Origin of the sequence: Bacteroides sp. L008, from assembly GCF_040812255.1 — a bacterium.
Classification (GTDB): Bacteria; Bacteroidota; Bacteroidia; order Bacteroidales; family Bacteroidaceae; genus Bacteroides; species Bacteroides vicugnae.
The window spans coordinates 1-57671 of record NZ_JBFNXO010000002.1 but is presented as its reverse complement, the minus strand read 5'-3'; the positions used below and the strand labels follow the sequence as shown (position 1 = coordinate 57671).

Genomic DNA, 57671 nt, shown 5'->3' with positions numbered 1-57671 from the left:
CCTGTTGTCGGAAATATCAAAGCCTACTCGGATATGTTGGCTGCTGCCCGTGGATTATGCGGCCACGAAGCAGGCATTGCCTGCGTTCTGGGAACAGGCTCCAACTCCTGTTTCTATGATGGAAAAGAGATTGTCAACAACATCTCTCCTTTAGGCTTTATCCTGGGAGACGAGGGAAGTGGAGCCGTCCTTGGCAAATTACTGGTGGGAGACATTCTGAAGAATCAACTTTCGCCTGCCATCAAAGAAGCATTTCTAAAACAATTCGACCTGACAGCTCCCGAAATCATCGACCGGGTTTACCGTCAGCCCTTCCCGAATCGTTTTCTGGCAAGTCTGTCACCTTTTATAGCGCAACATCTGGAAGAGCCGGGGATAAGACAATTAGTGCTTGGCAGTTTTATTGCTTTCTTCCGAAGAAACGTAATGCAATATGATTACACGCAGTATCCTATACACTTTATCGGATCAGTGGCTCACTGCTACAGGGAGATATTACAAGAAGCTGCACAAGAGACAGGAATCAGAATTGGAAAGATTCTGCAAAGTCCGATGGAGGGATTAATTTTATATCATACCGCTTCATCTCAATCCTTGTAATTTGTATTTTTAGTCAATCGCCATTACCAATATGCAGATAACCGAACAATCGTCGCTCTACGACAATTTAGAAAAGAAGTCCGTACGGGAAATATTAGAAGACATTAACCGGGAAGACCAAAAGGTAGCGTTAGCCGTTCAAAAAGCCATTCCACAAATCGAACTGCTCGTCAACCAGATTGTGCCCCGCATGAAACAGGGTGGACGTATCTTTTACATGGGCGCAGGTACCAGCGGCCGCTTGGGAGTGCTGGACGCTTCGGAGATACCACCGACATTCGGAATGCCTCCTACCTGGATTATCGGATTGATAGCCGGTGGAGATACCGCCCTGCGCAATCCGGTAGAAGGTGCCGAGGACGATATGAACCGGGGATGGGAAGAACTTACGGAATATCATATCAACCCCAAAGACACCGTGATTGGCATTGCTGCTTCGGGCACTACTCCTTATGTAATCGGTGCCTTGCGGGAAGCTCGCAAGTATGGCATCCTGACAGGTTGCATCACCAGCAATCCGGATTCTCCGATGGCGGCAGAAGCAGATGTCGCCATCGAAATGATTGTCGGTCCGGAATATGTCACGGGAAGTTCGAGAATGAAATCAGGCACCGGACAGAAAATGATTCTGAACATGATTAGTACGTCGGTGATGATTCAACTCGGACGGGTGAAAGGAAATAAGATGGTAAATATGCAGCTTAGTAACCATAAACTAGTGGAAAGAGGAACCAGAATGATTATGGAGGAATTGGGATTAGAGCATGACCATGCACAAAAATTGTTGCTGTTATACGGTTCGGTTAAAAAAGCGATTGACGCTTATCAACACTCAAAAGACTATTAAGCACACTAAAGCCCCCACACATACAAGATAAAAAGATTTTGAAACAAAATCAAAAATATTTATTGAGCAAATCTGTTTGTTCACACTCCCTCATATTATTTCTAAAGAAAAAACTTCCCCAAAAAGTCGATAGGTATCAACAGTATAAATAATTGTAACATACCAAAAGCCCGTTCTTATCAATACCAACTATCTTTGCATCGTGTCACAATACAAGTGGAATAATAAATAATTAACCACAAATTATTAAATATTGAAACCATGAAAAAGTTATTTCTATTCTTCTATCTCTCTGTTGTGGGTATAGCGGCATTTGCCGCTGAACCATTCGTAGTATTCACAGCAACCGGCAATCATTTCCCGTTGGTTGCCAACGGAGTTCCTTGTCCGATATACATAGATTCTTCCGAAGACAAAGGAGTCATGATTGCTGCCGGCAATCTTCAACAAGACATACTGCAGGTATGCGGAGAAAAGCCCGAACTCTTAACAAGCGCAAGTTCAAAACAATGTATCATTGCAGGTACTTATGGCACTCCTTTTATAAAGAAGCTGATGTCGGCAGGAAAAATAGACAAAAAGGAATTGGATGGGAAAAATGAAAAATATATCCTGCAAATCATCGCCAATCCTTGTGAGGGAATAGATGAAGCGGTAGTTATCATCGGCAGCGACAGACGTGGTACTATTTATGGTATCTACGAACTTTCCGAACAGATGGGAGTATCTCCCTGGTATTGGTGGGCAGATGTTCCCGTCATGAAACAACCCAACGTATATATTAAACCCGGACAATACTCGGACGGAGAGCCGGCCGTAACCTATCGCGGTATCTTTCTGAATGATGAAGCACCGTGTCTTACCCAATGGGTAAAACACACTTACAGCACCAACTATGGCGACCATCGTTTTTATGCACGGGTGTGTGAACTGATACTACGCCTAAAAGGTAATTTCCTTTGGCCGGCCATGTGGAACTGGGCTTTCTATGCTGACGATCTGCAGAACAGCAAGACAGCAAGTGAAATGGGAGTCATTATCGGCACGTCCCACCACGAACCGATGGCACGCAACCATCAAGAATGGTCACGCAAGCGCAAAGAATATGGTGCATGGGATTATACAACTAACAAAAAAGTGATCGATCAGTTTTTCCGTGAAGGCATCGAACGGATGCAGGGCACAGAAGATATCGTAACCATCGGTATGCGCGGAGACGGTGACGCAGCCATGAGTAAAAGTACCAATGTGAAACTTCTGGAGAATGTAGTCAAGAATCAGCGCAAGATTATTGAAGAAGTCACCAAACGTCCGGCCAAAGAAACTCCGCAAGTATGGGCGTTGTATAAAGAAGTATTGGATTATTACGATAAAGGTATGCGTGTGCCCGATGATGTAATCATGCTATTGTGTGATGACAATTGGGGCAATGTATGCCGCCTGCCAAATGCCAAGGAACGTAAGCATCCGGGCGGTTGGGGTATGTATTACCATGTAGACTACGTAGGTGCTCCGAGAAACTCCAAATGGCTGAACGTAACCCCTATACAAAATATGTGGGAGCAACTTCAACTCACATACGATTATGGAGTAGAAAAGCTGTGGATACTGAATGTAGGCGATTTGAAACCAATGGAATATCCGATCACGCTCTTCATGGATATAGCATGGAATCCCAAACAATTCAACGTCTCTAACTTGCTGGATCATCCCCGTCGTTTCTGCGCGCAGCAGTTTGGCGAAGATCAGGCGGATGAAGCTATGCGAATCTTAAACCTGTACAGCAAATACAACGGCCGAGTGACGGGAGAAATGCTCGACCGGAATACTTATAACCTGGAGACCGGCGAATGGAAACAAGTATCTGATGAATATCTGAAACTGGAAGCGGAAGCTTTGAGACAATACATATCACTAGAACCGGAATATAAAGATGCCTACAAGCAATTAATCCTCTTCCCCGTTCAAGCCATGGCAAACCTGTACGAAATGTATTATGCACAAGCCATGAACCATAAATTGTACAAAGAAAACAATCCGCAAGCTAACGAATGGGAAGATAAAGTGGAACAGGCTTTTGCACGGGATAAAGCGTTGAGTGACGATTATAACAACGTTATGTCCGGCGGCAAATGGAAGAATATGATGATTCAGAAACATATCGGTTATACATCATGGAATGATAACTTCCCTGCTGATACACTGCCTAAAATCTACCGAATCAAACATCCGGAAAAGGCTGCCGGCGGATACGTCTTCACTGGGCAAGACGGATATGTAGCTATGGAAGCCGAGCATTATTACAGCGCTAAAGCAGCACCAAGGACGGAATGGACAGTGATTCCCTATATGGGACGTACCCTTAGTGGCATGGCTCTGATGCCTTACACACAACCGACCAGCGGAGCTTCTATCTCCTACAAGATAAAGTTGCCTAAAGGAATTGACAAGGTGACTGTCCATGTGATAGTAAAATCAACTCTTGCTTTCCACGATCGCAAAGGACATGAGTATAGTATCGGATTTGAAGGAGGAAAGGATCAGACGATCAATTTCAATCATAACTTAAATGAGCTTCCTGAAAATGTATACAGCATATACTATCCGACAGTTGCACGACGCATCGTTGAGAAAAAAGCAAAACTGAATGTACCGAATACATCAGACGGTATGCAAACAATCACTTTCAAACCTCTTGATCCGGGCATTGTACTTGAGAAGTTGGTTGTAGATTACGGAGGTTACAAGAAATCCTATCTGTTTATGAACGAATCAAAGAATAAGAGAACAAACCTGCAATAAATATAAAATATCCATGTATTGTGAGAAAGGATTCCCTATTAGTAGGGAAAAGATTCCCTCATTTTGTGAGAACAAATTCCCATAAAATGAGAGAATCTCTTCCCACAATATATGGAACAACTAGAGAATATAATGACAGTCAACAGAAGATGCATGGTTTTATCCTGTGGAACATACACTATATCTATTATTTGCTACAAATCCATATAATTATGAACAGAAACACTTTTTTTGTATTATTCCTATTAATAAGCAACCTTGTTTCAAGACAGGACCTGAAGCTGTGGTATAGTCAACCTGCACAAAATTGGTCGGAAGCTCTTCCTATTGGTAACTCCCGTCTTGGAGCCATGGTATATGGCGGAATCGAACGCGAAGAATTACAACTTAACGAAGAAACATTTTGGGCAGGTTCTCCATACAATAACAATAACCCGAATGCCGTACATGTGCTACCGGTTGTACGCAAACTGATTTTTGAAGGGAGAAACAAGGAAGCGCAAAGGCTCATTGACGCCAACTTCTTAACCCGGCAACACGGAATGAGCTATCTGACATTAGGTAGTCTTTACCTAGAATTTCCGGAACACCAAAATGCATCCGGCTTCTACCGCGATCTGAACCTGGAGAATGCAACGGCAACTACCCGTTATCAAGTGGATGACGTCACTTATACCCGCACCACTTTTACTTCATTTACTGATAATGTCATTATTATGCATATCAAAGCAAGTAAAGCAAACGCACTGAACTTTACTATTGCATATAACTGTCCTTTAGTACATAAGGTGAATGTTCAGAATGATAAGCTGACCGTCACCTGTCAAGGGAAAGAGCAGGAAGGTTTGAAAGCCGCACTACGGGCAGAATGTCAAATCCAAGTAAAAACGAATGGCACTCTCCGCCCGGCAGGAAATACTCTCCAAATAAATGAAGGAACAGAAGCCACCCTTTATATATCGGCAGCAACCAACTACGTAAACTACCAGGATGTCAGCGCCGATGAATCCCACCGGACCAGCGAATATCTGAAAAGAGCAATGCAAATACCTTACGAAAAAGCTCTCAAAAACCATATCGCTTATTATAAAAAACAATTTGACCGTGTACGCCTTACATTACCGGCAGGCAAAGCTTCCCAACTGGAGACTCCCAAACGAATTGAAAACTTCGGAAATGGGGAAGACATGGCAATGGCAGCTCTACTTTTCCATTATGGGCGTTATCTGCTGATTTCTTCTTCGCAACCGGGTGGGCAACCGACTAATCTGCAAGGTATATGGAATAACAGTACTCATGCACCCTGGGATAGCAAATACACCATCAATATCAATACAGAAATGAACTATTGGCCGGCAGAAGTCACTAATTTAAGTGAAACACATAGCCCGCTATTCTCAATGTTGAGAGATTTATCCGTCACAGGAGCCAAAACCGCCCGAAGCATGTATAACTCACGCGGATGGGTGGCACATCATAACACCGACTTATGGAGAATCTGTGGTGTAGTCGATTTTGCAGCAGCCGGCATGTGGCCTAGCGGCGGCGCCTGGTTGGCCCAACATATCTGGCAACATTATCTTTTCACCGGAGATAAAGAATTTCTAAAAGAATATTATCCGATACTGAAAGGAACCGCACAATTCTATATGGACTTTCTGGTGGAACATCCTACCTATAAATGGCTGGTGGTAGTTCCCTCCGTATCACCGGAACATGGTCCGGTCACTGCCGGATGCACCATGGATAACCAGATTGCTTTTGATGCACTGCATAATACCTTACTGGCTTCATACATCGCTGGTGAAGCCCCTTCTTTCCAAGACTCCCTAAAACAAACGCTAGAGAAATTGCCACCTATGCAAATAGGGAAACATAACCAACTACAAGAATGGCTGGAAGATGTTGACAATCCCAAGGACGAGCACCGTCATATTTCACATTTGTACGGGCTATATCCGAGTAACCAAATTTCTCCATACTCGAATCCCGAGTTATTTCAGGCAGCAAAAAACACATTGGTGCAACGCGGTGATAAGGCTACCGGTTGGAGTATCGGCTGGAAAGTCAATTTCTGGGCACGTATGCTGGATGGAAACCATGCCTTCCAAATCATCAAAAATATGATTCAACTATTGCCCAACGATAACTTGGCTAAAGAATATCCGAGCGGACGTACCTATCCCAATATGCTGGATGCTCATCCGCCTTTCCAGATTGACGGTAATTTCGGTTATACAGCCGGAGTAGCGGAAATGTTGCTCCAAAGTCATGACGGTGCCGTACATTTATTGCCGGCATTGCCTGATGCATGGGAAGAAGGGAGTGTGAAGGGGCTGGTGGCACGTGGAAACTTTACTGTTGATATGGACTGGAAAAACAATGTGTTAAATAAAGCGATCATCCAGTCGAATATAGGCGGTACGCTCCGCATCCGGTCTTATGTTCCCCTGAAAGGGAAAGGCTTAAAACAAGTAAACGGGAAAGAGTGCTCAAATAGATTATTCGCCACCACTCCTATCAAGCAACCTCTTGTAGCCAAAGGGGTAAGTGCGCAGTCTCCCAAACTGCAGAAGGTTTACGAATATGACATCGAAACAAAGGCCGGTAAAAGCTATATTGTAAATACAATAAAAGGAAAACAATAATACATAAGGAAAGATTAATCTTTTCTCATGTTACATTTTTCACGAACGATGTTACAACATCCGATTGCACTCCCGGAGCCTATTGAAAATATTCATCTTTTATTAGGTTATATTTAGGTTTTTAGTTTTCTTTGTACTACCAACAACGATCTATAAACTATGAGAAATGTATTGATTTTTCTATTATCATTGTTTTCTTTGTTATGCAACGGACAATCTCCTAAGTTATTCACTACTGACAAAGAGCTATCCAGTAGTCTGATTAATCAAATATATCAAGACCGAAACGGTTTCATTTGGATTGCAACAGAAGATGGTCTGAACCGTTATGACGGTGCTAAATTTACCATATACAAACATGAGCCTAATAATGAACATTCGTTAGCACACAATTTTGTTCGTACTGTTTTTGAAGACAGCAAAGGTCATTTGCTTATCGGCACATATATAGGAATTCAAATGTATGATCCGGCCACGGACAATTTTACTCCACTTGCCAAATTGGAAGATACCGGAGAAACGCTTGAAAGCAACATTAATTCTTTCATCGAGCGAAAAAACGGAGAGATATGGGTATCTGGAAATGTGTTGTGCAAACTAAACATCAAAGACCATCTGTTGACTGTCCGGAAAGTCGATATTGCAGTCACTTCACCCGGGAGCCTGTTTGAAGATAAAAAACAAAATGTATGGATGGCAAAAGGGGAAGAAGGAGTATATCAACTCACTCCCGACAATCAGCTTACGTTACACTTGTCTAAAGACAACGGATACGTCAAAAGTATATGTGAGGATCAGCGAGGCAACATTTATGTAGGAAGTATACGAAAAGGGCTATTCATTTACGACAAAGAATGTAAAACCTTTGTCCCTGTCGATTTGAAAGAGAAAGGAGAACTTCCTGTTTGCTTTCTTTATTCTGGTATACCAAATGAATTGTATATCGGCACTGACGGCAAGGGAGTAGCCATTTATAATATCCGAACACACGAAATCTCCGAATACAAGTTTGACAATAATTATTTTGATTCGGGGAACTCGAAAATACACTCCATCCTAAAGGACAATTCGGGTAACTTATGGTTAGCTGTTTATCAGAAAGGAGTTATATTAATTCCAGCCCGCACCAACAGCTTTAAGTATATCGGACATAAATCAACAGATAAAAATTGCATAGGCTCCTGTTGCATTACTTCGTTCTGCAAAGATAATAACGGGACTCTATGGGTAGGAACGGATAATGACGGTATTTATGCCCTTACAGAAAAATTAGAGCCGGCAAAACATTTCTCACACACCACCCATCCTCATTCAGTCCCCTCAACTGTTATTAAATTGTATGAAGACTCCGAACACAATATGTGGATTGGTTCATTTATCAACGGTATGGGAAAGCTGAACAAACAGACAGGATTATGCGATTACCAGTACCAACTGGTAGATAAGAACAACAACTATATACAACGTGTATATGACTTCGCAGAAGATAAAAACAAGCGTCTTTGGATTGCGACAATGGGATTCGGTTTGTTCTACTATGACCTGAAAACGAAAGAATTTACATCCGTACAATCTCAAACATCTTTAATCAACGAATGGATAGGTTGCCTGCACTATTCCGATGACAATAAACTGTATGTCGGAACTTATGACGGTGTCAACTGTATAGACCTTGACAGCCCTGATTTTCAAAGTCATAAGATACTCTCACAAAATGTTATTTATTCAATCTTTGAAGATGCCGACGGAGTTGTCTGGTTAGGCAGTTCCGAAGGATTATCCGGTTGGAATAAAAAAACGAAAGAACTAACCAGTTATACTACTGCAGACGGATTGCCCAGTAATACAATATATGCCATACAAGGAGATGGAAATGATTTTCTTTGGATAAGCACCAATGCCGGAATTTCCCAATTCCAAAAGAAAAACAACAAATTTATCAATTATTATGTCAGCGACGGATTACAGGGAAATGAGTTCTACAAGAATGCCTCCTTCAAAGATAAACAAGGTATTATCTGGTTTGGCGGAATGAATGGCATCACCTATTTCAATCCACAAGACATTATCAATCCGGCAAAAACATGGAATATCCGGATCACCGACTTTTTCCTGCATAACAATCCGGTTAGAAAAGGAATGAAATCCGGTATTCATAATATTATCAACTGCCCTGTATTCAACGCAAAAGAGTTTTATCTATCCCATAAAGACAATGTGTTCAGTATCGAGTTTGCCACTCTGGAATTAAATGCCCCCGAACATATCAACTACCTTTATTCTATCAACGATGAAAAATGGATTAGTTTGCCCAAAGGTGTAAACCGTATCTCATTCAGCAATCTGAAACCCGGTACCTATAACTTTAAAATCAGAGCAAAAGACAACACTGTGTATTCAAATATAAAAGATATTACCATCTTTATATCTCCTGCATGGTATGCTTCATGGTGGGCCAAAGTTATCTACTCCTTATTATTACTGACCATTATATTTATCATTATTCTTCAGATCAGACATCGGTACAGAATGCATCAGGAAATGCTGCAACATATCCATGCCGAACAAATCAATGAAGCAAAATTGCAGTTCTTTATCAACATCTCTCATGAGATACGCACTCCGATGTCTCTAATCATCAGCCCTCTACAGAAACTGATTAAGAATGAGGACAACAATGAACGCCTGAAAATATATCATATTATCTACAGAAATGCGGAACGTATTCTGAATCTTGTCAATCAACTAATGGATATTCGGAAAATTGATAAAGGACAAATGTTCCTGATGTTCCGGGAAACCAACATTATTCCTTTTATTGAGGATTTATGTACAACTTTCAGTCAACAGGCAAATACAAAAAATATCCGGCTACAACTTCACAGTACGCTCCGGGAACTAAATGTATGGGTAGACACAGGTAATTTTGATAAGATTATCCTGAATATTCTGTCTAATGCCTTCAAGTTTACTCCTGAAAAAGGAAACATAGATATTACCATCCGTACGGGAGAAGATAATACGCTGCCCGCTCCCTTGAAACAATATGCCGAAATAATTATCTCGGATACCGGAACAGGCATCGATGAACAGGAAAAAGAACATATCTTCGAACGTTTCTACCAGATCCGTAACAGCCAACAGAATCCAAAAGGCGGAACAGGAATAGGATTACATCTGACTCGTTCATTAGTGGAATTACATCATGGAATTATCTATGTAGAAAATAATAAAGAACAACCGGGTTGCCGTTTTATTATCCGATTACCGTTGGGTAACAAGCATCTACGACCTGAAGAAGTTGACAACAATAAGCAAAAGGTAACAGTTACCGTACCAACTGTTCCTGTCATCTCTTCCATTATAGAAAATGAGGAAGAAAAGAAAGTCAGGGTAAAAACTAAATATCGCGTATTAATTGTAGAAGACGAAGAAGAAATCCGAAATTATATAGCGAAGGAGTTTGGGGACAAATTTCATATCATGGAAAGCCGTAATGGTAAAGAAGCATTAGAGCAAATATTTAAAAAGGCTCCGGATTTAGTCATTAGTGACATCATGATGCCCGAAATGGACGGACTTACCTTATGCCGGAAGATCAAGCAGAATGTAAACCTCAACCATATCCCAGTCATTTTGCTTACTGCGAAAACGAGGGAAGAAGACAACCTTGAAGGTCTGAATACAGGAGCCGACGCCTATATCATGAAGCCATTCAATATCGAAATTCTGCAAAAGACGGTAGAAAATCTGATTAATACACGGCAGCAGTTACGCAAAGTATTTACAGGCCAGCAAAACCAGGAGAACAAGGTTCAGAAACTGGAAGTGAAATCACCCGATGAGAAATTGATGGAACGTATTATGAAAGTGATCAATGAAAACATCAGTAACCCTAACTTGACAATAGAGACAATCACCACCGAAGTAGGTATCAGCCGCGTACATCTTCACAGGAAACTCAAGGAGCTCACCAACCAGACAACCCGTGACTTTATACGTAATATACGTTTAAAAGAAGCCGCTCGTCTATTGTCCGAAAAACAGCATACCATATCCGAGATAGCCATGTTAACAGGATTCACTGATCCTAATAATTTCTCGACAACATTCAAAGAATTGTATGGAATGCCGCCTTCAATGTATATGAAAGAGCAGTTGAGTAAAAAAGAAGAGTAACCCAACTGCTCTCTAGCATGTTTATCTGTTAAACTTGTACCAATCAAAGTTAAACAGTTTACAGCCTTTACGTCCTTTGAATACAAAATAAATATCTTGTATTCCTGTGACCGGTTTTACAATATCAGCCTGCAATGTTTTCCAGCATTCCCAACCTCCCGTTGAAGGAATAGTCAGTTCCGCAATTAATGGTCCGCTTATACTGTCTGTACGTACTTCAAGTGTCCCGCCACGAAGGGCACTGGCAACGGTAGCTGTAAACCGTTTGGGAGATTTATTGCCGAAATCCACTTCACGTACCTTTAGATAGTCTCCATTATGAATTTCAGATATATATATACCGGTTTTCACATTTGGCTCGGACTTCACTCCTTCAGAAAACGCTATAGTTTCAGCTTCCACCCTTTCGTAAGGATTGAGCGTACCTATCGGTGATGCCCCTCCCCGGGTAGCATTAATAATCGGGAAAGTACCGTCAGCGTTATATTTGAACTGCTCCACCGCTGCACTTCGCCCGAAGCCTCCACCCCCCGGCAGCTTACCCGTATGATAGAAAAAATAAGAATTGCCTTTATAGTCTATCACCCCACAATGGTTAGTAAACGAGCCTGTATCTTGTAAAGGCATGATTTCTCCCATATACTTCCACGGCCCAAGAGGTCCGTCACTCATAGAATAGGCAATATGTTCGGGTACACCTCCGGCAGCATAAAGAAGATAGTATTTTCCTTCCCGTTTATGAAGCCATGGGCCTTCTGTATAAGTATCTTTATACTTAACACCTTTGACACGTTTTTCCGGATTGGGTGCACCAAAGCTCTCAACAGTCTGTTCCAGTTTACCCACTTCACCTTTCAAAGAAATCATATCTTCATTCAATTCTGCATAATAGATATTCGGATTTCCCCAATACAGATAAGCACGACCGTCATCATCTATATATACGGTAGGATCTATATAATCCCAGCTCCCGTCATGAAGGGGTTTACCGATGGCATCCTTAAAAGGACCGACAGGCGTATCACCGACTGCCACACCGATCGCCATGGTATTGGTCAGTTTAGAGTGCAAACAGACATACCAATAAAATTTACCATTACGTTCGATGCACTGTGCTGCCCAGGCACGATCGTCCGCCCAAGCAAATGATTCAATAGCAAGAGGAGAACCATGGTCAGTCCAGTTCACCATATCTTTGGTAGAATACACGCGCCATTCCTGCATCCAGAAAAAATCCGCCTTATCTTCATCATGTCCCGTATAGACATACAATGTGCCATCATGCACCATAGGGGCAGGATCTGAAGTATAGCATGTTTGTACAATCGGATTTTGCGCAGATAAATGATGTGGCAATATCCCTAAAAACAGCAATACTGCTGCAACTTGTTTAAATTTCATATTCGTATTATTTAATGTTTAAACAGATTTGGAAGAAACTCTTTCAGGCAACGTCTCCAAGTCAACCATTCATGTCCCGTACCTTTCGATTCATAATAATCCACTTTGATTCCCAATTCACGGAGTGATTCTACCATTTTCTTTGTTCCCATTTGTTCTTCCGTACCACAACCAAGAAAGAAATAATTCACTCTTTTATTGAATCCGTCCGCATCAGAAAATACTCCGTTAAAACAAGTTTTCATGTCCAGTCCGAAAATTGCTCCGCTAAAACTCCCTATATAAGAGAACTTGTCAAGGTGGGGCAGTGTAGTATTGAAAGTCTGGTGTCCTCCCCACGACAATCCTGCCATTGCACGATGTTCGTGGTCGGTCTTGGTGCGGAACGTACGGTCTATCATAGGTATCAAGTCTTTCAGGATAACATCATAAAAAGTTGCGCCATACAGAGCCCGCTCTTCGTTTATATCCTTTCCGGGACGCGGCCGGAACGGAGCTTCCACATCTCCGCTATCCATCACTACCAACATCGGCACACACTTGCCAGATGCAATCAAATTATCCATAATGTGATTCATACGTCCTTGTGTGCCCCAGCCGGTTTCATCTTCTCCCATACCATGCTGCAAATATAGTACCGGATAACGCTTCTTCGGATGAGTTTCATACTCTGCCGGCGTATATACCATACACCGACGAAACTCTTTTTGTGTTTCCGAATAATACGTACAGGAACGAACTTGTCCGTGAGGTACTTGTTGAGGACGATAATACTCCCCCTCTTCACCTTCAGAGATTTCGATACCACTTGCCACACGGCAACAACCGAAGAACGTATAACTGGAAGGATCTGTTACCGACACTCCGTCTGCTATCAGGAAATAATAATGGAATCCTACAGGTAGAGGGTCGGTCGTTACCGTCCAGAGTCCTCCGGTATCTTTCCACATATCATACTTCTTTCCGCAACAATCCACTTGTAGCTTGCTAGCCTGCGGAGCATAGAAACGAAAATGAGCACGCCCCTCTTTATCCACCCGAGGATAGTCATATCCCGGAATATTAGTGGACGCCGGTTGGGTAGTAATCCCGGAGTTTGGTTCTTTCTCTAACAAAAGGAGTCGTTTCTCGGCATACCGCACTCCCAATTTTCTGTATCCTTCTGCCGTGAAATGCAAATTATCTTCTGCGGCAGGACAGCCTGAAGAAGGAATCACGTACGCATTCTGAATCACCTGTGGCAGCGTATTGATTATCTCATTCATGCTTGCACATCTGCCATTCTGGTCGGCATGCACTACTTCTCCCGCCAGTAAGGGAACATCCTTTGCCTGAAGATTCAAATCCCTCAACAGATTCTCATAGACTCTCTTTACTTTTTGAGGCCACTCTTTATCACCGGTATTAGACTCGCCTTGATGCAACAAAATACCTTTAATCACCCCAGCTTTCTGTGCTTCTACAGCCAATTCCTTTAGTCTACGATAAGGATTATTACCGTATGCTTTCACGGTAATTCTCAGCCATTCCGGTTGAGAGGCAATATGTTCTTCGCAATTCTCCTCATCAAACAGTTCAATCCTGCAACCACCTACAGCTACATTGATAACACCTACCTTAATATTATCAGGCAACCTTTTCACCAACGTACGCCCGAAATAATCGGTCGGTGTTAACCCTGTATGGCAACGTACTAACGGAGGAATAGCCTTATACCACTGTCCTTTGACACGTCCCAAAGACGGACAGTCAACAGCCGCCATCATCAGAAAACGTTCATTGACATTGCACGTATCCTGCGCTTCAATCTTTGCATTCCCTTCCATATTGGATTGTCCTAAACAAAGGTAAATATGGAAATTAGGGTCTTGTGCAAAGGCAAATATGCTTGCACATAACATACAGCTCAATAAAATAATATTTTTCATTTTGTAACAAAATTGATATTATTATTCATCCATTTCAGCATACTCTTTAAACCAGTGATAAATAGCCCACGGGCACGCTTCCGGGTCATTCAAAAAAGTATAGTTTCCCGGTTCACCCGCTACATCCCTAAAAGCAGCCAGTTCATGAGACTTTGTAGTAAAGAACAGCCAGGAAACATTGCCGGATTGATCGGCTATGTATTTGAAATTAGCTCCAAAACCTCCGCCTTTCGCCACTCCCGTAATACTTTTCCCCCATGTTGCATCATATTTCTTCGGTGCCCAGTCTATCTCAGTCACCATGACAGGAGCAAAACTAGCTACCGGACCTACTTGCTTGTCCCAACCACGTTGGAAAGGTTCATATCCCCCTCCTATAGAGGATCCATTTCCTTCACCACTGTCCTGTTCGGCATCACTTCCATACCAGCCCGGATAACAGTGTACGGCAAAACCTATATTTTCTCCTTCTATACGATGGTCTTTATAGCCACTATACTGAGATTGCCAGCCCAATCCGGGTACCCAAATGATATTGTTACAAGCATTTCCACGTATTTTATCAACAATCGCCTGAAAATACTTTTGCATATTAATGAAGCAAGCATCACCGTCTCCTCCATATATACCGTCTGCACCTTTTATATGAACGGGTTCATTAGCCAACTCGAACATAATCCCAGGATTATTCTTCACAACAGCATTCTGCGATACAATGTCCCACACTTTCAGTAGAAACTCCTGATAAGAATCTCCCAACTCTATACCTAGATACCTGTTATCTTCAGTATCACCTGCATGTGGACAAACTCCCGGCGGGCGCATCACCACATACATCCCTTTAGAAATAAAATATTCCGCCATCGGGACAAACAACTCTTTCAGGTACTTCTTGAAACGTGTTTCCGAAAAACGTTCATGTCCTTCATAACGTACATAAGGCAGCGTAGTATCATCACTCCAATAAGGATCCATATGCAGACGTACAAAGTTAAATTTCCATCCGGCAGCCAGTATTTTATCCACCATACTTTTGTTATAGCTAAGGCAACTGCTTACATCATAATTACTCCATGCGTTGTTATTAAAATAGGGACTATAGGTCTGCGTAAATCCATGCAAGTTGACAATTTTCCCTTGTTCATTTTTCAGATAACGTCCCTCTACATGTAAAGAAACAACCAGTTTCGGAGAATCAGGATCATCATCCGATTTATCACCACCGGTATCATCACCGACTGTTGTTTCTTCTGTTTTCTTTTCATTTTCCTCTTGCGGAATTTCATCCTTGCCACAAGCAGAAAACAGCAGACAAGACAAAGTTAATATACCTATTATTCTTTTCATAATTTCATCAATCTATTTAATTACATCTATTTAAAATAATAGCGGAGCTCTATCGAGAGACTCCGCTATCCGGACGAGCGTGCCTAATCTAAATCAGCATAAACTACATGATAGTTCTCTATCTCATTTATTTACTGGCAGTACCATTTTTCAAACCTTCAAGGAAACCAACATAGACAGGTTTGCGATTGTAATTCAAATCCCACAGACCAATTGGTTGTCCTTTTCTCCAGAAGGAGTTTTCAGAAGGGCTGTCTGTCGGACTCCAATGAGTGATGCCATATTGCTGTGCCACTGGAATAATCTCAAAGTATTTCTCAATAATAAACTGATAGAAATCAGACATATTCTGCTGCATTTCGTCTGTCAGATTCTCTGTCAGTATCGTTTCACCGGTTGCATCGACAATCCCCATATCCAATTCTGTGATCTTTATGAGCTTACTGGTAGAAGCTAACAGGGTAAACATATTGATAATGGCGTTTTCCTTACTAGCCTGAGTAGCAGGATTCATATAGTAAGACACATGCATTTGAGTACCGATACCGTCCACCTTTGTTTCCCCGTCAGACTCCCAACGTTCGATCCAATGTATCAAGCTCTTTAACTTCTTATTCTGATCCCAGTCGGATTCCAGATTATAGTCGTTAATAAAAAGCTTCAACTCATCAGGATTACCACCGAACTCCGCAAAATACTTACGCGCAAACTTAATCGGAATACGGGCGTAATCATCACCCAAATAATCCTGCCAATAGAAGTTCTCACCGGAGACACCATTATCATCTGTTTGAGAAGCTGACTGAAGATCGTAATAGCCATCCCCATCCGAATCTTTTCCGGAAATAGGTTCATTCACGACATCCCATGCCTTAACATAACCACCGCAAGATTCCAACATACCTTTAATCCAACGCTCCAATTCGTTCGTTAGGATTTCTTCTTTCTCTTCCGGAGTCAGAGGAATCGTATTACCCGATTTCTGCCAATATATAGACAAATCATCAATATAGATGGTACCGACATACTTCCCATAATTAAAAAGAATACGAGTAGCCGCATCTCCCGTGCAGTTGGTAAATACAGTAACCTCTTCCCATTCTGTTGTAATTGGTATAGAAGGGAAGTCACCACGCCCGGCAAATCCGTCCGGTTTTTGAAAGGCCGCCCCAATACTACCTGCTACACTGCCTTTAATCTTCATCTTTAAGAAATAGGTAGTCCCTTCTGTCAAAGGAGCTGAAAAATCATAGCCAGCCTGTGCTTCCCAAGGATTTACTTCCGACGAATTTGTCATTTGATGTACTCCGTCAATCACCTGCCGAGTCGAATTATTTCCCCACCCCATCATAGCTGTTCCACTTGAAAAGTCATCCTCTAATATATATACATTAGTTAACACGGATCCACTTTCCTGAACCTCCTCTATACCATAGGTAAAATCAATCCAACTCGCTTTGCTCCATCGGGACAAATCTTTGCTTTCTTCGAAAGTAGAGTTTATAATCAAATTTCTATCAGAGCCCGCGGCAGTCAATGTTAAATCATCAAAATACAAATCACCGCCAAACAAACCGAAACAGAATCGTAACCTATCTATATCAGCAGAAGGCGTAAACGTGAATGTGTTAGTTGACCATTGCTCACCCGCTGAAAAAGTCCCTGCACCATATTGAGTGTCAGATCCATCTTTCTTCCCGGGCCAGAACGGAAAGGTTATAGCCGAAGAAGCCTTCATCCGCACACTTATGGTATATTCTTGATTTGCTATTAATGATTCATCTAAATCATAATACAATTCCCAATCCCATACATTCGCTTGAGGCTTCGAGGTTTTTATATGAAGTGCGATTTCTGAACTTCCAGGAATCGGTTCCGGTTCTTTATCAGCAATCAGCCCATTCAAATAAGCATTTTGCTGCTGTGAATGCCAACAGAGCGTATGCCCGTAAATACTGATTCCCGTTTCTTTAGCAGTTTTCACAAACTTCTTGACTGTACCGAAATCCATATTTCCTTTGGCATCTACACAGGAGCTATATTTCATGGCATTACCAGCCGTCACGTCGTCATAGTTATTGACAGTCAAAGTATAAACCAAATCTTGCTTCAAGAAGTCACTCACCGTGACTCCCGTTCCCAACTTGAAGTCGGGATGGGAGATACGATCAATATATGTTTTCAAATCACCATATTCGTTCAAGTACTCATACTTTTTCAGACTCTCCGGTTTCTCCGTCTTGTAGTCCGCAAAAAGCGCATCCGCACAAGATACAGTTATTCCGACAACCATAGCAAGCAGTAAAATTCTATTATAGTATTTCATATTCTTCTAGATTTAACGATTAATTCTTCACATAGACCGGCGTAAAATCTTCTCTTGCCACACCACGACTATGCGCAACCAATGTATCTTCTGTTTCAAACTTTAATCCATTACTGAAATCCACAGTATACTTCAAATAAATGGCATCACGATCTTTATTGCCCCAACTATTCTTCTCACCGTCTTGAACAAACTTACCTGTACCAGTAGCCGTAACGCCGTCCAACCCGGAAACCACACATTCATCGCCATTAAAAGCCAGCAGTAACTTATAACTGATATTACGCGGATTGTCCGTTGTCCCCAAATTGGTAGTAACTGTAAGAATGGTTTCAGTCAAGGATTTTGTTACAGTCTGACATATTTCATCATCTTCTACATACTCGTTATGACGATCATTCTCGGTAGTTGTCCCGTTTTCTGTCACTTTGTCCACGCCATGACGCAGATACTTACCAGTCCATTTATTGATGTATTTCACACAATAAAGTACATAATCCTGTGGTTGCACCAACCACACTGACGAATTACATCTGACGGCTTCTGCTCCTTCGGACAAAGTACCATTCAAAATACGGTCAGCATTAGTCACACCTGTCATTACCAAAGGTATGACATAGGTAGCGGTCAGCGCTTCGGGATCAGCAAAGAAAGCATCAGTAAATGAGACTTCCACACCATCCATCAATACATTCTTCAGAGTGATCTTATCATCGGATAATGTATAGTAATTGGAAGGCATAGCTTTTACCGGCACATTCTCAGATGTAGAAGTGTACGAGTAATAAAGGTTATCACACAATGTATTGTCTACTTCAATATCTATCGTGATATCCTTCTTATTAGCATAAACACCGCCCATAGTAGCATTAATCTTACATTTATGAGCGTTGTCCAACGTCGTATCATACTCATCTTCACCCATAACCAACGTTCTCACCGGATACTGGGTTGCAAAATAGACTGAAGTGCCGCCCTCATAATCAGGAAATTCATTATCTTGATTTTCACAGGATGTCATCGTCCATGAAACAAAAACTCCAACTGACATGGCAAATATTAATTTAATTAATTTCATATGCTTCATTATTTATTATTTTACAATTATTTCCAACCGGCATTCTGTTCCAGATTGCTCCACTTCATTACTTCAGCAAAAGGTATTGGCCCGTAAATCATATACTCCTCATACTTTCTTTTCTCTACCGTAAGCGGAGAGTAGCTCATTATAGAACCGCTCTTGCTTATTTCCACCCCAAGAGCAGTTTCATTCAGTTTGGTCAAATCAACATTCCAGCGACGTAAATCCCAGAAACGGAAATTCTCAAAACAAAGTTCGATACGGCGTTCATTACGGATTAGTTCACGCATCTTGTCTTTATTATCCTTTATGCTCTCCAAATAAGCATCTCCATTATCCAGACCTAAACCGGCACGCGTACGAATGGCTTTGATTACATCATAAGCACTAAAAAGATGTCCATGATTATTCTGTGGTCCCCAAGCCTCATTAGCCGCCTCCGCATAAATCAGAAACATCTCTGTATAACGGATACGTGCCGTATAATGCTTCTTCTTTGTATTATACTGTGAATTAGGGTTACACTCTTTACGCAATAGTTTCCGCAAGTAATAACCTGTACGAGTAGACTTTCCGCTTTCCTTATTCACAACGTCCGTATTCGTACCGTAAGTCCCTGTAATAATTTCCGTATCACTAGGACCTTGCTTGCTACCATTGTAAACGATGTATTTTGCCAAACGCGGATCACGGTTATCATACGGGTTTTCTGCATTGTAATTGCCTGATGTTTCAGAAATAGGGTAACCATTCGCCATAGGAAAGGCATCCACCAGATTCTGGGTAGGATTGACACGACCGTTTCCGTAAAGTGATGGAGGAAAGTTAGCTGTTTCCAATGTATTATTATCATCTGTACTACTACGCCAGATAACCTCGGCGGGACTGCCGCCCGTTCCATAATCTTTATCCGCAAGTGTATACCACTCCAATCCATCTGCATCCAGCCCGCAGCCGCCGCCACCGTTAGCTTTCTCTATAATTTCAGCAGCATAATCGGCAGCTTGTTCCCAAGTCATTCCCGACCCGCTTTGAAATGCCGGACTGGCAGCTAACAGAGCCGTTTGTGCACGGACTGCCAATGCAATCCGTCCGCTCATCAACCCTCTATATTCTTCACCACAAACACGCCGATAATCACTCGCATTCGTCACACCGATGTTTCTATATTTTTCCGGTATCTCACTATCTGCAAATTTCTTATAATCGAGCGGCAATAATTCGATAGCCTTACCGGCATCTTCCATTATTTGCTTCACGCAATCGGAATAAGTGGCACGAGCATGATTAAAATCCGCATCCGGTCCTTCTGATTTCAAAATAATAGGTACTCCCATCAATGTGCCGTCCACAATCTTACCACCATGTGCACGTAACAAATAATACATATGCAGTGCACGCAACCCATAAGCCTCTCCTTTCAAACGATCAAGAAACATAGTAGAGATACGTTCGTCTTTAGCCCATTCTACCTTATCCACATTCTCTAAAAAAAGATTGATATACAGGATAGCGTTGAAACGATTCTGCCATTGGGAAACCGGATTATTATTGGCAGTCCAGGAACCTGTAGCCATTCGCAGATAGTTACTGGAAATCTCATTAGTCACAGCATCATCCGTAGCCAAGTCACTTGTAGGTGAAGTTTCGTAAGGGAGTATAATATAAGCGTTCGCAAGTATACCCTGCGCATAGCTCGGCTCTTTATGCATAGCTTCAAGATCTCTGTTGTTCTCCAGTGCCGGTTCAAACAAATCGTCACAAGCAGTCAGCAGAGGTAAGAAAGCCAATAATTTGAATATATTTTTCATAATTTCGTTCTTTAATTATTGAAATAATCTGTATTAGAAAGTTGCAGTCACACCTAAATTATAGAAGCGGCATTGCGGGCTGGAGCCAACATTCAATTCCAGCGCCTTGCGTTCCTTGGATATTGTGAGTAAATCAGAACCGCTGATATATGCGGATACTCCATGAACAAAACTATTCTTAAACCACTTGGAAGGTAGATCATACGTGACCTGTACTTTTGCCAGACGGAAAGCATCCGTCTTATACATCCAGAAGTCGGAAGAATAAAAGTTATTAGTTCCACTTTCTGTAGTCAAACGCGGATAAGTAGCTGTTGCTGCCGTTTCCGGAGTCCAACGCCCCCGGACTACTGCCGAGTATTTATCTTCACCGGATATCCAATAATAAGACTCGTTGTTTTTCATGGCATGTCCGCCAAACTCACCTGTACCCAATACAAAGAAAGTTAATCCTTTCCATTTAGCAGTCAAGTTTATACCCAACGCCAAGGGAGCTCCATACCAACCGCCACGAGCCAGATAAACCTGATCTTTATCATCAATTATACCGTCATTATTCTGATCTACATATTTCAAATCACCCGGTCTTATTGTACCGCCAAGACGCTGTTCAGGAGAATCTATGATGTCCTGCTCATCCTTGAAGAATCCGATGCACTGTAATCCCCAAATACCGTCAACAGCATATCCTTTACGGTATTGGTATTTATCCTGATGCAATTCATCCCGCTTGGTAGCTTTCGTTGTATAGTAAGTTCCGGTAACGCCCGCTGTAAAATCAACCTTACCGAAACGTTTGTTGTAGTTTACGTTGAAATCAAATCCCATGCGACGGTCATTATCGTAGTTGATGTACGGACGAAACGAAGCGGTCGGGTAATAAGTGAAGAAATACTCCGGATACTGAGTAGTAGAAGTCACGATTTTACCTTCGATTGAATTAACAAAGAAAGATGCATCCGCTGTTATCATCCGGTTCCATAAAGAAGTTTTCAGATTAACAGAAAGCTCTTTACGCTTGATAAAGCTTAAGTCTTCATTCGCCCCTTGTTTAGAGTTAGTAGAGTGTAGTGATACACTCTCGCGCCATCCCCACCATGCACCGTCCGATTGGTTGTAATAACCATCATACATATAATAGTTGTCAATTCCCAAATCCGTATTCAAGATACTGCCAGACACACTCAACATCAGTTCGTCCACTACCGGAGATTTTTCCAGAAAGCTCTCGTTGGATAATCTCCAGCCCAATGTCAAAGAAGGTGAGAAAGCATTACGATGTCCCGGAGCCAACTTTGCAGAATGTATAACAGCCCCACCAAAATCGGCATAATATTTATTGCGGAAGTTATATCCCAACTGCATGCCCAAATTTACATTGCTTGTCTTATGATATTCTCCTGAATAACTTTGTTGATAACCGGAGGCTATTAACATGGCAGCCAAATGATGATCATCATTAAAAGTGTTCTCGTAATCGAACTGACCGGAGAATAAAACAGTCTGGTTATCCGAACTGCCGCTGATATTCTGCACACCAGACTTCTTATCCTCATTGTATTTTGTCAAACCGACAATAATATCTTTCCCCCCATTATTAGACCAGGTAGGAGCATATGTGGCATAGCTGTTATTATAAGAAGTGATATAAGCAGTAGAGTAATCTACAGAAAACCGAGTATGAAAAGAGAGTCCTTTCAACACCTTGTCCAAACCAATGTTCACTCCCGCATCAAACTGGAACGAACGATCTGTTGCTTTGCTATAACCTGAAGCATAATAATCGCCAAATACATTTGTCATATCAGATTGTGTTCCGGCCAAAAAGTATTTTCCATCAACTATATTATTGCTATTCGCCACCAAATCCCATGCACTGGCTGCATTTGCATCAATATAGCTCAACGGAATCAACGGAGAAATACGATTGGGACGCAATGTAGATGCCGCACTCCAATAATAAGAGCCATTGGCACTACGACGTGAATAGAAAGATACTTTAGCATTCACATAAGCTGTAATAAAGTCATTCAATGTCAAATCTACGTTACCGCGAATATTTAAACCATTGGTCCCATTATGCTTCGCTTCACCGATTTTGAAAACGTCATTGGAACGAAGATAATTTATATTCGTATAAAAATGGGCACGATGATTGCCACCCGAAATTTCGGCTGTAACATCCGAACGATTATATACCTTCTTGATATAGTCCGACGAATACATATTCACATTAGCATAACGATAAGGATTCTCACCGGATCCATAATGGTAAATATCTTCCGCGCTATAGAGAGTACCGAGCCCGTCATTGGCACGTGCTTCATTATAAAGAGTCATGTATTCGGCCGAACCTAAATATTCGGGGTAACTCTTTGCGACATAAAACCCTGTATTAGCACGTACATCTACTTGAAGGTCCGTACTCTTACCTCTTTTGGTTGTAATCATAATTACTCCTTTAGCCGCACGACTACCATAGAGCACCACAGCTTGCGCACCTTTCAAAAAGGTTATTTGGCTGATTTCCGTAGGAGAAATATAATCAATATTGCGAGGTACCCCGTCCACCAATATCAGCTTTTCATCCATTCCCCACAATGAGTTTCCATTGTAACCACCGACATATCCCTGCATATCGGTCAAGCTCCATGTATTGTAATTTTTCTTCGTCAATTCCTCTACATTTACTACTGAGACACCTCCTAATAAATTGCTCTGAGAAACCTTTCGGAAAGCTACCTGCACCAACGAATCGTTTTGCAGCGAACTTGCATTATCCCCTGCCAACTCTTGTGCACCGGTAGAAATAACAACCGGAAAAACAAGCACTGCACTGAGAATGAATCTTCTATATATATGTTTCATTGTTTATTCATTTATAATTATACATTCAGTAACCATAAGGAATTACCATCCCGGATTCTGCGGGAATTCAGCATACAGATACACGTCATTATCCAATAAGGGGAACCAGTAATGCTTCGTTCCAAATACCCGTTTCAAAATAGTCACCTCACGGAAGTTTCTCACTTCTGCCTCTGCCGGATCATTATTCTTATAAAAGTCTTCATTCTCTACACGTTCGAATTCTTGTGAAGTCTTAATAATATAGGGTTCTTCGGTCAGCAGCAACCAACGCTGCAAATCGTTAAAGCGGAAACCTTCGAAAGACAACTCGACAGCACGTTCACGACGAACTTCATCCATAAATTTCCGGGAATTGGAAATATATTCCGGACAAAGAGTACCTTTTTCATCACCCGGCTCTCCTCCACCAACAGGGCCTACTCCCGCACGTTTACGCAAAGTATTGATCGCATCTTCGGCCGTTTTACCAAAATTCGTAGATTTACCTGCAGCACCATCTACTGCCGCACAAGCCTCAGCGTACATCAGATAAATATCCGCCAAACGCATGTAAGGTAAGTATGTATGCAGGTTACCTGACCAATTATAGAGCCCATCATATTTATTAGCCTGATGCGGTACTAATTTCTGGATGAAATAGCCGGTACGGCTGGCATTGGCCACGGCTCTCATAGCTCCACCCGTATACAGGGTGCAATAGCGCAAGAATTCCTTGTCTGCTTCAGGAATAGCTGCATTGACATAATGGAATCCGTCAAAAACTATGTCATGATAAAAACGGGCATCACGATTTCTAAATGGAAAATTCTTTCTAAAACCGGATTTTGTTTCATCTTCACTCAATGGCAAACCGTTCTCCATACCATACAAATTCACATAGTTGGCGGTAGGCTGGTGAATGATATTATCATGTTCAACCAAACCATAAATTTTAGGTCCCCACAATTTGGTCATATTCCAGTTACTACCGTTGAAGTCTTCGGACGGACCACGGAAAATAGCTTCTGTAGTACCCGGCATTTTCCAGTTCTGACCAGTAGTATAGAATATTTCAGAATAACTATCAGAAGCAGATGCCGATTTGGTATGATTGTAAATATCACTATAATCAAACTGCGCCAATGCATATTGCGTCTGCCCGCTTTCGACAAGTGTCAGTAACTCTCCGAATGCCTCTGCAGCTTTTTTTGCATATTCTGTATTGTAATTGTAAGTATTGCTTCCACCTAGCTGCGCACCATGCTCCATCAAAGGACTGGCAGCCCAAAGATAATTCTTGCCCAGATAGCCTAATGCCATAATCTTGTTGATACGCAAATCATTCTTACCCGCGGTTTGTTTGCCAACAGTTGTGTTATCCCAATTAATAGGAAGCAAATCCGCTGCCATACGGAAATCGGCTGCCGCTTTATCCGCACATTCCTGATAACTCAGACGTGGCAAAGACATTTTCTCTGTAGCAGATAAGACTGTATCAATATAGGGCAATCCGCCAAAATATTGCATCATTTCAAAGTGCCACCATGCACGGAAAAAATAAAGTTGACCGGCAATCAGGTTTTTCTCCTCATCCGTAGCTTCCGTTAACCTTTCTAGATTAGCGATGCCAATGTTAGCCTTACGTATACAATACCATGCATGTGGCCACAGTGAATGTTTAAACTTAGCATTGCCGTCACTGTTCGGATGATAAGTAGCCGTAGGATCACTGCCGGTACGATAGAGCCAGCATTGATTATTGGTAGACCATGCACGGAAGTTACCCAAATCGACCTGATGCGTCATGTGGCTGTCACCTTCCGGGTTGAATATTTCATCATCTCCCCAGTTCCAGGAAGTAGTATAATTGTTCTTCTCCTTATCAGGAATACAGTTGTATATTTCCTCGATAAACCCCTGAAAATTCCTAAAGTTCTTAAATGCTTCTTCTTCAGACACGGTAGAGTCAGCTTCCTTGTCCAGATAGTCCTCACAAGATGAAAATCCCAACGAGAAGAGCAATAAGCTACCGCATAAAAGAGTTCTATATATTTTTCTCATAGTACTTTGATTATAATGTAAATTTAACACCTAAGTTGAAACGTTTCACCGTAGGATACGCCCCTTGATTGCCCGAACCTGCATAATTCGATTCACGGTCGTCCGGCATCTTAGACCATACCCATAAGTTGTTTCCATTTAAGTAAATCTTCAAATTTTTCACCCCGAGTTTTCGCACCCATCCATCTGTAAAGGTATAGGCTATCTCTGCATTTTTCAGACGAATGTAAGAACCGTCATAATAGTATTGCGTACCATTACTGTAACCGCTCACCTTTGACAACCAGCGCGGAGTTACAACATCGGCCGCATCGCCAGCCTCAGACCACCAACTACCCTGGTCGTACACCGTATTCATCTGACTGCCGAAACTGGTCAACTGAACGACACGAGTCACATTATTTACACCATAGAACTGTACAAAAGCGCTGAATCCCTTCCACTCAAAGCCAAGAGTAGCATTATATGTGTTCTGTGGAGTATCAGAGTAACCGTAAGGAGCTTGGTCCTTGCTGTCGACTACGCCATCACCATTGAAATCGACGATATAATAGTCTCCGGGAAGACGTTGTGAATTGTTTGTATCATGCTGCGGGCTACCAATCACATCGTCATAAGAATTCAAATATCCATTATCAATATATGCCTTATTCTGACCAATGGCATAACCAGCCACCTTTTGATACCCAGCCAACAATGGAGCATCGTCTTTTTCAAGTATCTTATTTTCCGCATGGGTCATGCTCATATTAGCCCAAACGCGCATCCTATTGGAAAATGTCTTGTTGATACGAAGTTCCAACTCATAACCTTTGGTTCTAACCTTACCTAAGTTAGCGGTAACTGCTGTAGTACCAAAATAAGAAGGAATAGCCCGATCGCTTCCACCCACCAGAATATCAGTACGTTTATCACGAAAGACTTCCACGCTACCTGCAAACAAGCCATCCAAAAACGAGTAATCAATACCAAAATTCAATTTCTTTACTTTCTCCCAATGCACATCAGAATTACCTACTGCTGATTCACGATACCAAGTATATGGGCTTTCACCACGATCTACATCCAAAGACGAGGTTCCGCCGTAAGCCCATTGGTTCATATACAACCAACGTGTTTTTACATTATCATCACCAATTTCACCGTAAGAAGCACGAATTTTCAACATATCCAAAATTCTGCGTTCTTTCAAGAATTTCATAAACGGTTCTTCACTAACCATCCATCCGATAGCACCGGAATTAAAAAACGCAAAACGATTTTCTTTGCTGAACTTCTCGGAACCATTATAAGCACCATTATATTCAATAAAATACCGATCCGACCAATTATAAGTAGTACGGAATGCCCAGTCTTCACGATAGTGAGGAATTTCACTTCCTGTAGCCGTTTCCTGACGACTGAACAATCCCATAAGGGTAACATTATGCTTTCCAAAACTACGGGCCCAATTTAATTGTGCCTGATAATTAAGATTACGCTGTGTCGCCCAATTCTTGACTTCACCACCTTCCGTATTCCACATTACACCCTGCATAAAATCAAAACCAGTATTGTTGTCATACGACTTTTTATAACTGACCTCACCTGTATCCGGATTAATCCATTTATGTTGTGCGTCGTTATATAGGTCATTGATACCGCGCTTCCATTCTACAAAAGTATTATCCCAAGAAACCATAGCTCTTGCACTCAATCCTTTCGTTATAAAGCTCAAATCCTGCTCCAATGCAAAGTCAGTTGTTATCTGTGTAGTAGTGGTAGTCATCGTACCTCCCAATGACACATTTTCTGCAGAGTTGGTAACATTCGAGATATTCGGATAATATCCCCACGAACCATCCGAATATTTCGGAAGGAATACATCCGGAGCAATATTATACGCCCCCGCCCACTGCTGGGCAATCGACCAGTCGGCCGAACTATCATAATTGGAATTATTATAAGGAGTTTTCTTGTATCCATTAGAGCCTGCTACATTAACCTTAAAAACAGTACTCTTGGTTATCTGGAAATCCAGATTACTACGTACATTAATTCTGTCATACCCATAACCGGAATTATAATCACGCCCATTATCAAATACATCGAACAAGTCTCCCTCATGCACATAATCGACAGAAGCGAAATATTTTACAAATCGAGTACCACCGCTGACATTCACATTTGCATTGTAGGACATCGCATAGTCTTTGAACAATACATCCTGCCAGTCCACATTCGGATAGCGTTCCGCTTCTTCCAAATTTGCCGGATTACGATACTTATTAATTATTGCCTGCGGCTTTATGTACGACCATGAATCCGGATACAAGCTCAACTCATGCTCAATAGCCATATTACGCGCCATCAAAGCATCATAAGAATCCAACTTGTTAGGAAGTTTAGAAGGTATCTTCATCGTGGCATTGGCTGCAATGTTTATTTGGGCAGCTCCCTCAGTTCCGCGTTTGGTCGTTACTAAAATGACACCATTTGCACCTTTCACACCATAAACAGCAGTTGCAGAAGCATCCTTCAAGACAGAAATAGATTGTACAGAAGCAATATCCACACTGCTCATCGGACGTTCTATGCCATCCACCAGTACCAACGGGTCACTATTATTCCATGAACTAGTCCCACGTATTGTGATTTTCGGTTCTTCCTCACCCGGCATACCGGAGCTTTGAGTCGTTATAACCCCCGGCAGGTTACCGGTTAACGCCGCACCAATATCAGAAATGCCAGCCGCCCGTTCCAATACTTTTCCAGTGGTCTGCGTGATAGCACCTACCACACTCGCTTTCTTCTGTTGTCCGTAACCTACAACTACGACTTCTTCCAGTTGTTTAGTATCATCTTCCAACACCACTTTAATAAGACCTTTGGAAACCACTTTTACTTCCTGTGGCTTCATTCCTACATACGAAACAATAAGGGTAGACTTCTCATTGGGTACGGTCAATACAAAATTTCCATCTATATCTGAAATCGTACCTATTGAATTATTACCCTTTAAAACTACTGAGGCCCCAATAATCGTCTCACCATTACTGTCAAGAACTGTTCCTCTCACCGTCATTTCTTTTTGTGCTTGTGCTGTTACAAAACTAAACAACATAAGGAGAAACAAATAAGGAATCTTTTGAATTTTCTTCGTTACATTTTTCATTACCATTAGTTTAAGATGTTAATTAACCACATTGTTTTCTAATCATCATTCTTTTTTTAATTGCACTAGCCGTCATTATAAATACCACTCATAGTTACTAGTATTAGATTTATATAAAAAAAATAATTATTTGCAAGTAGCGTATAATCCGATTGTAGTACCAGTAAATCCACCAGCCGTTGTAGTAGAGAGATAACTGGAATCTACATCTTTACAAAGCAGTTTCCAGCTTTTTTCACCATCAATAGAATAATAGAAATCGTAACCAATTCCTTGAGATACTAATTTCAAATATACTTCATTTGTATTTGCGTCTATTTCATCTGAAGCCAATGTCTGTTCCTTTTCACCAATTTGTTTCAGAGAAATATTTTTATTCTCACCCACTTTATTCAAGCAGAAGAAATATTGATGCGTCTCATCTTTAAACAACAGCATTCCTGCCATTTCCTTGTCGTCAGAAGGATTGAACAACATACGGGTAGCACATTCAAATTTATGATGTTGCAACCGACGGCAGACAAATGCCGGAGTCTTCTTCTCCGTAGCGCTAATATCCGCACACTTCAAGGTCAAATATCCGGGTGTTTCCGACAAAGAATATAGATCGGATGCAGAAGTTCTTAAAGTCATCCATGGCATATCAAGTACAGGAGAATCAAAGTTCTCTATTAACTCGAAATTACCATAAGTAACTGTCGTATCGCGTTTCGCACCTTCACGTTTTACAATCATAGGTACTAAATCATCGCCTTGTGTCATGTACGGGAATCCGTCTTCACTCCATTTCACCGGCATCATAAATGTTTCACGTCCCAAATTCTCAAACTGATTATTAATAGGGCGACAAGCCAGAAAAACAGCCCACCAATCTCCCTCTTTTGTTTGAATCAAGTCTGCATGACCAGCACAGGTTACCGAATTAGGACGGTCAGAATTCAAATGTCTTTGCGTCAGAATCGGATTGTTTTTCCATGGAAGAAATTTACCCATCGGAGAATCACCACGGAAAATCACTTCCGAATGCCAGTTCCCCGTTCCACCTTCGGCGGACATCAAGAAATACTTTCCATTTATTTTATATAAATGAGGGCCTTCTATCCAAATTGGTTTATCTGCCGGTTGAGCTCCTTTGTTTACAAGAATTTTACGGGGACCGATCGTCTTATCCGCCTTCACATCAAACTCTTGTATGCGTATAGTACGGTGTCCGCTATATTCAGGTTTATTATCCGGAGCCTCATCATTATTAACAATATATGCCTTACCATCTTCATCAAAAAAGAAAGAAGGATCAATACCTCCGACCTCCGGCAACATGACGGGTTCCGACCATTCACCAAACGGGTCTTGCGTCTTAACAAAGAAATTCCCGGCTCCGACATTGGTTGTTACCATATAATATGTCTTGTTATACGGATTATAAGAAATAGCCGGAGCAAAAATACCGCCACTCACTTTCTGTCCTTCCATCTTCACTAATTGCGAAGCACGATTCAACACATGTCCTATCTGTTTCCAATTCACCAAGTCCTTGCTGTGAAAAATAGGAACACCGGGAAAATAGGTGAATGTAGATGTTACCAGGAAATAATCACCTTCTCCATTTGTGCAAACACTAGGATCGGAATACCATCCCGGCAAAATAGGATTATAAAAATAATCTTCACCTGACAGAGGATTGGAAATATAAAAATCATCATTTCCTTTATAGGAAAAATAATCAAAGAGAGCCACAGATTTTCCAATAGTCGGTAATTGTTGTTCTTTCTTTGAGTTACATGACATCATTGTTATCCCTAACATAAATATGGAGAGCCAAACGATTGACATTGATTGCATAACCTGTGTATTCTTCATAATACTTCTTATTTTCTTTATAATCAAATATGAATTACTATCCTTTTCTGCAAAGATATCCCAGCTCATAAAACTACAGACATAATTATGTTACGGGCTTCTTTTCCAAAATAACATCTTCATTTTCAATGTTACATCTATCTTTTCCCTTGTAGCACAGTAAAACAATCACACTGATTATCAATATATTACATTTCTACTTTTTTTTTTATAATGAAAGAAATCAATATCCACATATCCACCTTTCGTTTTCGTAGCATAATTGAATATGGCAAACTTTGTTCCCATAAAAAACTTGGTAAAATCAAACTTCATTTTGAAATCCTGTCCGACCTTTATCCATTTGCGATTATCCAAACTATAATAGAAAGTAGCCAAATCACGATGCTGACTAAAATCACAGTCAATACGCAGATAAATCATATTCTGATCCAAGCCTATCCGCTCTTCCTCAACAGCGTCAACTTTCAGAATCGCTTTGTCAGAATCATTCAATTCTACAACATTCGTACTCATTGTGAGATATTTCTTATTTCCATCCATTATTATAGACAATAACCCCGAATCCCCGTTAAATGCACTAAATCCGGCGACATCCCCATCTTTCATGTGGGATATATCCATAGAAATAGTTCCACTACACGCAGGTCCTTCCATACGCTGTGTGATGGTATTGGGAGCAGCATACAAATTATCGACTATCCGATCCGTCTTAAGCCGCAAGTAACCGGGACGTTCACTCAAGGACCAGAAATCGTTCATCGGATTATGGTTCCACTGCCAGTTAAGCTTTAACTTGGAGACATCAAAATCATCACTTACCACCAAAGGGATTTCCGGATAGCCTTGAATCGGCTTCTCCATCACCAAAGGTACATGTCCATTTTCATCCCCCAGCATCGGCCAACCGTCTACCCAACGACATGGCATCAAGGTAGGAACACGTCCCACTCCGTTACGGTCTTGAAATATCATGCCATACCAACGACCGTCCGGTGTATCAACAATATTCCCTTGTCCCACTCCTCCATACGTATCAAAAGCATCTTCTAAAATCACGTTCTTTTTATATGGCCCGGTTATATTATCAGCACGATAACATACCTCTCTGCGGATTCCATTTCTCGGCCATGAAATCATCAACAAATAATACTTTCCATTATGTTTTATCACCTGGCTTCCCTCCAACAGTCCATTCTCCGTCTCGTCACGTTCGAAGATTTTCATATTGACACCATTGGGTTGCACTCCTGAAAGATCACTCTTTAGTTCAACAAGAGAGCCTGTCCCGTAAAAAATATACACTTTACCATCATCATCGAAGAAAAGAGATGCATCATGAAAATGCGGTGTACGAGATACCAACTCCCACTTACCGCCCGGGTCAGTTGTCGAATAAATATATCCTTTGTGCGGCTTGTCATTAGGGGAGAAGAATACATAAAACTTACCATTATGATAACGAATCGATGACGCCCATTGTCCCCGTCCATAGACAGTACCGTCTTTCAGGTCATAATTCGGAGTATCCGTCAGTTTATCAAATACATAACCTACAATTTCCCAATTTACAAGATCTTTTGATTTCATGACAGGCGCTCCGGGCATCAGATGCATTGTAGTACTGATCATATAAAAATCATCACCTACCCTAATCACAGACATATCAGGAACGTCCGCATAAATAACCGGATTACGAAATGTATCACTTGCATATCCCATTATCCCGGATAGTAGTAACAAAAACAAAACAAACAGTTTTCTCATGACCATATTCTTGATATATAAAATTAAAAAACAATTGCTGTGTATTGGAACTATTTAAATTCCCAATAATCCAAATTGAAAAGTTTCTTCCCTTTCTCTCCCTTAAAACAAAAATAAAGATCATGCACCCTTTTGGCATTCTTTATCTTGCATGACATCAGTTTATAGATATCCATTCCTCCTGTAGAAGATATGCTGATATTACCAACTATCTGTCCGTCAACACCGTCCAAACGAATCTCAATATTTCCTCCTTTTTCAATGCAGGCAGCGCTGACACTAAACTTCTTCGCCCCTTTTGCTCCAAAATCAACACCTCGCACACACAAGTATTCATCATTGTCAATATCTGTCACATATAAACCTCCATTCTCTAAATTCCCGGTCTTCAACCCATACCCCCAAGCCATCGTTTCAGCCTCCACTCTGCGATAAGGATTAAAGGTCCCGATTTGCTCCAGTTTTGTATCCTGCCAATAGGGGACTTCCTGAATTGTCCCATCCGGATTATAATGCATTTTTGCAACAGATACCGAACGCCGCTCTTTATGATCGAAAGTCTCCAGATGAAGCAAATCATAATTTAGGCCAAACACATACGAGTCCCCCTTATAATCAATAATTCCGGGGTGATTGCCTCTGGTTCTTTCCGTAGGACGCATGATATATCCTTCTGTAACCCATGGACCGGTAGCCTTGTCACTCATGGCATAGCCAATACCTTCCGGGCAACAAGTTGAAGCAAAAGCCATATAATAATGTCCGTTCCGCTTATACGTCCAAGGTCCTTCCTGATAATGTTCCGGCTTATCAGCCAGTTTTACGATTTCTCCCGAATAAGAAACCATATCCTCATTCAGTTTCACGTAATAGACATTTGGATTGCCCCAATACATATAGGCTTGCCCGTCATCATCAATAAATACGGTAGGGTCGATATCATCCCAATGCTCTTTTTGCCATACTAACGGTTTATTCAAAGGGTCTTTGAAAGGACCGTAAGGAGAGTCGGATACCAATACGCCGATACCATTACCGTGAATCGGGCAATACATATAAAATTTACCATTACGTTCGATGACTTGCTCTGCCCAGGCACCGTTATCACGCTTCACCCAATTGAAACTCTTCAAGGAAGCGACTGCACCATGATCCGTCCAGTTTACCATGTCTGTAGAAGTATAAAGCAGCCAGTCCAGCATTTTGAAACCTTCGGCATCATCCTCATCATGAGTGGTATAAAGAAAAACGGTATCATTATATACCATTGGAGCCGGATCAGCGGTATATTTTGTCTGGATAATAGGATTTTGTGCCGTTCCCGAAACAGCCATCATAACCAACAGGAGTGATACACCCCAAAAATTCAAGTTTTTCATATTCTATCAGTTTAAAGTTATTGGGTTATTAATATTCCACCATTGCAAGGAATGGCCAATTGCAATTCTTGTTTCTTACCTATTTCTATTTGTTTTACGCTACCCTGCAATGCCTTATCATCACCATACAGTCTCACCTTTTCTCCATTGGAGAACATCGGCAAATTAATTTTAAGTTTCAGTGTTTCCTTCTGCGCATTTACTCCGGCAATATACCATTTGTCTCCATGACGACGGGCAAGAATAACGTATTTGCCAGGATAACCATCAATGAAACGTACCTCATCCCAAGTCGTTGGGACCTCTTTCATAAAATCAATTGCCCACGCAGGAGCATCAGTCAGATTATTCGGTGCCAAAGCGAAATGTTGTACCGGACTTTGAAATAAAACCGCCGTAGCCAATGCAAAGACATCTGATGTCACCCGTCGACTTCCTCGTGGAGCATTATCCGCATTGTAATATTTGTTCAATGCACTACCTCCGAAATCCATGCTACCTACCGTGTTACGGATAAACGGATGCAGGGTGGCATTAAAAGCCTCATGATCACAGCTACCTTGAGAGAAATGAAGATTTTCACTAGCCAACACAGCTTCACTCGATGCGTAGTTAGGAAACATATGTTCCCAACCACGAGGCAAAGTACATCCATGAAAAATAACCAGAAGGCCGTACTCGTTTGCATCCGCCAAGATATCCTCATACAACTGCATAGTCATTTGCTTGTCACCTCCGAAAAAGTCAACTTTTATTCCGCGGATACCAATGCTTTGCATCCATTTCATCTCCTTACGTCTGGCTATCGCATTATCCATAATACCTCTCGGAGTTTGCGGAGCATCATTCCAATACCCATTCGAATTATACCACAAATAAAGAGCTACCCCTTTGTCCTTCCCATATTTAGCCAATTCTTCAATTTTATCACGCCCAATTTGTTTATCCCACAAGGCATCGACCAACACAGATTGATACCCCATCGCTGCCGAGAAATCAATATACCGGAGTTGCTCTTTGTAATTAGTACTTCCATCCATACCGATAATCCAGCTCCATGAACCCCGGCCATACGTATACTCTCCTTTTGCCGGATAAAGCGGTTTTACAACATCAAAAGGAACGGTCGTCTCCACTATGGGAGCCAAAGTCTTACCTAAAGTAATAGTACGCCAAGGCGTCTCGCCCGGTAATGCTATCCCCGGAGAAACCGTACCATTCCCATTCGCTTCACCTTCTTGCGGAAATCCAATGGTATATACTCCTCCTTTTTGTCCCAACAGACGGCTCGCACAATATCCGCCATTTACTCCCGTTTCGGAAACAAGCACCCAACCGTTATCTCCATTACGGAACAGACAGGGAAATGTATATCCTTCTCCCCAGCCATTTTTCCCTGCGACATCATCTGCTGTATAAGACGTCTCATAACTTGGAGAAGTACGGGCAAATCCCCCCATCGGTTTACTTTGCGGACAAAGGAAAGTGGTGGTTCCGTCAGGAAACGCAAATCCTGTGGCTTCCTTCCTAATCACGCAATTTAGTGTCTCACCTTGCGGATACATCTTATATTTAAAAGCAACATCATTATTACTTATGCGGAATATAACATCATAAACTGTTTTCCCTTGTTGTGTAAACAAAAATACAGCTTCATTCGCCACATAATGAACCTTGCTCTGTTTAATAGAAGGTAGCTCATAGGTTTCATCTATTTCGTTTATTGAAACATTTTTCTCTAGCGACATCCCGGATGAAAAATCTCCGATATTTGCAACAATCCCCAATGGAGATGGCCCTAAAAAGAGAACATTGTCATAACTGACAGAATAAGAGGGTCTCCCATCTCTATCCGAAACTGTTACCACCAGCTTCCCATCAGGACTTGCTATCTGTTTATCTTCTGCACTCGCAACGCTACTAACCAATAACATAGCCATTGCTATAAAAAAATTCATCATATTTCTATTTTTTAGATTCTTCAAAGGATGTATTTTCATAATTACAGAATGATAAGGTTTCTAATTAATTACCAACAGATGTTGCATACAGGCCGATCATTGCTCCTGTAAAGCCACCAGCCACATTAGTAGAAAGAATATCACCGGAAACGGTTCCTCCTAAATTTATAAAACTTTTGCCATCAGTCGAATAATTAAAACGATAATCATCTCCATTGGCTGTTACTTGCAGTGTCACAGGTTTCTCTATCTCTATCTTCACCTCGCCTAGAACACTTGTTTGCCCTTTTTCGGTTCTTTGCAGTATCAGATAATAGTCTTTTTCTTTTTTAGTAATACCGAAAACGTAGTGATATCTTTCATTCTGATAACATGTTACACCGGCAAAATCTTTCTCATTTTTCGGTTTGTACTCCATTGTCGCTGCCGCTGTAAATTGATTATGCTGCTGGCGGTAGAACAAGGTAGAAGTAGGTTTCACTTCATTGATATTTGTGGTAAAAGGAATGATTCGCAAACCTTTACCGGTGATATCCACGAATTCCTCACGAGGACCTCTAAGACCGATCCATCTAAAATCCAATGTCTTATCGGAGAAATCATCCTTAAAGACAAAGTTACCACTAGGCAAATAACCATTTTGCCCTGTTTGGTTCTCTACTCCTGAAGGCATCTTCAATGTAGGTTTCATAGGAATAAGCCCATTCTCAAAAACAGGAAATGTTCCGCTCCAGTCCACCGAAAGAATAAAAGTTTCACGTCCGGTATTCACTCTATTCTTCTCATTGGGACGTATCCCCAAAAATACACCATAATATTTTCCATCCGGTCCCTCCACTAAGTCTGCATGACCAGCCCAGTCTACTTTATTCACCCGGTTTGCAGGAAAATAACGCTGGGTGAGAATCGGATTGTTACTTGCCGGAAGATAAGGTCCTTTCGGATAATCACTTACAAAAATCACTTCACTATGCCAGCCTCCGGTTCCACCTTCCGCACACATCAAATAGTAACGTCCATCTTTCTTATAGATATGAGGAGCTTCAATCCATATTGGCTTTTCTTCTATATTGATGCCACCATTGACAATGATCCGGTCCGATCCCGGAACCACTTTATCATTCTCCACATCATAATCCCATATTTTTATGACACGGTGTCCTGAGTAACATTCATTTGCTTTAGCAGGAGCATCATTATGCACCACGTATGCCTTGCCATTATCATCAAAGAAAAGAGAAGGATCAATGCCTTCAAATTGAAGTTTGACCGGATCACTCCAACCATTCTCCGGATTCTTTGTCTTTACCACCATATTTCCAAAGCCACCGGAAAATTGAGTGGTTATCATATAAAACGTATCATTATTGGGATTATATCTTATAGCAGGAGCATATACACCAGCACTAATACCACAATCTTCAACCTTTAATTGTGACGTTCTGTCCAGCACATGACCGATTTGTTTCCAGTTGACCAGATCATTAGAATGGAAAATAGGTACCCCGGGAAACATGGCAAAAGATGAGCACACCAAATAATAATCATTCCCTTTCCGCGTTATACTCGGATCGGGATAGCAACCCTGCAAAATAGGATTATAGAACTCACCCGGCTTTAAAGGATTGTTTTGATAAATAGCATCCTCCCCCTGATAAATAAATTGCGTAAAGACAGGAGCATTTTTCGTTATTTTACCCTTGCCACTCACCTCCATATTAAAAAACAGCATAATAAATACGACAAGGCCCACGGATTGACAGCCCGACAAAATCAATTTTAATGTTCTCATATTATCACTTTTTATTTTCTATAATTTCCTGTTCCATAGTAGTGATGGCAAATGTATTGATTTGATTTCATCGTATCTGAATAATCACGATACAGGCTTCTATATAGAGGTTACATTTATCACAGACATGTAACATTCTTCTTTCTTGGTGTTACACAAGCATTTAAATCCATAAAATGGTAAGAGAAATGTTACATTGAAAAGACAACTAGGGACAGTTGTCCATGGAATGAGAAGATTTCACGATAAGTATTAATAGAAAGAATCTAATCTATTAATAATAAACTTGTTCACTATTAAGGGGAAACTTCTGTAGATCAGTATACAAACTTACTCTTCCCTAATTACAATCTATAATTGCAAGCTTTGATTATAAAATCAGAACTTGCAATTATAAAAATGCAAGCTTCATTTATAAAAACAAAACTTGCGTTTATAGTTTATAATAGGCGCAAAACAACTTTACCGGTAACTAAAAACATGTTTGTCGGTAATGAAGAGAAACTTTTCTATTAATGGTTTGCGTACAGTATTCCTATATTTCTCATTGGATAGAGAAGCGAAGTAGAACATTTAGTATGAGAAATACCTTGATATGCCCTAGAATAGGATGAGAATAAAAGGATTTCGGGACTAAAATAGGAGAAAAGTATGAGAAATGAATTTCTAGAAAGTATTTCTCATAATGCATCTCCCTGATAATCTATATATTATATAAAATGATGAGAATATGAGAAATGAAAATGAAAAATCGTTTGCAGGGCGCTGAATTTAAATTTGAATTCAGCGCTCAATTTATATTGGTTGTAGAAGGTAGATAGTTCCAATATACTGGATAAAATCAGGAAGTATGATTATTGCACGTTCATCACTATCGCTTTCAATTTATTTTTATCGGAAGAGCCTCCATACAGCAATTCATAAGTACCTGCCACCGGATGCATTGTATTAGTCGCCTCATCAAACCATTCGAAACTCTCATGTGTAAGAGGAATAGTTACTGATTTTGTTTGCCCGGCAGGAATATGGACACGTTTGAAAGCACGCAGGGTATAACGGGGGCCGTCTTTATCTGCCGGAGATCGCAGATAAACCTGAACCACTTCATCTCCGTCCCGCTGCCCTACATTACTTACCGGAACAGTTAACATAGCTGTTTCTCCTTTTCCAATCGTATTCTTACCCAGATTAGCCTCACCATAAATAAACGTTGTATAACTCAGCCCATACCCGAATGGGTAAAGTGGTTGCTGTTGCATATATCGATAAGTATGTCCCTTCATGGAATAATCTTCGAAGTCCGGCAACTGACCGGCATCCTTATAGAAAGTGACCGGTAAACGTCCTGCCGGGTTATAATCTCCAAACAGTACATCTACAATAGCCGTACCACCTGCTTGACCCGGATACCACGCCTGCAAAATTGCCTCACAAGTATTTGATTCCGGCACTAATCCGATGGCTGAACCGGAATAATTGATAAAGACTACTTTCTTTCCAGCTTTCTTCAAGGTCCTCAGCAAGTCGCGCTGAACAGCAGGAAGTTCAATATCCGTACGGTCGCCCCCTTTAAATCCGGACACTTCCACCGGCATTTCCTCACCCTCCAGACTGGGAGAAATTCCGCCGGCAAAAAGAACGACATCAGCATCCTTCACTTTCTCTACTGCCAAATTCAAATTAATTTCGACTTGTTTACCCAAATCAAAGTCTAATGTAGCTCTCTCATTCCGTTGCTTAAACAGAATCTCAATATGATACTCCTTTCCAGCTTTCGCCTGTAACGTATAGAGATTCGTCGGATTCTTGACATATACTTTTTGAGCTACTTGTTCACCATCAACCATCAGAGTTACTTCACCATCCAACTGGAAACGGAAAGCAACATCACCGGACTGTGAAGGACGAAAAACAGATTCATAACGAGCCGAGAAATCTGTTATTTCTACACCGGGAGCAAATGTAGTAGCCCCTGTTGTAGCAAAATGGAATGGAGTAGAAATCTGGTCAGTGGCAACCACTTCTCCTTCACGAGTCCGATTATTCCAATATTCTGCCAAGAAGCCGGGCTTACCATTTATACTACATTCACTAAACAGACTTTGCAGTGCTTCTCTACTCGTGCGGTCACAACCGGGCTCATACATCACTTGTCCTTCGGGTAATTTGGAACGGACAGCTTCCAGTAAAGTAACTGTATGTCCCGGTATACCATTATAGTTTCCCCACTGCATCACAGAATCGTTGGCATTTGGTCCCATAACAGCCACTTTCAGACCAGTATTCAAAGGAAGAATATTGTTTTTATTCTGCAAAAGCACCAATGACTCACGCGCCATACGCAGGGCTAAATCCTGATGTTCCTTACTATTAAGAGTAGAAGCAGGAATCTCCGCCCAGGCAGGTTGTTCATCCATCTCTCCCAACTCAAAACGTGCAGTCAACAAACGTTTCAGCGAAACATCAATCAGCTTTTCATCAATCAATCCGGCTTTCACAGCATCTGCCAACGAGCCATATTCACCACCACATTCCAGGTCTGTTCCTGATAATACAGCCCCGGCAGAAGCGTGTTCCTTGTCCGGATGAGTTCCATGTGTTTCCGGCCTGTAAAAATCGGAAATTGCACCGCAATCGGAAACAACAATCCCTTTATATCCCCACTCATCACGTAAAATCTGCATTAACAGACGGTTGCTTCCACAACAAGGCTCTCCCTCAAAACGATTGTAGGCACACATCACCTCTTTTACATCCGCCTTCTGCACCAAGTCTTTGAAAGCCGGTAGGTAAGTCTCCCATAAATCACGGGGAGCAATATTCTCCGCATCAAAACTGTGGCGGTTCCACTCCGGTCCGGAATGGACTGCGAAGTGTTTGGCACAAGCATGCAGTTTGTCGTATTTACTATCCTCCGGTCCCTGCAAACCACGAACAACGGCCATCCCCAGTTGTCCCGTCAGATAAGGGTCTTCACCATAAGTCTCCTGTCCACGTCCCCAACGAGGATCACGGAATATATTTACATTCGGCGTCCAGAATGTCAGTCCCTGATAGCGTTTTAAAACACCGTTTTCACTGAAAATACGGGATTTCACACGAGCCTCGTCGGATACAGCATCAAATACTTCATACAATAACGAATCATTAAAAGAAGCCCCCATACCGATAGCCTGGGGAAAAACTGTGGCCAACCCTGCGCGTCCGACTCCGTGTAACGCTTCATTCCACCAGTCATACTCTTTGATTCCCAGACGCGGAATAGCGGGTGAGGCATTCTGCATGAGTGCAACTTTCTCTTCCAGAGTCAATCGGGGCAATAAATCTTCCGCCCGTTGTTCAGCCGTTAAAGAAGTGTCTTGATAAGGTAATTTTTGAGCGCAAGAAAAAAGTAAAGAGAGACTGCATACTCCAAGCGCAAATTTTAGTCCTGTATTCATGTTATTACATATTAGTAGGTTATCTTGTTTCAACGCAAAGTTAACGGATTTCAGCCAATAGTATATATAATCATGTATCAAAGACTTGTATTCGTGTTACATATATGCATAGAAAAACCAAGATTTCCTGATATTACATTTCAACAGAACTAAAATAGACTTAAAACTTTCCCGATTTCCAATAAAAGTTTGAAGTATACTTAAAACTTTTCCTTATCTTAGCAAAAGTTTTAAATACAAATAAAACCTATAATAAAATGGACTTTCCTAGAATTCTCAAAAAAAGAAAAGGCTACATCGAACGGATAAAACCTTTCATGCGGAAATCTGTAGCTAAGGTACTGACAGGTCAGAGACGTGTAGGCAAAAGCTTTCTCCTTTATCAACTTATTGAAGAAATTTTAGGTGAAGAGCCAAATGCCAATATCATTTACATCAATCTGGAAGACTTTGAATTCAGTTCATTACAAACAGCCCAAGATTTACATTCCTACATCATTTCTCAAAGTCAGAAGAAAGACAAGAACTATATATTTATCGACGAAATACAGGACATTCCGGGATTTGAGAAAGTGATTCGTTCTCTTCTCCTCAATGAAGATAACGATATATACATTACCGGTAGCAATGCCAATATGCTTTCAGGAGAACTTGCAACTTATTTAAGCGGCAGATATATTGAATTCAAAATATACAGTCTCTCTTATTTGGAATTCCTCGAATTTCATGGATTAACTGACAATGAAAAAAGCTATGAACTATATAGTCGTTATGGTGGGCTTCCTTACTTGTTGAACCTTCCTCTCGAAGACGAAACAGTAAATGAATATCTAAAAAGCATATACTCTACGATTGTTTTTCGTGATGTAGTCAGTCGGTATAAACTACGAAACACATTATTTTTAGAGAAGTTAATCCAGTTCTTATCCGAAAACATAGGAAATCTGTTCTCGGCTAAAAATATCAGTGATTATTTAAAATCACAACATGCGACAGTTTCTGTGAATCAAATTCAAAATTATACAGAATACCTAAGCAACGCTTTTCTTATTCACCGGGTAGAAAGATATGATTTAATAGGTAAACGTGTCTTTGAAATAGGAGAGAAATACTATTTCGAAAATATGGGAATCCGCAATATTGTTATTGGATATCGCATTACAGACAAAGCCAAAATATTAGAGAATCTGGTTTATAATCATCTTTTATATAGAGGATATGAAGTAAAGGTTGGTTATTATGGAGATAAGGAAATTGATTTCATCGGAGAAAAAAACGGAGAAAAACTCTACATACAAGTTTCTTTAAAAATAGACAGCGAAAAAACCGCTGAAAGAGAATTCGGGAATCTACTGAAAATACAAGATAATTATCCTAAAATGGTAATAACAGAGGATAACTTCAATGGAAATAGCTATGAAGGGATACGCCACTGTTCAATACGCCAGTTCTTAATGGAGTAGATTGCAGCAGTAACTCAATCGATCATCTTCTTAGATGCAGATTGCACGGATCAAATAAAAATCTCTGTTCCGTGCAATCCTGATCTGATCATAAGAGCCGACAAAACAGTTACTTAAAACTCAACTAAAATACGGAATACCTTCCCCGGATTAGCCGCCCATTCCTGCATAGCTTCTAAAGCTCCTTCAGGTTTGGCAACTTTCGAAATCAACTCTTCTACCGGACAATTTCCTTCTTTCATATAATTGATGACTGCACGGAAGTCTGCCGGCAAGGCATTTCTGGAACCACGAATATCCAGTTCTTTCTGAACAAAGAGTTTCGTTTGAAAAGCAACTTCACTCTTAGCATAGCCGATACAAACCACCCGTCCTGTGAAACCGACCTCATCTACTGCCATTACATAAGTCACCGGACTACCAACAGCTTCAATCACGACATCAGCGCCCAATCCCTCTGTAATCTCCTGCATCCGTTCGTGCACATTTTCTGTCTTGGAGTTAATCACATAAGAGGCGCCTACCTTTTTCGCCAGTTCCAGCTTTTCATCATCCAGGTCAACAGCGATTACCGTTGCACCTCTCAAAGCAGCACGTACAATGGCACCAATACCAATCATACCACAACCAATCACCATCACAAATTCATTATCGATTACTTGTGCACGAGATACGGCATGAAAACCGACACTCATCGGTTCGATCAAGGCACAGTCACGAGAAGAGATATTACCTGCCGGAATAATCTTTGTCCAAGGCAATACAGCATATTCGCACATCACTCCATTGCGTTGCACGCCTAATGTTTCATTATGTTCGCAGGCATTAACACGGCCATTACGACAAGAAGCACATTTTCCACAGTTGGTATACGGATTCAAGGTCACATTCATACCTTTTTCAAAACCCGCCGGAACATCCGGGCCGATTTCCTCAATGACTGCTCCTACTTCATGTCCCGGTATCACAGGCAATTTCACCATCGGATTTTTACCCAGGAATGTGTTCAAGTCGGAACCACAAAAACCAACATACTTGATTCTTACTAATACTTCACCGGCTCCAACGGTCGGTTTTTCCAGTTCAACCACCTTCATTTCGGAGGGATTGATAATTTGAACTGCTTTCATTTGATATGTATTTGATAAAATTTTATTAATCGATTACTTTATAACCTTTCCAGCCATAGTAGGCACAGAAGACAAAGCAAATCATCGGCACGCAATAAGCCACATAATAAATATGCTCATTGGCATGCATGAAATAAGCTGTCAACTGCGGGAGACAGGCATTACCAACGATCGCCATTACAAGAAAGGCCGAACCGCTCTTCGTCTGATTTCCAAGTCCTTTTAAAGCCAATGAGAATTGAGTGGGATACATAATGGACATAAAAAACGAAATAGCCAGCATCGCATATAGTCCGATCATTCCTCCCCATATCATCACCACTCCGCACAGGAGGATATTCATCAGGGCATAGAGCAACAGCATATCTTGAGGACGGAATTTCACCATCAAGCCTGTACCAATCCAACGCCCCAAAAGAAAAGCCAGCATATAGAGTCCGAAGAAAGTGGTAGCCGTATCTTCCGGCAATCCTGCATAGGTGCAGCAATAGACCAGGAAAAGACTATTGATGGCTGTCTGCCCGCCATTATAAAAGAATTGGGCAATCACTCCCCAACGAAGATGCGAGTGTTTTAATACTCCGAAGTCTATCAGTTTTTCTTTCTTAGCATCAGTCACCATTGCATCTGAAGAGGTTGTTTCATCTCCAATCTTCGGCAACTTTGAAAAGACAAATACAACGGCTATGGCAATGAGCAGTAAGGCCAATATCAGATAAGGAAGTTTCATGGCATCTGTTTCCAGTTGGATATAGGCTTGCCAACCACCCGGATAATCTACAGGAAGTGTTTCCCGTGTGTAATGGTTCCCACTAAGGATGAGTTTGCTTAAGAACATGGCAGCAATGAAAGCTCCGAGTCCGTTGAAAGACTGCGCTAGGTTCAATCGGCGGGGAGCCGTTTCAGAGGCACCCAGCACTGTTACATACGGATTGGCAGCCGTCTCCAGAAAGCACATTCCGGTGGCAATGATAAAGAAGATGCAAAGGTAAGCCCAATATTCTTTTAGCATGGCAGCAGGGAAAAAGAGCAGACCTCCGATAGCAGCCAGGATAAGTCCGAATATAATTCCCACTTTATAACTATATCGTTTCATGAACATAGCTATCGGAATAGGAAAAATAAAGTAGGCAAGCCAATAGGCTGTCTCTGTAAAAGAAGCCTCAAAGGTATTCAGTTCACAGGTCTTCATTAATTGCCGGATCATCGTAGGAAGCAGATTACTGCTTATCGCCCACAGGAAGAAAAGGCAGAAAACCAAAGCTAAGGGTATTGTATATGTATTCTTTTTCATGGTATAAATATAGTTTCACGATAAGATTGTTTTCTCAATCATTCGGACATGTTCTTGATGTAAGGAAGCACGGGGAGATCCGTAAATCCATAGAAATTCCGGGCATTCTCTCCTAAAAAGAGTCTTTTGTCCTCTTCCGTCAATTCAGAAGACTTCACCACAAAATCATAAGACATTTTGTAGGTGATCGCTGTGATGGTACGCGGATAATCCGAGCCCCACATCAGTTTTTCCATTCCTACCAGATCTGCCGCTTCACGGATGGCTTTTATGGCTCCTTTAAAAGGATAGAACTCGTCATTGAAAAGCCAGGTGATTCCACCGGATTCAATCATCACATTGGAATGACGTGCCAGACGGATTTGCTCTTTCCAGTCGGGCCGTGTCACCATTCCGAAGTGTCCGATAGCTATCCGCAAATCCGGACATTCCTGAATAATCTCCTCCATTTCAGGAACCTGTGTGGCTCCGTCGGCTAAATCAATAGAAAGCAGAACGTCCTTATCTTCCATATAATGGAACATATCCATCATCTCTTCACTGTTCAGCATCACTCTTCCTTCTTTCAGTAATAGCCGTTGTGCCGGAATCTTGATTGCCTTAAAGCCATTATCAATAAGTTCCTTGGCATGATTCAGAAATCCCGGTTTACGGAATTCACACATGCCGCAAACAATAAAACGATTGGGAAAACGTTCCTCTACTGTTGCCAGATAATCATTCTGAATTCCATCAATAAATTCTTGCGTGATGACTGCGGCAGCTACCTGCGCATAATCCATATTCGAAAGAAACGTCTCCGCATCATTCACCCCATTCACCATGAAAGGAGGAAGCATCTGGCGAATCTCTCCCATAAATTCCGAACGTCCATTCTGTAAAGAACGAATGGGTAAACCATCTACTACCGTGTTCTGCTCTATCCACAGATGAGCGTGCGCATCAATAATTGTATAGTCCATACAAATGATTCTGTTTTATGAATTTGCCCAGCTTACCCGTTTCTGTTCTCCGATAATCTCCTGCACTTCCTGAACGAGTTCCCAATCAATAGGTTCTTCGATGAAAGCGATGTTCTTTTTCACATTCTCCGGATTAGTCGTACTAAACAAAGTCGTTGCTATACGGGGATTGCTGACGGAAAATTGCATAGCCAGTTTCTCTATCGGATAGTTTTTTGCCTTGCAATGTTCCATGGCTTTACGGCAAGCTTCTACCAATGGTTGGGGAGCCGGATGCCAGACAGGAACACCACGTTCACTCAACAATCCCATTGAAAGCGGAGAAGCATTAATCACACCGATTGCTTTGGATTCAAAATAGTCCAGAAAGTCTGCTAATTTATCATCACACAGGCAGTAATGGCAGAAGCTAAGTACAGATTCAATCGTACCGCTGGGTGAATGATCGATGACCCATTTCAAGTTTTCCAGTTGCAGGTCAGTAATTCCTACGTGACCTACCACACCTTTTTCACGCAACTCGACCAAAGCCGGCAGTGTTTCATTGACCACTTGATTCAAATCGGCAAATTCCACATCGTGCACATTAATCAGGTCGATAAAATCTATATTCAAGCGTTCCATGCTCTCGTACACACTTTCCGTCGCACGTTTTGCAGAGTAATCCCACAGGTTCACTCCGTCCTTTCCATAGCGTCCCACTTTGGTAGAGAGATAATAGCGATTGCGGGGAAGATCTTTCAGTGCTTTTCCTAAAACTGTCTCTGCTTTGTAATGTCCGTAATAAGGAGAGACATCTATAAAGTTCATTCCCGATTCAACAGCTGTGAACACGGCCTGAATGCCTTCTTTTTCTTTCAAATCATGGAAAACTCCTCCTAAGGAAGAAGCTCCGAAACTAAGAGATGACACTTTCATCCCTGTTTTTCCGATTTCATGGTATTGCATAACTTTTAGGTTTTAAATCATTTTGTATGTGACAAAAGTAGGTAAGGAATGGTTTCAGTGCAGCAGAGAACAGTCGAAAAACCAACGTAACGGTTTACGTAAAAAAGATTGCTTCAGATGTTTTTAATTTTCCGGGAATGTGCTTTCTTTGTAAAAAGAATCTAAGTTACAGACTTTCAAATGGAAAACCGGAAACATACTTCACTCAAAGATCTCGCCCAAGCACTGGGGGTATCGATTCCCACTGTATCCAGAGCACTGAAAGACAGTCCGGAGATCAGTCGTGAACTTTGTGCCAAAGCAAAAGAACTGGCCAAAGAGATGAACTACCGTCCCAATCCTTTTGCCATGAGCTTACGGAAGAATGCACCGCGCATCATCGGAGTAGTAGTTCCGGATATTGTGACTCACTTCTTTGCGTCTATTCTGAACGGAATAGAAAATATGGCCATTGCCAACGGATATTTCGTGATTATCACCACGTCGCATGAGTCGTACGAACATGAAAAAAGGAATATTGAGAATCTGGTGAATATGCGGGTAGAGGGTATTATCGCCTGCCTATCTCAAGAAACAACCGATTTTTCCCACTTATCCGCCTTGAAAAACATCAATATGCCACTTATCCTATTCGACCGCGTTTGTTTGACCGACCAATTTTCTTCAGTGGTAGCGGACGGAGTGCAATCTGCACAAATGGCAACGCAACATCTTCTCAATAATGGAAGCAAACGGGTAGCCTTTATCGGAGGAGCGAATCACTTGGATATTGTAAAGAGAAGAAAGCACGGTTATCTGGAAGCTCTACGCGAAAATCGGATTCCTATCGAAAAAGAGTTAGTCGTTTGCCGGAAGATTGATTATGAAGAGGGGAAGATTGCCACAGAGACACTGTTATCTCTCCCCCAACCTCCCGATGCTATCCTTGCCATGAATGATACGCTGGCTTTTGCAGCTATGGAAGTTATCAAAAGCCGTGGACTTCGTATACCGAATGACATTGCTATTATCGGATATACCGACGAGCAGCATGCCAATTACGTAGAACCTAAATTATCTGCCGTTTCGCATCAAACCTATAAAATGGGAGAAACTGCCTGCCAACTATTAATAGATCAGATTAAAGGAAATAAGACAATCAAACAGGTTACAATTCCGACACATCTGCAGATTAGGGAGAGTAGTATAAAATAAATTCAGGAAAGAAATATATAGTAGAAAAATGAAAAAGTAAATTCTGCTATTGAGATAAATAAAAAATAAGGTGTTGCATCTAAACGATACAACACCTTATTTATATTTATTATATTGTTATAAGATTATCTCTCTACAATCTTCTCTAATCTAACATTATATACTAATGCCGAATAAGCTTGCAGATTACCATCATTAGTGCTTGAGCCATATCCACTTTGATAAGGAATATACAAAGTCCAAAAATCACCAACTACCATATGTATCAGCGTATAAGACCAGCCGGAAATAACACCATTCAAAGTAAAATTTGCCGGAGAATCAAAGTCTGTAGGTTCTGTTCCTGTGTAAGTCTGTTGAACTACATCTCCATTGAAATAAGACATACGATAATGTGCACTTACTGTAGAAGTATATTGAGGCACCTCTTTGCCCGTCCCTTTTTTCACCTTCTTAACATATATCCATTGACCAGTTACCTCATCTTGATAACGATAAAGTTTCTCCGGATCATTCTTAGCTAAAGCCTGATTTTCAGGACTATCATACACACTAGCGATCGAGTCTATAAAAGCCACACTACGTGCCTGCCAATTATCATAACGACTCGTCTCTTCCGTCTCACTGCAAGCAGTGAACGCAAGAGCCAGCAATACTAAGGAGAATAAATAGATCTTTTTACTCATTCGTCAAAGGTTTATTGTAAAGTTTTCAATAGAGAAGTGATGCTTACTCTATCTGCGATGATATTATTCAGTTCAGAGATAGCGACACGCTCTTGCTGCATGGTATCGCGGTTACGCAATGTCACACAATTATCTTCTAATGTCTGATGATCGACTGTTACACAGTACGGAGTACCAATAGCATCCTGACGGCGATAACGCTTACCGATACTATCCTTTTCGTCATATTGGCAATGGAAGTGGAACTTCAGGCTGTCAATAACTTCACGGGCTTTTTCAGGCAGACCGTCTTTCTTTACCAACGGCATAACTGCCAGTTTCACCGGAGCCAGAGCAGCAGGCAATTTCAGAACCACACGGCTTTCACCATTTTCCAGCTGTTCTTCGCAATAAGATGCGCTCATGATACTAAGGAACATACGGTCAACACCGATAGAAGTTTCGATTACGTACGGAGTATAAGACTCGTTCAGTTCCGGATCAAAGTATTTAATACTCTTGCCGGAGAACTTCTCATGTTGAGACAAGTCGAAGTTAGTACGAGAGTGGATACCTTCTACTTCTTTGAATCCGAACGGCATCAGGAACTCGATGTCAGTAGCGGCATTTGCGTAGTGAGCCAGTTTATCGTGATCGTGATAACGATAGCTTGCATCTCCGAAGCCAAGTGCCTTATGCCATTTCAGACGGATTTCTTTCCATTTCTTGAACCAGTCAAGTTCTGTCCCCGGTTTCACGAAGAACTGCATTTCCATCTGTTCGAACTCACGCATACGGAAGATGAACTGACGGGCAACGATCTCGTTACGGAAAGCCTTACCAATCTGTGCAATACCGAAAGGAACTTTCATACGACCCGTCTTCTGTACATTGAGGTAGTTTACAAAAATACCCTGTGCAGTTTCCGGACGAAGATAAATTTTCATGGCTCCGTCGGAAGTAGAACCCATTTCAGTAGAGAACATCAGATTGAACTGACGAACTTCTGTCCAGTTCTTTGTGCCGGAGATCGGACATACGATTTCTTCATCAATAATGATCTGACGCAATTCTTCCAGATTACCGTCGTTCAGAGCTTTAGCAAAGCGAGTGTGAAGTGCGTCACGTTTTGCCTGATGCTCCAATACACGTCCGTTAGTTGAACGGAATTGAGCCTCATCAAAAGATTCGCCAAATCTCTTGGCAGCCTTCGCTACTTCTTTATTAATTTTATCATCATACTTTGCCAACTGATCTTCAATCAGTACGTCAGCACGATAACGTTTTTTAGAATCCTTATTGTCAATCAAAGGGTCATTGAATGCGTCTACATGTCCGGAAGCCTTCCAGATAGTAGGATGCATAAAGATGGCAGAGTCGATACCGACAATGTTTTCGTGCAACAGCACCATGCTGTCCCACCAGTATTTCTTAATGTTGTTTTTCAATTCAACGCCCATCTGACCGTAGTCATACACAGCGCCTAGTCCGTCGTAGATATCGCTCGAAGGGAATACGAAACCATACTCTTTGCAATGCGATACAAGCTTCTTAAAAACGTCTTCTTGTGCCATTTTCTTTTCTATATCTATTAATTTGAATTTGCTTTTTTCGTAAAAAGTGCCACAAAGATAGGGATTTATCTCATAAATAAGACAGGGAGGGTATTAATTTATCTTATTCCTGAACTTCTTCACCGATTTCCAGCCCTTCTACCTCGAATTCCGCCAGTTCTGTCTCCTCATCTGCTTTCTTCATCTCTTTAGTCAGCATACTTTCCTAGCGTCACCTGTTCCGACAGATTGGTGCATTTAGTTTTATGAAAAGCTCATAAAGTTGTCGAGAAGGGACACCCAAGCTTCATTGAGTGCCGACAAATTTTGTTCGCGGACAAGAACAATGCTACACTGACGACAGAAGTCCTCTAAAAGCGCTTCGGTTTTCGCATCTTCCACTTGCATCTTTTGCGGCTTTCCTGCATTCCGACGAAAAGTATCGGCTAGTTCCACAAGTATTAGTATAGGATTTTTCTCAAAATCCTCTTTACAGAAAATGGGCCATAGATATTCAGAATCAGCATCTATACAAATCAGCACAGCTGGAAAATAAGGAACCTCACTCACTCCGTCATTTACAGGAGTAGGTATATGAATAATCCGCAGTTGCAAAATGCAAGATGCAGGAAGAGCTTTCACCATATTTACAAGTATATCATTTTCGAACTTCACCGTAGCATACTTGTCTTGCACAAGGGCAGGCAATTTCACAGTACTCCATTCATACGTTCCATCAGCGGTAGGGATAAGATAAGGCACAAGCTTACTTCCCTTTGCCGTGGGATAAGCTCCCCTCTTGTCAAAACCAAGGCTTTCAAAATCATGTATCGTCAACTTTTCACTCACAGCAATTGCCGCACGAAGCGCTTCCGTAATGTCACGAGCATCTTTTTCACACGTGATGCCATATTGCGCCTTGTATGGCTCGAACCGGGTAAAGTCCGGCCATCCGTTGGAGCGACTAATTTTTAGACCAGCGTCATTGACATATTTGCGAATTCTCTTCTTCGTCGTGTCATCCAAGGTAGAAGCCGCCACGAAGTCACAATTGATGCAGTCAAAAGTCATCACAGTTTCAAACGTCTCGCAACCAAAAGATTGTTGCCTTCCCATATCCAAGGTCTTCAAGTAGCAGGAAAAGCCATTCTTACCTCTATAGAATCCAAGGGAGAAATGCTCACCTGCATTGCCCATCACACTACAATAGCCCGTCTCACCATCCGACAAGCGAAAAGCGAACACATCACTGTCAGTTAGCTCCTCCCACAAACAAATGCTGCGGAAACGAAGCGCTGCTTCAAGCATTTCATTAGTTAGTATCATAATTCTGTTTTTTAGTTTGAAGATTGCATTCAATATGATTACAAATAAACAAAAAAAATCCAGTTTCACTAAGCACTCCGTTTCTTTTTTTTGTTTTCGTTAAATAGATAGTGGCTCATTACAATTAACTCTTTGTTTCCCCCAAAGAAATCTACAACTTTTCTTATATCAATATTTTTTGGATCGGAGCCGCATTACTCTCCGTCTTTTTTGCTTTATTGGTATGGAATGTGAAATCAAAGGATTAACAGAACTGTCAGTATCATAAAAAACGTGAGTTCTTTTCGTCCTCATATGAATTTATTTCGTATTTTTGCGTGGACATCCCCTTTTTTGATGTTCAGGAAGATAATTTGTTGTTAAAGCAAAGCGAAGATTGATATATGAGTGACGAAATCAATGAGATAACGGAAGGACATTCAGACTACAAACCGGCGGACACGCGGGACGAAAACGTAAAGCATCAGTTAACAGGCATGTACCAGAATTGGTTTCTGGACTATGCTTCATACGTTATACTGGAACGTGCCGTGCCTCATATCAATGACGGTTTGAAGCCTGTGCAACGACGTATTTTACATTCAATGAAACGTCTGGACGACGGACGGTATAACAAAGTGGCTAACATTGTGGGGCACACCATGCAGTTCCACCCTCACGGTGATGCTTCTATCGGGGATGCCCTGGTACAGTTGGGACAGAAAGACCTGTTGATCGATTGTCAGGGTAACTGGGGTAATATCCTCACCGGAGACGGCGCAGCTGCTCCCCGTTATATCGAAGCACGCTTGTCCAAGTTTGCGCTGGATGTTGTCTTCAATCCCAAAACCACCGAATGGAAACTTTCTTATGACGGACGAAACAAGGAACCGGTCACTCTTCCTGTGAAATTCCCGTTATTATTAGCACAGGGAGTGGAAGGTATCGCCGTGGGACTCTCTTCCAAGATCTTGCCGCACAATTTCAACGAACTTTGTGATGCCTCTATCAGCTATTTACGCGGAGAGGAATTCCAACTATATCCTGATTTCCAGACGGGAGGTTCTATCGATGTAGCCAAATACAACGACGGAGAGCGTGGCGGAGCCGTGAAAGTACGTGCCAAGATCAACAAGATTGATAATAAAACGCTTGCTATCACAGAAATTCCATACGGAAAGACGACTTCGACAGTGATCGACTCTATCCTGAAAGCTGTTGATAAAGGAAAGATCAAAATTCGTAAGGTAGACGACAACACGGCTGCCAACGTAGAAATATTGGTGCACCTCGCACCCGGCACCTCATCGGATAAAACGATTGATGCTCTCTACGCTTTCACAGACTGTGAAGTAAGTATCTCGCCCAACTGTTGTATTATCGATGACAGTAAGCCACATTTCCTTACTGTGAGCAAAGTCCTGAAAAAGTCGGCAGACAATACGATGGATTTGCTGAAGCAGGAGCTGGAAATCAAGAAAGGAGAAATACTGGAATCCCTGCATTTCTCTTCTCTCGAAAAGATATTTATCGAAGAACGCATCTATAAGGATAAAGAGTTTGAGCAATCCAAAGACATGGATGCAGCCTGTGCACATATCGATGAACGCTTGACACCCTACTATCCGACATTTATCCGTGAAGTTACAAAAGAAGATATTCTCAAGTTGATGGAAATCAAAATGGGACGTATCCTGAAATTCAACTCGGACAAGGCGGATGAACTGATCTCCAAGATGAAAGAGGAAATTGCCGAGATTGATAACCATCTGGCCCATATCGTGGATTATACCGTCAACTGGTATCAGATGTTGAAAAACAAATACGGCAAGAATTTCCCGCGCCGCACGGAATTGCGGAACTTCGACACCATCGAAGCAGCCAAAGTAGTAGAAGCTAACGAAAAACTCTATATCAACCGTGAAGAAGGATTTATCGGAACGGCATTAAAGAAAGATGAATTCGTGGCCTGTTGTTCGGATATTGACGATGTGATTGTCTTCTTCCGTGATGGCAAGTACATTGTTACTCCTGTTGCAGATAAAAAATTTGTCGGTAAGAACGTTCTTTATGTCAATGTATTCAAGAAGAACGATAAACGCACGATCTACAACGTAGCCTACCGTGACGGAAAAGAAGGAACGACCTACGTAAAACGCTTCGCCGTAACTTCCGTGGTCCGCGACCGTGAATATGATGTAACACAGGGAACTCCCGATTCACGGATCACCTATTTCAGCGCCAACCCGAACGGAGAAGCCGAAATCATCAAGGTGACATTGAAGCCGAACCCGCGTGTACGCCGTATTATCTTCGAACATGACTTCAGCGAAGTCAGTATCAAGGGACGCCAGGCACGGGGTGTGATTCTCACCCGCTTGCCGGTACACAAAATATCCCTGAAACAAAAAGGCGGCTCTACTCTCGGTGGACGTAAAGTCTGGTTTGACCGTGACATACTCCGTCTCAACTATGACGGACGAGGCGAATATCTGGGAGAATTCCAAAGTGACGACTCCATTCTGGTTGTACTGAACAATGGTGATTTCTACACCACCAACTTCGATTTGAGCAATCACTACGAAGACAATGTGAGCATCGTTGAGAAATTCGATCCCCATAAGGTATGGACCGCTGCACTTTATGATGCCGATCAACAGAATTACCCGTACCTGAAACGCTTCTGCTTCGAGGCCTCCAACCGCAAACAGAACTATCTGGGAGAGAATAAGAATAACCGTCTCATCTTGCTGACCGATGAGTACTATCCGCGTCTGGAAGTTATATTTGGCGGACACGACAGCTTCCGTGATCCGTTGGATATCGATGCAGATGAATTCATAGCTGTCAAAGGGTTCAAAGCCAAAGGAAAACGCATCACGACCTATACCGTGGATACGATCAACGAACTTGAACCGACCCGCTTCCCCGAACCTGAACAAGAGCAGCAGGAAAGCCCGGAAGAGGAACCGGAAAATCTGGACCCGGACAGTGATAAGAGCGAAGGCGATATTATTGATGAGATCACCGGGCAGATGAAATTATTCTGATGAAGAAAAAACTAATATACCTGGGGCTGACAGGATGCATCCTGTTCGCCCTTTGCACCAGATTACAAGCGCAGATTGACAGTCTGCAAACCCATCGGTATGTAACACGTGCCACCATGTACGGTGTAGGATTTACCAACGTATTCGACACCTATCTTTCACCGCAGGAATACAAAGGAATTGACTTCCGTATTTCCCGCGAGACGATTCGGATGACCAAGTTATTCGATGGAAATGTGTCTGTGCAGAATTTCTTTCAGGCAGACATCGGTTATACCCATAACCGTGCCGATAACAATAACACCTTCTCCGGATTAGTCAACTGGAATTACGGATTACACTACCAGTTTCGACTGACGGAGAATTTCAAATTATTAGCCGGAGGATTGATAGATGCCAACGGAGGCTTTGTCTATAATCTCCGGAACACCAACAATCCGGCATCCGCACGGGCATACGTCAATTTGGATGCCTCAGGAATGGCTATCTGGCATTTGAAAATCAAACGGTACCCGATGGTATTACGCTATCAAGTCAATCTACCGGTGATGGGAGTAATGTTCTCACCGCACTACGGACAATCTTACTACGAGATATTCTCTCTGGGAAATTCGAGTGGAGTGATAAAGTTCACCTCCCTGCACAACCAGCCTTCACTGCGGCAGATGCTCTCGGTCGACTTACCGATAGGATATACAAAAATGCGATTCAGCTATCTGGCTGATTTGCAACAATCCAATGTAAACAATATCAAGACACATACCTACTCGCACGTATTCATGGTAGGATTTGTGAAAGACCTATACCGTATCCGAAACAAAAAAGGAACAGCTTTGCCTTCATCGGTCAGAGCCTACTAAGAGAACAAAATTTAATGTTGAAACTTCAAGTGAGATCAATTAAGAATGAGAAATAAGATTAGACAAATGCTTTGGCTGCTCTGCTGTCTTCCGGTATTGACCGGTTGCATCGGAGAAGAAGACTACGCCAATGATCCTGTAGGAAACTTCGAACAACTATGGAAGATCATCGACGAACAGTATTGTTTTCTGGAAGCAAAAGGTATTGACTGGGATGCCGTTCACGACAAATATAGCCCACTGATTATTCCGACAATGTCTAATGACGACCTGTTCGACATCCTAAGCCAGATGCTATACATTTTAAAAGACGGACATGTCAATCTATCCTCTGCCAAACGTACTTCTTTCTACGATGAATGGTATCAGGGTTACGACTGGAACTACCGGGAAGATATTCTCTATCAAACTTATCTGGGCAGTGCCAGCACAGGATACTATACATCCGCCGGTTTAAAGTATAAAATATTCGATAATAATATAGGATATATTCGTTATGAAAGTTTCAGTTCCGGAGTGGGCGATGGCAACTTGGATGAAGTTCTCCTCTACCTGGCCACCTGCAACGGATTAATCATCGATGTACGTGATAACGGAGGCGGAAACCTGACCAACTCCACCCGCATTGCCGCCCGGTTTACCAACGAGAAAACACTTACCGGATATATACAGCACAAAACCGGACCGGGACATAATGATTTCTCCAAGATGGAGCCGATCTATCTGGAACCATCCAACAGCATCCGGTGGCAGAAGAAAGTAATCATTCTGACCAATCGTCGTTGTTATAGTGCCACCAATGATTTTGTGAATGCGATGCGCAGCTTAAACAAGGACAACGAAGAGAAAAGAATCATCCAGTTAGGTGACTGGACCGGAGGTGGTTCGGGACTTCCCTTCTCATCAGAATTACCTAATGGATGGAGCGTCCGTTTCTCCGCCAGTCCGCATTTCGACAAAAACAAGCAGCCCTTGGAAGAAGGTATTGAGCCGGACATTGCCATCAATATGTCTGAATCAGATCAACTTAAACACAAAGACACTCTGATTGAAAAGGCATTCGAAATCTTAAGTGAATAACTTTATTGTCGAATTATTTGCCAAATCAGAAAATCTTCCTATCTTTGCACCGCTAAACAAAAAAGCTACACATGCGGATGTGGCGTAATTGGTAGCCGCGCCAGACTTAGGATCTGGTGCCGTGAGGCGTGTAGGTTCGAGTCCTATCATCCGCACATACTACACTGTATTTACAGTTAAAAAGCCCCTAAAACGGACATTTTAGGGGCTTTTTTGTGTCCTCTCCACTAGTGTTCCGAACAATCATGGGGCAAAGATACGAAATTCCGACGAATTGTCATATCCCCCCGCTTCATGGTCGACAGTCGCCCAAAAGTCACTCGGAAAAACATCTGTCGACAAAGAAACAAACAGGTATATCGAAGATTTGAAACTGCAAATTGAAGAAACCTGTAACAAGCTCCGGCAAAAAAAATATCCCCTCAACATCAACAACTCGACCTTGAGGAATCTGCGGGCTTCGCAAGACATTCCTTTCTATAAGTTGAGCGGAACGTTTCTATATAAAAGGAGGAAATCATGAACTTTCTGGCAAAAAACTATAGCAAAAGAATATGAGCAAGAACGGATTTTCTTATTACAGGCAGAAACTGACCGCTTTCAGGACATTAAAATCAAACGTCTGAAGAAAAAATACGGATGCGACGGCTATGCCGTATATCAATACGCGTTGAACGAAATCTACCGTGTAGACGGTTCGTATATCCGCTGGACGTCCGATCAGCATTTTGATTGCGCTGACTATTGGGGCATCCATGAAGAACGAGTGGAAGAGATTGTAGACTACTGCGCTGAAATCGGTCTGTTCGACTCCGTGGTGTGGAAAACGCAATGCATTCCCACCTCCCGGGCTATCGAACAGACCGGAGAAGGCAGGCAAGGAAAAAGAGGGGGAAAATGATTGCTAGCAAAATACGCTCCGGAAGATCTTGA

Annotated in this window: 31 protein-coding genes, 1 tRNA gene and 3 pseudogenes (1 of these 35 running past the window's edge); 13 read left to right on the top strand and 22 right to left on the bottom strand. The window is 41.7% G+C overall.

Features of this window, described 5'->3' with window-relative positions:
- The 5 genes from AB3G73_RS19715 to AB3G73_RS19695 form a co-directional block, all read left to right on the top strand.
- Window positions 1-600, top strand: partial view of an ATPase gene (locus AB3G73_RS19715; RefSeq protein WP_195648826.1) — the 3' portion only. 252 nt of this gene lie to the left of the window's left edge; the window shows 600 of its 852 coding nt (coding positions 253-852); the start codon falls outside the window, past its left edge; it ends in the stop codon at window positions 598-600.
- A gap of 31 nt (window positions 601-631) precedes the next feature.
- Window positions 632-1447: an N-acetylmuramic acid 6-phosphate etherase gene (gene murQ / locus AB3G73_RS19710; RefSeq protein ID WP_148364022.1), complete on the top strand. Its 816-nt coding sequence runs from the start codon at window positions 632-634 to the stop codon at window positions 1445-1447.
- Between the two features lie 261 nt (window positions 1448-1708).
- A complete protein-coding gene (locus AB3G73_RS19705) occupies window positions 1709-4249 on the top strand; it encodes a glycosyl hydrolase 115 family protein (RefSeq protein WP_367745470.1) in 2541 nt (846 codons plus the stop codon).
- Window positions 4250-4461: 212 nt separating this feature from the next.
- Window positions 4462-6897, top strand: coding sequence for a glycoside hydrolase N-terminal domain-containing protein (locus AB3G73_RS19700; protein WP_367745469.1), 2436 nt, complete (start codon window positions 4462-4464; stop codon window positions 6895-6897).
- A 159-nt stretch (window positions 6898-7056) separates the two neighbouring features.
- The gene (locus AB3G73_RS19695) at window positions 7057-11076 is read left to right on the top strand and encodes a two-component regulator propeller domain-containing protein (RefSeq protein ID WP_367745468.1); all 4020 of its coding nucleotides are present in this window, start codon (window positions 7057-7059) and stop codon (window positions 11074-11076) included.
- Between the two features lie 21 nt (window positions 11077-11097).
- On the opposite strand, the gene AB3G73_RS19690 is transcribed toward AB3G73_RS19695, so the two are convergent.
- The 15 genes and pseudogenes from AB3G73_RS19690 to xyl3A form a co-directional block, all read right to left on the bottom strand.
- Window positions 11098-12477 carry a glycoside hydrolase family 43 protein gene (locus AB3G73_RS19690; RefSeq protein WP_148364026.1) on the bottom strand — a complete coding sequence of 460 codons (1380 nt, stop codon included), beginning with the start codon at window positions 12475-12477 and terminating at the stop codon, window positions 11098-11100.
- An 11-nt stretch (window positions 12478-12488) separates the two neighbouring features.
- Window positions 12489-14405 (bottom strand): sialate O-acetylesterase, encoded by a 1917-nt coding sequence (locus AB3G73_RS19685; protein ID WP_217721839.1) that lies wholly within the window; start codon window positions 14403-14405, stop codon window positions 12489-12491.
- Window positions 14406-14438: 33 nt separating this feature from the next.
- Window positions 14439-15764 (bottom strand): annotated as a pseudogene (locus tag AB3G73_RS19680) (glycoside hydrolase family 5 protein); the annotation flags it as partial.
- 115 nt (window positions 15765-15879) lie between these two features.
- Window positions 15880-18078 carry an endo-1,4-beta-xylanase gene (locus tag AB3G73_RS19675; RefSeq protein ID WP_320982875.1) on the bottom strand — a complete coding sequence of 733 codons (2199 nt, stop codon included), beginning with the start codon at window positions 18076-18078 and terminating at the stop codon, window positions 15880-15882.
- A 19-nt stretch (window positions 18079-18097) separates the two neighbouring features.
- Entirely contained in the window at window positions 18098-19156 is a 1059-nt protein-coding gene (locus tag AB3G73_RS19670) for a DUF5627 domain-containing protein (RefSeq protein ID WP_143867439.1), read from the bottom strand.
- A 26-nt stretch (window positions 19157-19182) separates the two neighbouring features.
- Window positions 19183-20970: a RagB/SusD family nutrient uptake outer membrane protein gene (locus tag AB3G73_RS19665; protein WP_367745467.1), complete on the bottom strand. Its 1788-nt coding sequence runs from the start codon at window positions 20968-20970 to the stop codon at window positions 19183-19185.
- Between the two features lie 33 nt (window positions 20971-21003).
- The gene (locus AB3G73_RS19660; protein WP_367745466.1) at window positions 21004-23838 is read right to left on the bottom strand and encodes a SusC/RagA family TonB-linked outer membrane protein; all 2835 of its coding nucleotides are present in this window, start codon (window positions 23836-23838) and stop codon (window positions 21004-21006) included.
- Window positions 23839-23880: 42 nt separating this feature from the next.
- Window positions 23881-25881 (bottom strand): RagB/SusD family nutrient uptake outer membrane protein, encoded by a 2001-nt coding sequence (locus AB3G73_RS19655; RefSeq protein ID WP_148364032.1) that lies wholly within the window; start codon window positions 25879-25881, stop codon window positions 23881-23883.
- A gap of 10 nt (window positions 25882-25891) precedes the next feature.
- Window positions 25892-29041, bottom strand: coding sequence for a TonB-dependent receptor (locus AB3G73_RS19650; RefSeq protein ID WP_259011327.1), 3150 nt, complete (start codon window positions 29039-29041; stop codon window positions 25892-25894).
- A gap of 120 nt (window positions 29042-29161) precedes the next feature.
- Window positions 29162-30895, bottom strand: a complete 1734-nt coding sequence (locus AB3G73_RS19645) for a glycoside hydrolase family 43 protein (RefSeq protein WP_217721825.1) — start codon at window positions 30893-30895, stop codon at window positions 29162-29164.
- Window positions 30896-31075: 180 nt separating this feature from the next.
- Window positions 31076-32662 carry a glycoside hydrolase 43 family protein gene (locus tag AB3G73_RS19640; RefSeq protein WP_367745465.1) on the bottom strand — a complete coding sequence of 529 codons (1587 nt, stop codon included), beginning with the start codon at window positions 32660-32662 and terminating at the stop codon, window positions 31076-31078.
- A gap of 50 nt (window positions 32663-32712) precedes the next feature.
- The gene (locus AB3G73_RS19635) at window positions 32713-34041 is read right to left on the bottom strand and encodes a glycoside hydrolase family 43 protein (protein ID WP_217721821.1); all 1329 of its coding nucleotides are present in this window, start codon (window positions 34039-34041) and stop codon (window positions 32713-32715) included.
- 17 nt (window positions 34042-34058) lie between these two features.
- Window positions 34059-35999, bottom strand: a complete 1941-nt coding sequence (locus tag AB3G73_RS19630; RefSeq protein WP_367745720.1) for a glycoside hydrolase family 97 catalytic domain-containing protein — start codon at window positions 35997-35999, stop codon at window positions 34059-34061.
- 67 nt (window positions 36000-36066) lie between these two features.
- Window positions 36067-37794 carry a glycoside hydrolase family 43 protein gene (locus tag AB3G73_RS19625; protein ID WP_143867414.1) on the bottom strand — a complete coding sequence of 576 codons (1728 nt, stop codon included), beginning with the start codon at window positions 37792-37794 and terminating at the stop codon, window positions 36067-36069.
- 854 nt (window positions 37795-38648) lie between these two features.
- Window positions 38649-41234 (bottom strand): xylan 1,4-beta-xylosidase, encoded by a 2586-nt coding sequence (gene xyl3A / locus AB3G73_RS19620; protein ID WP_367745464.1) that lies wholly within the window; start codon window positions 41232-41234, stop codon window positions 38649-38651.
- A gap of 257 nt (window positions 41235-41491) precedes the next feature.
- Here xyl3A and AB3G73_RS19615 point away from each other — a divergent pair, with 257 nt between their 5' ends.
- Window positions 41492-42697 carry an ATP-binding protein gene (locus tag AB3G73_RS19615; protein WP_148364038.1) on the top strand — a complete coding sequence of 402 codons (1206 nt, stop codon included), beginning with the start codon at window positions 41492-41494 and terminating at the stop codon, window positions 42695-42697.
- A 113-nt stretch (window positions 42698-42810) separates the two neighbouring features.
- Here the strand turns inward: AB3G73_RS19615 and AB3G73_RS19610 are convergent, their stop codons facing one another.
- Genes AB3G73_RS19610 through AB3G73_RS19595 form a run of 4 tightly spaced genes read right to left on the bottom strand, consistent with a single transcriptional unit; the run spans window position 42811 to window position 47031 of the window.
- Complete coding sequence (locus AB3G73_RS19610) at window positions 42811-43827, bottom strand: zinc-binding alcohol dehydrogenase family protein (RefSeq protein ID WP_148364039.1); 1017 nt, start codon at window positions 43825-43827, stop codon at window positions 42811-42813.
- Between the two features lie 25 nt (window positions 43828-43852).
- Window positions 43853-45121, bottom strand: a complete 1269-nt coding sequence (gene fucP, locus AB3G73_RS19605) for an L-fucose:H+ symporter permease (RefSeq protein WP_367745463.1) — start codon at window positions 45119-45121, stop codon at window positions 43853-43855.
- A 38-nt stretch (window positions 45122-45159) separates the two neighbouring features.
- On the bottom strand, window positions 45160-46083 hold the full coding sequence (locus AB3G73_RS19600) for an amidohydrolase (RefSeq protein ID WP_217721816.1): 924 nt from the start codon (window positions 46081-46083) through the stop codon (window positions 45160-45162).
- Between the two features lie 15 nt (window positions 46084-46098).
- Window positions 46099-47031, bottom strand: a complete 933-nt coding sequence (locus AB3G73_RS19595) for an aldo/keto reductase (RefSeq protein WP_148364042.1) — start codon at window positions 47029-47031, stop codon at window positions 46099-46101.
- Between the two features lie 180 nt (window positions 47032-47211).
- Here AB3G73_RS19595 and AB3G73_RS19590 point away from each other — a divergent pair, with 180 nt between their 5' ends.
- The gene (locus AB3G73_RS19590) at window positions 47212-48225 is read left to right on the top strand and encodes a LacI family DNA-binding transcriptional regulator (RefSeq protein WP_148364043.1); all 1014 of its coding nucleotides are present in this window, start codon (window positions 47212-47214) and stop codon (window positions 48223-48225) included.
- Window positions 48226-48350: 125 nt separating this feature from the next.
- On the opposite strand, the gene AB3G73_RS19585 is transcribed toward AB3G73_RS19590, so the two are convergent.
- From AB3G73_RS19585 to AB3G73_RS19575, 3 genes are all read right to left on the bottom strand, one after another.
- A complete protein-coding gene (locus AB3G73_RS19585; RefSeq protein WP_148364044.1) occupies window positions 48351-48911 on the bottom strand; it encodes an FKBP-type peptidyl-prolyl cis-trans isomerase in 561 nt (186 codons plus the stop codon).
- Between the two features lie 11 nt (window positions 48912-48922).
- On the bottom strand, window positions 48923-50464 hold the full coding sequence (locus tag AB3G73_RS19580; protein ID WP_074559048.1) for a glycine--tRNA ligase: 1542 nt from the start codon (window positions 50462-50464) through the stop codon (window positions 48923-48925).
- 243 nt (window positions 50465-50707) lie between these two features.
- Window positions 50708-51769 (bottom strand): hypothetical protein, encoded by a 1062-nt coding sequence (locus AB3G73_RS19575; RefSeq protein ID WP_367745461.1) that lies wholly within the window; start codon window positions 51767-51769, stop codon window positions 50708-50710.
- A 383-nt stretch (window positions 51770-52152) separates the two neighbouring features.
- Here AB3G73_RS19575 and AB3G73_RS19570 point away from each other — a divergent pair, with 383 nt between their 5' ends.
- The 6 genes and pseudogenes from AB3G73_RS19570 to AB3G73_RS19545 all read left to right on the top strand — a co-directional run.
- Window positions 52153-54798 carry a DNA gyrase/topoisomerase IV subunit A gene (locus AB3G73_RS19570; RefSeq protein WP_298044282.1) on the top strand — a complete coding sequence of 882 codons (2646 nt, stop codon included), beginning with the start codon at window positions 52153-52155 and terminating at the stop codon, window positions 54796-54798.
- Window positions 54798-55658 carry a DUF3316 domain-containing protein gene (locus tag AB3G73_RS19565; RefSeq protein WP_008642868.1) on the top strand — a complete coding sequence of 287 codons (861 nt, stop codon included), beginning with the start codon at window positions 54798-54800 and terminating at the stop codon, window positions 55656-55658. The genes AB3G73_RS19570 and AB3G73_RS19565 overlap by 1 nt, the downstream gene beginning before the upstream one ends.
- Before the next feature lie 45 nt (window positions 55659-55703).
- Complete coding sequence (locus AB3G73_RS19560; protein ID WP_008649432.1) at window positions 55704-56738, top strand: S41 family peptidase; 1035 nt, start codon at window positions 55704-55706, stop codon at window positions 56736-56738.
- A 73-nt stretch (window positions 56739-56811) separates the two neighbouring features.
- Window positions 56812-56893: transfer RNA gene (locus tag AB3G73_RS19555), tRNA-Leu, on the top strand.
- A 66-nt stretch (window positions 56894-56959) separates the two neighbouring features.
- Window positions 56960-57168, top strand: a pseudogene (locus AB3G73_RS19550) (site-specific integrase); the annotation flags it as partial.
- A 124-nt stretch (window positions 57169-57292) separates the two neighbouring features.
- A pseudogene (locus AB3G73_RS19545) lies at window positions 57293-57594 on the top strand (DUF4373 domain-containing protein); the annotation flags it as partial.
- Window positions 57595-57671: the final 77 nt, after the last annotated feature.

Bases quoted from the DNA above. Each gene is read 5' to 3' on its own strand.
- murQ (WP_148364022.1), top strand. From the start codon at position 632: ATGCAGATAACCGAACAATCGTCGCTCTACGACAATTTAGAAAAGAAG.
- AB3G73_RS19705 (WP_367745470.1), top strand. From the start codon at position 1,709: ATGAAAAAGTTATTTCTATTCTTCTATCTCTCTGTTGTGGGTATAGCG.
- AB3G73_RS19700 (WP_367745469.1), top strand. From the start codon at position 4,462: ATGAACAGAAACACTTTTTTTGTATTATTCCTATTAATAAGCAACCTT.
- AB3G73_RS19695 (WP_367745468.1), top strand. From the start codon at position 7,057: ATGAGAAATGTATTGATTTTTCTATTATCATTGTTTTCTTTGTTATGC.
- AB3G73_RS19690 (WP_148364026.1), bottom strand. From the start codon at position 12,477: ATGAAATTTAAACAAGTTGCAGCAGTATTGCTGTTTTTAGGGATATTG.
- AB3G73_RS19685 (WP_217721839.1), bottom strand. From the start codon at position 14,405: ATGAAAAATATTATTTTATTGAGCTGTATGTTATGTGCAAGCATATTT.
- AB3G73_RS19675 (WP_320982875.1), bottom strand. From the start codon at position 18,078: ATGAAATACTATAATAGAATTTTACTGCTTGCTATGGTTGTCGGAATA.
- AB3G73_RS19670 (WP_143867439.1), bottom strand. From the start codon at position 19,156: ATGAAATTAATTAAATTAATATTTGCCATGTCAGTTGGAGTTTTTGTT.
- AB3G73_RS19665 (WP_367745467.1), bottom strand. From the start codon at position 20,970: ATGAAAAATATATTCAAATTATTGGCTTTCTTACCTCTGCTGACTGCT.
- AB3G73_RS19660 (WP_367745466.1), bottom strand. From the start codon at position 23,838: ATGAAACATATATATAGAAGATTCATTCTCAGTGCAGTGCTTGTTTTT.
- AB3G73_RS19655 (WP_148364032.1), bottom strand. From the start codon at position 25,881: ATGAGAAAAATATATAGAACTCTTTTATGCGGTAGCTTATTGCTCTTC.
- AB3G73_RS19650 (WP_259011327.1), bottom strand. From the start codon at position 29,041: ATGGTAATGAAAAATGTAACGAAGAAAATTCAAAAGATTCCTTATTTG.
- AB3G73_RS19645 (WP_217721825.1), bottom strand. From the start codon at position 30,895: ATGAAGAATACACAGGTTATGCAATCAATGTCAATCGTTTGGCTCTCC.
- AB3G73_RS19640 (WP_367745465.1), bottom strand. From the start codon at position 32,662: ATGAGAAAACTGTTTGTTTTGTTTTTGTTACTACTATCCGGGATAATG.
- AB3G73_RS19635 (WP_217721821.1), bottom strand. From the start codon at position 34,041: ATGAAAAACTTGAATTTTTGGGGTGTATCACTCCTGTTGGTTATGATG.
- AB3G73_RS19630 (WP_367745720.1), bottom strand. From the start codon at position 35,999: ATGAATTTTTTTATAGCAATGGCTATGTTATTGGTTAGTAGCGTTGCG.
- AB3G73_RS19625 (WP_143867414.1), bottom strand. From the start codon at position 37,794: ATGAGAACATTAAAATTGATTTTGTCGGGCTGTCAATCCGTGGGCCTT.
- xyl3A (WP_367745464.1), bottom strand. From the start codon at position 41,234: ATGAATACAGGACTAAAATTTGCGCTTGGAGTATGCAGTCTCTCTTTA.
- AB3G73_RS19615 (WP_148364038.1), top strand. From the start codon at position 41,492: ATGGACTTTCCTAGAATTCTCAAAAAAAGAAAAGGCTACATCGAACGG.
- AB3G73_RS19610 (WP_148364039.1), bottom strand. From the start codon at position 43,827: ATGAAAGCAGTTCAAATTATCAATCCCTCCGAAATGAAGGTGGTTGAA.
- fucP (WP_367745463.1), bottom strand. From the start codon at position 45,121: ATGAAAAAGAATACATATACAATACCCTTAGCTTTGGTTTTCTGCCTT.
- AB3G73_RS19600 (WP_217721816.1), bottom strand. From the start codon at position 46,083: ATGGACTATACAATTATTGATGCGCACGCTCATCTGTGGATAGAGCAG.
- AB3G73_RS19595 (WP_148364042.1), bottom strand. From the start codon at position 47,031: ATGCAATACCATGAAATCGGAAAAACAGGGATGAAAGTGTCATCTCTT.
- AB3G73_RS19590 (WP_148364043.1), top strand. From the start codon at position 47,212: ATGGAAAACCGGAAACATACTTCACTCAAAGATCTCGCCCAAGCACTG.
- AB3G73_RS19585 (WP_148364044.1), bottom strand. From the start codon at position 48,911: ATGAGTAAAAAGATCTATTTATTCTCCTTAGTATTGCTGGCTCTTGCG.
- AB3G73_RS19580 (WP_074559048.1), bottom strand. From the start codon at position 50,464: ATGGCACAAGAAGACGTTTTTAAGAAGCTTGTATCGCATTGCAAAGAG.
- AB3G73_RS19575 (WP_367745461.1), bottom strand. From the start codon at position 51,769: ATGATACTAACTAATGAAATGCTTGAAGCAGCGCTTCGTTTCCGCAGC.
- AB3G73_RS19570 (WP_298044282.1), top strand. From the start codon at position 52,153: ATGAGTGACGAAATCAATGAGATAACGGAAGGACATTCAGACTACAAA.
- AB3G73_RS19565 (WP_008642868.1), top strand. From the start codon at position 54,798: ATGAAGAAAAAACTAATATACCTGGGGCTGACAGGATGCATCCTGTTC.
- AB3G73_RS19560 (WP_008649432.1), top strand. From the start codon at position 55,704: ATGAGAAATAAGATTAGACAAATGCTTTGGCTGCTCTGCTGTCTTCCG.